General features: G+C 59.5%; 33 protein-coding genes and 19 pseudogenes. 23 read left to right on the top strand and 29 right to left on the bottom strand.

The window, feature by feature from the left end; all coding sequences use genetic code 11:
* Positions 1-661: 661 nt before the first annotated feature.
* Positions 662-1007, bottom strand: a pseudogene (locus BLT09_RS26200) (transposase family protein); the annotation flags it as partial.
* A gap of 88 nt (positions 1008-1095) precedes the next feature.
* Between BLT09_RS26200 and BLT09_RS26205 the strand changes: the two are divergent.
* Positions 1096-2038 (top strand): annotated as a pseudogene (locus BLT09_RS26205) (IS481 family transposase).
* A 13-nt stretch (positions 2039-2051) separates the two neighbouring features.
* Here the strand turns inward: BLT09_RS26205 and BLT09_RS35145 are convergent.
* From BLT09_RS35145 to BLT09_RS26220, 3 genes and pseudogenes are all read right to left on the bottom strand, one after another.
* Positions 2052-2387: pseudogene (locus BLT09_RS35145) on the bottom strand (transposase); the annotation flags it as partial.
* A 158-nt stretch (positions 2388-2545) separates the two neighbouring features.
* Positions 2546-3461: pseudogene (locus BLT09_RS26215) on the bottom strand (ABC transporter ATP-binding protein); the annotation flags it as partial.
* A gap of 5 nt (positions 3462-3466) precedes the next feature.
* Positions 3467-3754 carry an ABC transporter permease family protein gene (locus BLT09_RS26220; protein WP_483127912.1) on the bottom strand — a complete coding sequence of 96 codons (288 nt, stop codon included), beginning with the start codon at positions 3752-3754 and terminating at the stop codon, positions 3467-3469.
* Positions 3755-3939: 185 nt separating this feature from the next.
* Between BLT09_RS26220 and BLT09_RS26225 the strand changes: the two are divergent.
* Positions 3940-5022 (top strand): annotated as a pseudogene (locus BLT09_RS26225) (IS481 family transposase); the annotation flags it as partial.
* A gap of 31 nt (positions 5023-5053) precedes the next feature.
* Positions 5054-5954, top strand: a pseudogene (locus BLT09_RS33910) (transposase); the annotation flags it as partial.
* Between the two features lie 447 nt (positions 5955-6401).
* Here the strand turns inward: BLT09_RS33910 and BLT09_RS35150 are convergent.
* Positions 6402-6675 (bottom strand): annotated as a pseudogene (locus tag BLT09_RS35150) (ABC transporter permease); the annotation flags it as partial.
* 10 nt (positions 6676-6685) lie between these two features.
* Positions 6686-6730, bottom strand: coding sequence for a hypothetical protein (locus tag BLT09_RS35910; RefSeq protein WP_236473040.1), 45 nt, complete (start codon positions 6728-6730; stop codon positions 6686-6688).
* A gap of 150 nt (positions 6731-6880) precedes the next feature.
* On the opposite strand from BLT09_RS35910, the gene BLT09_RS26245 reads away from it, so the two are divergent.
* Complete coding sequence (locus tag BLT09_RS26245) at positions 6881-7123, top strand: hypothetical protein (RefSeq protein ID WP_091598553.1); 243 nt, start codon at positions 6881-6883, stop codon at positions 7121-7123.
* 773 nt (positions 7124-7896) lie between these two features.
* Here the strand turns inward: BLT09_RS26245 and BLT09_RS34680 are convergent.
* From BLT09_RS34680 to BLT09_RS26270, 5 genes and pseudogenes are all read right to left on the bottom strand, one after another.
* A complete protein-coding gene (locus tag BLT09_RS34680; protein WP_206629936.1) occupies positions 7897-8169 on the bottom strand; it encodes a hypothetical protein in 273 nt (90 codons plus the stop codon).
* Between the two features lie 2 nt (positions 8170-8171).
* Positions 8172-8969 carry a cysteate racemase gene (gene cuyB, locus BLT09_RS26255; RefSeq protein WP_091598556.1) on the bottom strand — a complete coding sequence of 266 codons (798 nt, stop codon included), beginning with the start codon at positions 8967-8969 and terminating at the stop codon, positions 8172-8174.
* A gap of 716 nt (positions 8970-9685) precedes the next feature.
* Positions 9686-10426, bottom strand: coding sequence for a class I SAM-dependent methyltransferase (locus BLT09_RS26260; protein WP_091598559.1), 741 nt, complete (start codon positions 10424-10426; stop codon positions 9686-9688).
* A gap of 665 nt (positions 10427-11091) precedes the next feature.
* Positions 11092-11433 (bottom strand): transposase, encoded by a 342-nt coding sequence (locus BLT09_RS35915; RefSeq protein WP_413468387.1) that lies wholly within the window; start codon positions 11431-11433, stop codon positions 11092-11094.
* Between the two features lie 481 nt (positions 11434-11914).
* Positions 11915-12461: pseudogene (locus tag BLT09_RS26270) on the bottom strand (IS5 family transposase); the annotation flags it as partial.
* Positions 12462-12751: 290 nt separating this feature from the next.
* Between BLT09_RS26270 and BLT09_RS26275 the strand changes: the two are divergent.
* The 3 pseudogenes from BLT09_RS26275 to BLT09_RS34465 form a co-directional block, all read left to right on the top strand.
* A pseudogene (locus BLT09_RS26275) lies at positions 12752-13577 on the top strand (site-specific integrase).
* 459 nt (positions 13578-14036) lie between these two features.
* A pseudogene (locus BLT09_RS34685) lies at positions 14037-14705 on the top strand (transposase); the annotation flags it as partial.
* Positions 14703-15074: pseudogene (locus BLT09_RS34465) on the top strand (IS256 family transposase); the annotation flags it as partial. The pseudogenes BLT09_RS34685 and BLT09_RS34465, both read left to right, overlap by 3 nt.
* Here BLT09_RS34465 and BLT09_RS35720 read toward each other — a convergent pair.
* A pseudogene (locus BLT09_RS35720) lies at positions 15037-16236 on the bottom strand (IS110 family RNA-guided transposase). The pseudogenes BLT09_RS34465 and BLT09_RS35720 overlap by 38 nt on opposite strands.
* Positions 16237-16503: 267 nt before the next feature.
* On the opposite strand from BLT09_RS35720, the pseudogene BLT09_RS35920 reads away from it, so the two are divergent.
* Positions 16504-16569, top strand: a pseudogene (locus BLT09_RS35920) (transposase); the annotation flags it as partial.
* Here BLT09_RS35920 and BLT09_RS26290 read toward each other — a convergent pair.
* Positions 16570-17120 (bottom strand): annotated as a pseudogene (locus BLT09_RS26290) (IS630 family transposase); the annotation flags it as partial.
* 856 nt (positions 17121-17976) lie between these two features.
* On the opposite strand from BLT09_RS26290, the gene BLT09_RS26300 reads away from it, so the two are divergent.
* Both BLT09_RS26300 and BLT09_RS26310 read left to right on the top strand, forming a co-directional pair.
* Positions 17977-18915: an acetamidase/formamidase family protein gene (locus BLT09_RS26300; RefSeq protein ID WP_091598562.1), complete on the top strand. Its 939-nt coding sequence runs from the start codon at positions 17977-17979 to the stop codon at positions 18913-18915.
* A gap of 741 nt (positions 18916-19656) precedes the next feature.
* Positions 19657-20049, top strand: a complete 393-nt coding sequence (locus BLT09_RS26310) for a transposase (RefSeq protein WP_091598568.1) — start codon at positions 19657-19659, stop codon at positions 20047-20049.
* 89 nt (positions 20050-20138) lie between these two features.
* On the opposite strand, the pseudogene istB reads toward BLT09_RS26310, so the two are convergent.
* Positions 20139-20873 (bottom strand): annotated as a pseudogene (istB, locus tag BLT09_RS26315) (IS21-like element helper ATPase IstB).
* A 126-nt stretch (positions 20874-20999) separates the two neighbouring features.
* Here istB and BLT09_RS35175 point away from each other — a divergent pair.
* Positions 21000-21339: pseudogene (locus BLT09_RS35175) on the top strand (hypothetical protein); the annotation flags it as partial.
* Positions 21340-21528: 189 nt separating this feature from the next.
* On the opposite strand, the pseudogene BLT09_RS26325 reads toward BLT09_RS35175, so the two are convergent.
* Positions 21529-21782, bottom strand: a pseudogene (locus BLT09_RS26325) (IS21 family transposase); the annotation flags it as partial.
* Between the two features lie 369 nt (positions 21783-22151).
* Here BLT09_RS26325 and BLT09_RS35725 point away from each other — a divergent pair.
* From BLT09_RS35725 to BLT09_RS26340, 3 genes are all read left to right on the top strand, one after another.
* Positions 22152-22307: a hypothetical protein gene (locus BLT09_RS35725; protein ID WP_342028472.1), complete on the top strand. Its 156-nt coding sequence runs from the start codon at positions 22152-22154 to the stop codon at positions 22305-22307.
* Between the two features lie 503 nt (positions 22308-22810).
* Positions 22811-24439 (top strand): NAD(P)/FAD-dependent oxidoreductase, encoded by a 1629-nt coding sequence (locus tag BLT09_RS26335; RefSeq protein ID WP_091598574.1) that lies wholly within the window; start codon positions 22811-22813, stop codon positions 24437-24439.
* Positions 24432-25592, top strand: coding sequence for an NAD(P)/FAD-dependent oxidoreductase (locus BLT09_RS26340; RefSeq protein ID WP_206630134.1), 1161 nt, complete (start codon positions 24432-24434; stop codon positions 25590-25592). The genes BLT09_RS26335 and BLT09_RS26340 overlap by 8 nt, the downstream gene beginning before the upstream one ends.
* Before the next feature lie 1361 nt (positions 25593-26953).
* Here BLT09_RS26340 and BLT09_RS26345 read toward each other — a convergent pair.
* A complete protein-coding gene (locus BLT09_RS26345; protein WP_091598579.1) occupies positions 26954-27415 on the bottom strand; it encodes an Lrp/AsnC family transcriptional regulator in 462 nt (153 codons plus the stop codon).
* A gap of 290 nt (positions 27416-27705) precedes the next feature.
* On the opposite strand from BLT09_RS26345, the gene BLT09_RS26350 reads away from it, so the two are divergent.
* The 3 genes and pseudogenes from BLT09_RS26350 (at position 27706) to purF (ending at position 31818) form a co-directional block, all read left to right on the top strand.
* Positions 27706-28890, top strand: a complete 1185-nt coding sequence (locus tag BLT09_RS26350) for an aminotransferase class V-fold PLP-dependent enzyme (protein ID WP_244529130.1) — start codon at positions 27706-27708, stop codon at positions 28888-28890.
* A 38-nt stretch (positions 28891-28928) separates the two neighbouring features.
* Positions 28929-30074, top strand: coding sequence for a M20 family metallopeptidase (locus BLT09_RS26355; protein WP_091598585.1), 1146 nt, complete (start codon positions 28929-28931; stop codon positions 30072-30074).
* A gap of 276 nt (positions 30075-30350) precedes the next feature.
* Positions 30351-31818 (top strand): annotated as a pseudogene (gene purF, locus BLT09_RS26360) (amidophosphoribosyltransferase).
* Positions 31819-32078: 260 nt separating this feature from the next.
* On the opposite strand, the gene BLT09_RS26365 reads toward purF, so the two are convergent.
* From BLT09_RS26365 to BLT09_RS26395, 6 genes are all read right to left on the bottom strand, one after another.
* Entirely contained in the window at positions 32079-33539 is a 1461-nt protein-coding gene (locus BLT09_RS26365; protein ID WP_091598589.1) for an aspartate ammonia-lyase, read from the bottom strand.
* A gap of 196 nt (positions 33540-33735) precedes the next feature.
* Entirely contained in the window at positions 33736-36210 is a 2475-nt protein-coding gene (locus BLT09_RS26370) for a GcvT family protein (protein WP_091598592.1), read from the bottom strand.
* 1261 nt (positions 36211-37471) lie between these two features.
* A complete protein-coding gene (locus tag BLT09_RS26380; RefSeq protein WP_091598598.1) occupies positions 37472-38653 on the bottom strand; it encodes a M24 family metallopeptidase in 1182 nt (393 codons plus the stop codon).
* 718 nt (positions 38654-39371) lie between these two features.
* Positions 39372-40271: a succinate--CoA ligase subunit alpha gene (sucD, locus tag BLT09_RS26385; RefSeq protein ID WP_091598602.1), complete on the bottom strand. Its 900-nt coding sequence runs from the start codon at positions 40269-40271 to the stop codon at positions 39372-39374.
* Between the two features lie 12 nt (positions 40272-40283).
* Positions 40284-41468, bottom strand: a complete 1185-nt coding sequence (locus BLT09_RS26390; RefSeq protein WP_091598605.1) for a malate--CoA ligase subunit beta — start codon at positions 41466-41468, stop codon at positions 40284-40286.
* Between the two features lie 16 nt (positions 41469-41484).
* Positions 41485-42444 carry an HpcH/HpaI aldolase/citrate lyase family protein gene (locus tag BLT09_RS26395; protein WP_091598608.1) on the bottom strand — a complete coding sequence of 320 codons (960 nt, stop codon included), beginning with the start codon at positions 42442-42444 and terminating at the stop codon, positions 41485-41487.
* 637 nt (positions 42445-43081) lie between these two features.
* Here BLT09_RS26395 and BLT09_RS26400 point away from each other — a divergent pair.
* From BLT09_RS26400 to BLT09_RS35185, 6 genes are all read left to right on the top strand, one after another.
* Positions 43082-44557, top strand: coding sequence for an NAD-dependent succinate-semialdehyde dehydrogenase (locus BLT09_RS26400; protein ID WP_091598611.1), 1476 nt, complete (start codon positions 43082-43084; stop codon positions 44555-44557).
* A gap of 12 nt (positions 44558-44569) precedes the next feature.
* Complete coding sequence (locus BLT09_RS26405; protein ID WP_091598615.1) at positions 44570-45973, top strand: aspartate aminotransferase family protein; 1404 nt, start codon at positions 44570-44572, stop codon at positions 45971-45973.
* A gap of 376 nt (positions 45974-46349) precedes the next feature.
* Positions 46350-47423, top strand: a complete 1074-nt coding sequence (locus tag BLT09_RS26410; protein ID WP_236473034.1) for a GlxA family transcriptional regulator — start codon at positions 46350-46352, stop codon at positions 47421-47423.
* 202 nt (positions 47424-47625) lie between these two features.
* Complete coding sequence (locus BLT09_RS26415; RefSeq protein ID WP_091598618.1) at positions 47626-48804, top strand: M24 family metallopeptidase; 1179 nt, start codon at positions 47626-47628, stop codon at positions 48802-48804.
* Positions 48791-49654 carry a M20 metallopeptidase family protein gene (locus BLT09_RS26420; protein ID WP_236473033.1) on the top strand — a complete coding sequence of 288 codons (864 nt, stop codon included), beginning with the start codon at positions 48791-48793 and terminating at the stop codon, positions 49652-49654. Before BLT09_RS26415 ends, BLT09_RS26420 begins: the two co-directional genes overlap by 14 nt.
* A 64-nt stretch (positions 49655-49718) precedes the next feature.
* A complete protein-coding gene (locus BLT09_RS35185) occupies positions 49719-49985 on the top strand; it encodes a zinc-binding metallopeptidase family protein (protein WP_236473032.1) in 267 nt (88 codons plus the stop codon).
* 840 nt (positions 49986-50825) lie between these two features.
* Here BLT09_RS35185 and BLT09_RS26425 read toward each other — a convergent pair.
* From BLT09_RS26425 to BLT09_RS26460, 7 genes and pseudogenes are all read right to left on the bottom strand, one after another.
* Positions 50826-51201 (bottom strand): annotated as a pseudogene (locus BLT09_RS26425) (helix-turn-helix domain-containing protein); the annotation flags it as partial.
* Between the two features lie 685 nt (positions 51202-51886).
* The gene (ehuA, locus tag BLT09_RS26430) at positions 51887-52651 is read right to left on the bottom strand and encodes an ectoine/hydroxyectoine ABC transporter ATP-binding protein EhuA (protein ID WP_091598621.1); all 765 of its coding nucleotides are present in this window, start codon (positions 52649-52651) and stop codon (positions 51887-51889) included.
* Between the two features lie 50 nt (positions 52652-52701).
* Positions 52702-53370: an ectoine/hydroxyectoine ABC transporter permease subunit EhuD gene (ehuD, locus tag BLT09_RS26435; RefSeq protein WP_091598624.1), complete on the bottom strand. Its 669-nt coding sequence runs from the start codon at positions 53368-53370 to the stop codon at positions 52702-52704.
* On the bottom strand, positions 53367-54032 hold the full coding sequence (ehuC, locus tag BLT09_RS26440) for an ectoine/hydroxyectoine ABC transporter permease subunit EhuC (protein ID WP_091598627.1): 666 nt from the start codon (positions 54030-54032) through the stop codon (positions 53367-53369). Before ehuC ends, ehuD begins: the two co-directional genes overlap by 4 nt.
* A gap of 60 nt (positions 54033-54092) precedes the next feature.
* Positions 54093-54938, bottom strand: a complete 846-nt coding sequence (gene ehuB / locus BLT09_RS26445; protein ID WP_091598630.1) for an ectoine/hydroxyectoine ABC transporter substrate-binding protein EhuB — start codon at positions 54936-54938, stop codon at positions 54093-54095.
* A gap of 231 nt (positions 54939-55169) precedes the next feature.
* On the bottom strand, positions 55170-56351 hold the full coding sequence (locus BLT09_RS26450) for a M24 family metallopeptidase (RefSeq protein WP_091598633.1): 1182 nt from the start codon (positions 56349-56351) through the stop codon (positions 55170-55172).
* Between the two features lie 571 nt (positions 56352-56922).
* Complete coding sequence (locus BLT09_RS26460) at positions 56923-57270, bottom strand: Lrp/AsnC ligand binding domain-containing protein (RefSeq protein ID WP_206629948.1); 348 nt, start codon at positions 57268-57270, stop codon at positions 56923-56925.
* Positions 57271-57671: the final 401 nt, after the last annotated feature.

Consider the following 57671-nt stretch of genomic DNA (forward strand, 5'->3'; position numbering starts at 1 on the left):
TTCTCACAATACGAGGTCGTGATACCACCAACCGATATGCTATGTTCAGTGATCATGAGTTGCATTTCCTCAGCACAACTGGCCGCGTCAGGTCGCCTTTGATACTTTGGGGCTGAACTGATCCGTGCGTCTTGTGAAATATAGCAGCGAGATCGGCCGCGATTGTCAGGATGTAAACGCAGAAAATCGGCGTTTCGCGATCAACGGCATCTGTGGTCGAGCGAAGACATCGGGGTGGCCATTTCACCGGACAGTCGGCGATTAAAGGCAGATGCTTCCAGGCGCCTCTTCGCATATATATTCCTCTTCACTCGGCATCGGCCGGTATAGTCATATGACGTGGGCGGCGCCCGCGCTGCGCTGGCAAAAGGTGAATTGGCGCCGACACCGCAGCAGCCATCGTCGGGTTCCTGCGACATTGGGATGCTCCCTACTACCTTTGTCCTGTCGACGATGCGGCTTTCGTATGTCCATTCAATCACGCTATTGGGCCGCATTGCGTGCGTTGTTCATCTTTCGACGCAGAAAAGCGGCCGATTTCTCAGCTGTTGCGAAGAAAACGACGATGGCCCATAAAATCCGGGTTTCAACCGCGCAATCTGGAAGGAGAAAAATGGAGGAGTTGCAGACCTATTGGACGACTTAGAGTCGGTTTCGGAACTCATGGGGCCCTTGCCATTCGCCTTACGAGGAGCATCACGGAGGCGGCGTAGAGGAATGCGGCGGCGGAATTGATCGTCGACTCGAAATTCTTGGCGAGGCGCCGGTTTCGGTTGATCCAGGCGAAGAAGCGTTCGACCACCCAACGCCTTGGCAGCACGACGAAGCCGACTTGATTCATGACGATTTCGACGGTGATGTTGGTGGCCGCCGTCACGGTCCTGAATGTCGGCGGGATGGGGTTCGACGAGCAGCGCCCGCTCGACGAGCGCATGGCGCTTGCGGCCCCTGATCTTCTTGCCCGCGTCTTAGCCGCGAGGCCGGCCGGCCTCGGTTGTTTTGACGCTTTAGATGTGAGGTTTCAATAGGTTGTTCATTCGGTCCTGAGCGAGGAAGCGGAAGTTGCTGAAGCTTTAGCGATTCTCGGAGGACCGAATGAACATCCATAAGAATGCCCGACTGACGCCGCATGGTCGAGAGCGGATCGTGACTGAAGTGCTGCGCGGGCTGACGCCGCAGGCCGCCTCACGAGCCGCAGGCGTTTGCCCGCATACGGTGCGCAAGTGGGTTTGGCCGGTCTTCAGGATCGCAGTTCGCGACCACGACGTCTGCGCCGTCCCACGCCGCCGCAGCTCGTCGCTCGCATCGACGCCCTGCGCCGGGAGCGTAGGCCCGGCAAGCATATCGCCAGAGGTTGGCGTCTCGCCCGCAACAGTCAGTCGTCTTCTCAAGCGCCTCGGCCTGAACAGCTCGAGGCTTTGGATCCATTGCCGCCGGTATGCCGCTATGAGCGTGCCCATCCCGGCGAGCTAATCCACATTGACATCAAAAAGCTCGGCCGCTTCGAGCGGGTTGGCCATCGCATCACCGGTGACCGCACAGGCCAGAGCACCTGGCGCAGCTCCAGGCGTAGCGGTGCGGGCTGGGAGTTCGTCCATGTCTGCATCGACGATGCATCTCGCATCGCCTTCAGCCAAATCAAGCCCGGCGAGAAGACGCGGAGCGCTATAGCCTTCCTCAAGGCAGCCATCGCCAATTGCAAGCGTCTCGGCATAACCGTGACCCGCGTCATGACCGACAACGGCTCCTGCTACATATCGAGAGCCTTCGCCAAGGCCTGCAATCGGTTGCGCCTCAAGCACATCCGCACAAAGCCGTACACCCCAAGACCAACGGCAAGGCCGAACGCTTCATTCAGACCGCGCTGCGCGAATGGGCATATGCCAGGGCCTACGACACCTCAGACCAAAGGGCCGAAGATCTGCCTTGCTAGCTCCATTGCTATAACTGGCACCGACCCCATGGTCGTCTCAAGGCCAACACGCCTATCAGCAGACTCGCCTTGTCCGAGGACAACCTGTTGAGGCTCCACAGCTAGCTGTCGATGATGGCGACGTTGGGCTGGCGTGGCCGCCGACACTCTCGCGATCGGCCGTGACCCAGGCATGGTTAATCTTCTCCCACCGAACCGTCGCGAAAGGCTGCGAACCAGCGGTAGACTGTCGCCCACGGCGGAAAATCCGATGGCAGGAGCCGCCAGGCGATGCCGCCGCGAAGCGCGTAGAAGATGGCGTTGAACATCTCGCGCATCGACCAAACGCGGGACGCCCCGTCTTGCAGGCAGGCAGCAGGCGCGATTCGATCAGCCGCCACTCGGCATCCGTCAGATCGGTCTGGGATCGCGCCGTGGGGCGGCTATGCTGTTCGCGAGTGGTCGGGGTCCACATAAAATCTCCGAGCAGGTCGGCAAACCACTTGGAATCAGGTAAACTCAACCGCTCATCCCCTTTCGAAACGGCCTCTTAGAGCTTGCCATCCTAAAATTGGCGCTCGGCCGACCGGCCCAGTGATCGTAAAGCCAATACCGTGTTCCGTTGAGCTCAATTCCCGAGCTCTCCATAGGGCGTCCCTTGATGGCGCTCTCCAACCAGCCAACCTCCATCTCGGGAACCGAGAGAGCAGGAAGTCAGTATACGGGTCAAACGGCGGTGTCAGCACCTGCGTCTTCGCAGCCGTAGCTAGACCACCTCTCCGCGATACATCACCGCGATGGAATCGGCCATAGCCTTTACAGTCGCGAGGTCGTGGGTGATGAACAGGTATGTCACTCCCTCGATCTTCTGCAGGCGCAGCAACAGTTTGAGGATGCCGTCGGCCACCAATGGGTCGAGAGCGCTCGTCACCTCGTCGCAGATGATGAGCTTCGGCTTTGCCGCCAGCGCGCGGGCGATGCAGACCCGCTGCTTCTGGCCTCCGGAAGCTCCGCAGGTCAATGAACCCTTGCCCATCTCGATCTCATCGAGAAGCTCGGCAACGGGTTGTCGCGCTCGCGTGCGCTCATCCCGAAATAGAACTCAAGCGGCCGGCCAATGATGGCTCCGACCGTCTGGCGCGGGTTCATCGCCACGTCGGCGATCTGGTAGATCATCTGCAGTTCGCGAAGATCATTCCTGGTGTGGCCGGCAAGCCTGGGGGGCAGAGTCCGACCGCGAAAGTAATACTGCCGGAGATCGGCGGCAGCAGCCCCGTGATGACGGGCTAGGGTGGATTTCCGGAGCCCGACTCTCCGACGACAGCGAGGGTTTGGCCGGGATGGACGTCAACCGAGAGGTTCTGCAAAACCTTCACGGCACCGCCGCCATAAGCGGCAGTGACGTTCCTCACCGACAAAGGCTTTGGCGTCGGTTCCTTCTCCTCGTGCTCGATCGAACGTACCGACACAGCGCCTTAGTGTAGTCCATGCGCGGCGATAGCCCAATCAAAGCCCCGAGCGGGATTGTGCGGACATATCTAAGCACCACTGCGGTCATTTCGGATGCCTCAAACGCGGATTGGTGAGAATGGAGGCGATATCGGCGACGATGTTTAGGCCGATATAGACGGCGGCGAAGATGAGGCCGATCGCCTGAATCACCGGCACGTCACGCTTGGTGACGTCGTCGACGAGATAGGGAGGCCAGCGCGAAACCCGAAATCGCCTTGTCGATCGGCCGTTTCGGTAGCGTACCGCCAGCAGCCCAAGGATGATGGCGAGCGGAACCGAAAACACGGCCGCCCAGAAGGCGAGGAACAGCGTGTTCCACATCCGTGGCATCAGCGTCGCAGCGATCTCCTGTCGCGTAGATGCTATGGGCGGCGAGCGTGTGGCACCCTCGGCGCTGTTGAGCAGCTATCTAAGGAGCCCCCATGTCACCATCCCTGTTTGGACTGGGGACATCGCGAACAGGTGTGCGAGGACATCGCGAACAGTTTTGCGCGTTGTGCGCAAGGGGGTTCGGGATGCCGTTCAAGGACAGAAGCGCGATGAAGCAGAAGTTGGAGTTCGTGAAGCTGGCGCTGGTGGAGGGGTCGAATGTGAGCGCGTTGTGTCGTCGCTTCGGGATCGGACGGACGTGCGGCCACAAGCTGCTTTCGCGCTACCGCAGCGAGGGCGAGGCAGGACTGGCCGAGCAGTCGCGGCGGCCGCGATCGAGCCCGGCGCAGTGCGCGCCGGAGGTGGAAACGGCTGCACTTGCGGTGCGTGCGGCGCATCCGGCTTGGGGTGGACGCAAGATCGCGCGCGTCATCGCCCGCGACGGCATCGGCACGCCCGCGGCCTCGACGGTGACCGGCATCCTGCGCCGCAACGGCATCGAGCTGGGCGTGCTGGGCGGCGGGACTCAGCCCTTCATCCGCTTCGAGCACGAAGCTCCCAACGATCTGTGGCAGATGGACTTCAAGGGCCACATCGCCTTGCATGACGGCCGGCTGCACCCGCTCACCGTGCTCGACGACCATTCGCGCTTCTCGATCGCGCTGTCGGCCTGCGCCGATCAGACCACCGCAACCGTGAAGGCCCGGCTGATCGCCGCCTTCCGCCGATACGGCCTGCCGTGGCGTATCGCCACCGACAACGGCCCGCCCTGGGGCGACGGCGGCCGCAACAACTTCACGCTGCTCACCGTCTGGTTGATCGAGGCCGGCGTCGCCGTCAGCCATTCCAGGCCTTGTCACCCGCAGACGCTCGGCAAGGACGAGCGCTTCCATCGCTCGCTCAAAGCCGAAGCGCTGCAGGGACCGCCCTTTGCCGATCTCCCCAAGGCCCAGGACGCCTTCGATCGCTGGCGTCACGTCTACAACGCCGAGCGTCCGCACGACGCGCTTGGCGGCGCTGTGCCGCTCGACCGCTACCGCGTCTCGCAGCGCCAGCATCGCGAAACCGTCGAGCCGTTCGACTATGCCAAGGACGATCTCGTCCGCCGCGTTCAGCAGCATGGCTTCGTCTCCATCCTCGGCCACACCGTGCGCCTGTGCCGGGCCTTCGCAGGAAAGTCCGTCGCCTTTCGCCCAACCGCTGCCGACGGCGTCTTCGACGCCTGGTTCACTGAAGTCCGGCGCATCGTTGAGCTTTTAGTTGGCGCGCTGGCTCCAGGCGCGCGTTGTCGAAGCTTATGTCATACGTCAATCGAGCGTCGCGGTTTCCGCGAACATCGGCGTGCCAAGACCGATCGCCTCGATACCGAACTGCTGATGCGCGCCTTTCTTGGCTGGCTGCGGGGCGAGAAAGCGCCACTGCAGCATGGCAGCCATCCCAACCATCAATGAGGAGGAGGCCCGCCGTCCGAACCGTGAACGAGACAATCTCGTCCGCGAACGTAAACAGATGGTCAACCGCATCAAGGCAATCCTCGCTCGCTTCGGAATTCGCGCCTTCAAACCCAATCGGCGCAAAGCTGCCGAGAAACTGGAGGCTCTGCATACGGCGGAAGGTATGCCCCCGCCAGAACAAAGCCGACCCGAGTTGCGCCGTAATCTCGGACGGCTTCACCTGTTGCGTGAACAAATCCACGAGATCGAACAGGAACGGCTGCTGCAGCTCTCGTTGGTTCTGGACACGGAGAAGGGGCCGCTCGCAATGGTTCGCCTTCTTGCGCGGATCATCGGTGTCGGTACCGAGACTGCGGACATGCTGGTGAATGAGATTCTCTCACGCGGCCTGCGTGATCGGAGAGCCGTCGCCCGCTATGCCGGACCTACGGGGCGCCGGATGAGGGCGGCCAACGCAGGCGCGAGAAGGTCTTGCGCGGGCCGGCAATGCTCGCGTCCGCTATGGCATGATCCTGTTGGCTTGGCGGTTCCTCCAATACCAAAAGGACAGCGCGCTCGCGCACTGGTTTTGCGCGAGCACGGCCGATGGCCGTGGCGGAACGCGCAAGACAATGATCGTGGCTTTGGCGCGCAAGCTGCTGATTGCATTCTGGCGACTTGTCACGACCGGCGAGATCCCGAAGGGAGTAGCCCTGCGTCAGGCATAAGGCTTGGAGGAACGTTCGACAGGACGAGCATTGAAGTTTGGCAGCTGCAATAGCGTCTGCCGATAACGATCCGAGGTGGTGGTGATCCCGGTCGCTCACAGGGCTTACGACGCCGCGCTGTAGAATGGGCCCACCGCCCGGAGCTTCGCCGCCGATGCGTATGGCTGCATCATGGTTTTCGATCCGCCAGGATCAACCGCATACAAGCTTGCGCCGCGTTTACGGCCTCTGATGGCGAGCTCCCCCCGGTTGCAAGTTGTAGACCTCTACGATCAGGCACCGGCTCAATGTAACGCTGCCGCCGTGCTCGTGACCATCAAGGGCAAGTCACTTCACGATGGCCCAAAGGGCCACCCTTGACCGTCACGGTGTGCGGCGCCCCCGGAGCCAAAGCAGGAACAAATGGGCGCCACGGCTGAACAAGGAGACGGAACGACTGAAAGATTACGTTGACAAAGATCGCCCCATACAAGCGAGCGCCTTGCCGAGATCACCGGTTAATACCCGCCGAGCCACTGGAAGTAACGCACAATGGCGGGATCGATGATGCCGGGTTCCCGGCGCAGGTTGGCGACCGCCTCGGGCGTCGCCGCCTGTCCGACGATCGACTGCCCACGTCGCCTGGAAGGATCTGGGTGCCCGCGAAGATCAGCACGGAGACGGCGAAGAGGAGGAGAATGCCCAGCGCGAAGCGCTGGGCGATCCACGGTGGTGCGTCCATGTGCTGCCTGTCATAGCGGAACAGTCGCGGTCTCGTTGCACGCGTATCCGAACATAAGCCCCTGGTCGCCTGCCCCCTTCCACAGGAGGACATGCTCTTGAACTCGGTATTGCAACGGGCGCGTGTCTGTTGGATACTTGAAAGTCTGGATCTAAGATGGAGAGGCCCAGGATTTGACCTCTGCCTCTTTTTGGTTCGCGTATCGATGAAGGTCGTTGTCGGGAATTTTCTTGTTAAGCAGCAGAGCCCAGCTCCGAATCTTCTTACAACCAAGGATCGCGGCTATACCGCTTTCGTTCAGTTGCAGCTTCTTGAGGTCGGTTCCGATCTTTTTGCGAACGCCGGATACGGGATCCTTGTTGTCAGGCTCCTGCCCGTACGCTTGATACGCCTGTCGGCACGTGGATTGAGCCCATCCGAGATCACCCCCTTGTCGCCGATGGGCTGATAATCCGTTCGTGCCGAGGAGAACGTTGCAAATTCCTTCCCAAGCATTCCCATCATAATCCAGATACCAAAGGCCCACTTTACTGCCTCGCATTCAGCACTGCCGCCGCAACGGTAGATGGCACGTCGTCCCCTAAGCTACTCGTTGTGGAAGATGGAGGACGCGACCGGATGCGAGAGAGGCGCGCACCCACCACCTTCGCCTTGGCGACACATAGAGCCGAAAATGCCAAGGGGGCTCCACCGGGCCCAACTCGTTATGCGAGAACCCACCGCTGGCTCGGGACGAATACTCTACCACGGCCTCCGCCCAAGGGCGACCCGCGCCGTGCCATAGCTGGCGTCGCCATTCGCGAACGGCAGCTCGTGCGCTTGCCCGGCGATGGCGTCGGCGATCTCCGTGCTGCAGCCCCTCGTGCCCGGCGAAGCGGGTGAGATTGTAGGCAAGGTTGGCCACGCCGGTCTTCGTCCTGGCACGGCGATCCCGATGGTGGCACGAACAGGCCCATCCTGGATTTCTACTGCGCGAAGACGTGTTTGATGAATGCGCGGGTTTTCGATCTCCGCCCCCTTTGGCGGCGACGTCGCTTCGCTCATCTGCCGACCCTTCGGTTTCTTCTGGTGGATGTCAAAGACCTAGCCGTTCTTCTCCAGCCACTCCTCGTTCTTCTTCAAGCGATAGGCCGTGTCGGCCCAGACAGTCGAACCGGTGTTGGAGCAGTTGAGGACATTGCGAAGCGGCGCGCCGTCCTAGGCTGATGCGGTCGTGGCGTTTCAGCCGCGGATCAAGCCATGCCGGCGATCGATCGCGGCGTGGTTCTTGTAGCCGAAGGCGCGAATGGCGATGTCGCACTGCTGCGCTTTCCATCCTCGGCTACCTTGGCCTTCGAGAACTTCACCGTCTAGTTTAAGGCGCGTCCCGGTCCTTCTGGCGCAGCTTGGCGGGCTTGTCTTTCCACTTGCCGGTATCTTGCCCGCCTTAATATCGGCCTTCTCAGCATCGGTGTTGCAATGATGATAAAGTTTTAAAGCACGTTGAATATCCATTATTACCCCGCCATCGCGGTTTGGTACTCGCCCATGGACGCTTTAACGCAAGCTCGGGCCAGCGCATCGGTCGCATCGAGCACCGTTGTCCCGACCTCAAGCCCTGAAAAAGCGACAGGAAGTTCCGTACATGCTAAAAGCAAGCACTCCGCCCCCTGCTGGACTACCAGCCTCGCCGCAGCGCCTGCTGCCTCGCGGGCGGGAACCATCGTCCCCCCTTTGACAGATGTGATTGAGTGGTCGATGAGACGTTGCGTCTTCTCGTCTGGAACGACTACACGATCGACCGCCTTGAGCAATTCGGTGGCGTAGACGTCGGCGGAGATTGTCCCGCGTGTGGCCATTATTGCGATCGAGCGCGGCCTGTTTGGCATCGCTAGGAGCTCGTGAAGCACCGCTTGGAAGATATGAAGTATCGTCGCCCGACACCCCCGGTCCAACCGATCGTGCCAATAGTGGGCCGTATTGCATGGAATTGCGATGAATTCGACACCGGCCGCGTCAAGGAAGCGAACTCCTGAAAGCATCGGCAGGAAAGGATCGTCTCGACCATTCTCAATGGCCGATGACCGATCTGGTATCTGCGGAACGTCGTGAACAATAAGTGGAATATGGTCCTGATCTATTGCAGCAGGCGTTGCATGTATGATCTTTGACATGAAATCTACTGTCGCTGCTGGTCCCATTCCACCGAGGATACCTATTAGACTCTTGTGGCGCACTTGTTTGTCTTTCTGGTTACAATCGCATTGACTATTCCCGAAATTGCCCGCTATCGGTGAGACCTGCGTCACCACCATCTCCGCCTTCGGGCGCCATGGAGTAGCTGGCGTGCATGCCTCGGCCCAAAAAATTGCGCCCTGTTCATCGTGCGTCACCCACTAATGGCTGCGATGTCCGTGGCCCTGCGTCTCCTGGCATCTGAACTTTCCTATTCCATTCGCCGCGCATCACATAGGCTCGCTCCGCCCCCGCCGACAAGTCGGTCAAAGCTCCCGCATCTGTGGAAAGTAAGGAAGTGGTCGCTCTCGAAGTGATGCGTTGTTCGCGGGCGACGACGCCACTGCGCATCCAGCCGACTTCATTGGATCGGACGTGCGGCAGGTACCGGTGTCCATGAATCCGAGTAGGCGATATTATCTCCTTTCTCGTGGTGCCAATGTGCGAGCGTAGGTCTGTTTTCTGGCAGAATGGGGTTAGTGGGGACGTTATAGCGACGCATCTAAAGTTTGTTGTCGTCGATCGGTTGAATGGGGCGGCGGGCATGGCGGTGCTCTCTCCTTGGGTAAAGGGGGCAGCTCTGATCGCGTCGCCGACGACTCCGAGCTGGCGCCCCGCTTGAAAGGTTAGGGTCAATGCGGATGGTCCACGCCCCGCGTTAAGCCAAGTTGATCACTCCAACGACATTCTTAATAGCAATTCGTGTGCAAATAGCTTCGAGTGCGCGAGCAATTGGCGAAACTGCTGTCCGGGAATAACGGAACCGTTGTCCGGCTTTTGCGAAATCGAACCCGGATTACGGGCTGCCTCGGCGGTACACCAAGATATGACGTTCGGATCGTTCGGTGAATGCACCTCTCGCCCAATCTCCCCAGCGCTCAGCTAGCTCCAGCCCCACGCATTCGGCCATGCTATCGAGTTCCTGATGATAAACGTAACGAACGCGTTGCGGTAAACGTCTGACCGACGTACCAGAAAACCAGAGGAGGGTTGAAACTAAGTTCTGGTTTAGTGGATCGTGGACAGCCACATTGAGGATCGTATTCTCATGATCCACTAGCCGCGCCGTTGTGGTTTGTTGGCGGCCGACGCGAGGATCCGAGCCTGGTACACCCAGTTCTATCACCAAAACCCCCTCATGTTCTAGCGCCTCCGCGGCAGATCGGAGGCAAGCTATTTGCGCTTCGCGCGTGAAGAGCAGCGTGAACGTGAAATAAACGCAATATACCAAACGGTAGCGTTGCTCTGATCTGAAATGGGAAATATCTCCCTGCCAAGCCTTGATTAGGTCGGTGCGCTTTGCGAGAAGTTCCAACATACTGCGGGAATTATCGATCCCGTCGACCTTGACCCCGCGCTCGCTCAACGGCACCGCCACGCGCCCGTCGCCTATACCCAGTTCGAGAGCACTGCCCCCGCTGCAATATCGCTCAAGAAAGGCGACCGTGTCGTCTACCTCGGCGACTTTACCTTGTAGGGTGGTGTACTTTTCATAGATCGGAGCGTAAATTTCACCATACGTTAACTCATCAGACATGTTCGCTTCTCCTTCGATTGGGTTCGCAATTTGCTCGACTTACCTGCGTCCGTTCCGTCGCGACCAACTGTCGAGGGATAGCTCTCAAGCGAAATCGTCGTTACGGACATCGAACGGCTCCGTTCCTGGTGAAGTCGCAGTTCAAAGCGCAAGAGGTGTGCCAACTCAAAACCGGTTTCAGTTCAATACGTTGGCTTTTGGCGTCCGATTCTGCCTGTTTGTTTCGTCACAATTTTGTCGGGCTTCTAGCAGACTTCTTTGATGGGTCGTTTAGGTCAAACTACTCCTGCACTCTTTTTGTGGGACACTCCCGCAGGTCACTCGATTCTCTTCGCGGTCGGCCCTCTGGCCGCCGCATGATGGGGTCAGGAGAGCAAGGCGTCTCAATCTGTTTCACGAGCTCGCCGAGTTTGACCGGCAGGTTTGGGACTCTCAACGAGATCGCCTCGCCCATCGCCCCACGGAACGATTCAGGCATCGCGCTTTCGGGCAAAAGCTTTGTTCGTGTTGCGCGTTCCTTTGATTTGTCTCCGTTCACGCCGCCAGGGCGGCAAGCGCCTTTCCAAAGCGGAACTCGGTTGCGTCGGCCCACATGCGATGCAGGATGACCGCCAGCTTGCGTGCTACCGCCGCACGGGCGCGCCATGCCGCGGCGCCTGGCGATGTTATGCCCGATGCCCTGAGGCTGGACCCATTTCTTCGAGCGCACTAGCAGCGTGTGTGTGGGCGGCCTCGTAGAGGGCGGTGCGGGCCAGTTCATCGCCGCAGCAGTTGACCTTGCCCTCTGGATGTCGGTCTCGCCGGAACTGGTAGCGCGCCGGCGTCAGCCCCAGATGCGCCCGAACCGCCCGCGAAGAGCCGAAGCGCTCCGGCCGGTCGATCATGGCGCGGAAGGCGAGCGCGGTGATCGGCCCGAACCCCGGCGTGCTCATCAGCTGCCGGCAGACTTCTTCATTGCGTACGATTTCGAGAACCTGCTTCGTCAGGCGGGTAAACTCTCCCAGCATGACGGCGAAGATCGCACTGGGCGCCGGCGCCGGCTAATTCCCGCGCGGCCCGCAAAAGCGCTGCGCGACGGCAAGACCAGTTTGACGCCGGCCCTGCGCAGCATCGCGATCGAACGCATCTCGTTCAGCACCGTGCGGCGGTCAACCAGCAGCGCGCCAAAGCCGGCACTGCCGCCTCTTCACGTGCACCTGCGGATACCAGCCAGTGCGCATGATCTGCGCCAGTGCGCGGGCGTCATTGCGGATCGGTCTTGTTGGGCATTGTCTTCATGGCCGCATTGGTCTGTCGTGTCTCGATGCAGGTCGCCGGCAGGCCTTCGGCGTGCAGTCCATCGTGACGCGGTCATGCCACTCCCCTTCCACGGGAATCGGTGATCGCAACGTCACCAGCGTGCCATGGCCGCCCCTCTCGCCTCAGAGCAAGTTTTTGCAGAACCTTCAGGACACTATCCGGCTACGATTGTCGAGTGGGTACTTGAGCGAGCGCGACCGCGCCCGTGGCAGCGATGGCTTGGTGTGGGGTCAGAGGCGTATCGGCTATGACCACCTCTGCGGGCAAGCCTTCGATCCAGGTCGCAGCTTGCGGCGCATCGCCCTTTTGACCCGCGGTAAGCGTGAAGCGCAGAGGGCAGCCAAGCCCCGAACAGCCATGTGTATCTTGGTGCTCAGGCCGCCGCGGGAGCGACCAAGGGCTTGATCTTCAGACCCCCTTTTTTTGGCCCCAGCCGCATGTTGGTGGGCTCGGACGATGGTGGAATCGATGATCAGATATTCGAAGTCCGGATCATCCATCGACGATGCACCACACACACGCTTGCTGCTCCATCGGCTCATGCGCCGGAAGACGCTATTCCAATCGCCGAATACATCGGGAAGATCGCGCCAGGGGAGCCCGTGCGCACGATCCATAGCACCGCCTCGACGAACACCCGGTTATCGCGGCCCGTCGAGCCTTTCTGATCGGGCTGACCCATGACCAGCGGCGCCATCCGCTCCCACGCCGCATCGCGCAGCACTAACCGATCCATCACGCCAAAGACTGCCTCAAAAAGCCGTCTTGAATCACGCCGCGATCAAAAAGGGAATCTGGAGGCTTCTGTGAGGTCCGTATGTTCGACGGGGCCGCTTGGCACGACGCGGACCTCATTGCAAGCCGGATTGAACGGAGCCGCGGCCAGGACTGACGTATCGAGCAGTTCAGGTTTGGCTGATTGAACGAAGCCGCCGACGCGGCATTGGCGGGTCGGTTTACAGGTGAAGCTTCTGTTTTGAAGGATTGCAGCTGTTGAAGCGCAATGTTGAGAACAGGAGCAATGAGATGGCCGAATTGAGCCCTCTTCCCCCACGCATGATCGAGGACATGACCATCCGCAATCTGTCGCCGGCGACACAACGATTCTACGTGCACGCTGTGGCAAAGTTTTCCCGCCATTTCGGCCGCTCTCCGGAACGGCTCGGACTTGAGGATGTTCGCGCTTCCAGGTGCATCTGGTCTCTACCGGAATCTCGTGGCCGGCGCTGAACCAGACGGTGTGCGCACTGCGGTTCTTTTACGGCGTGACGCTCGGCCATGCCGAGATTCCTGAACGGATCGTCTACGCCCGCGCGCCTCACGCTGCCGGTGGTTCTCGGCACCGACGAAGTTGTCCGCTTTCTAGAGGCGGTCCAGTGCCTGAAGACGCGCATCGCCTTGACGACGGCCTATGCCGCGGGCCTTCGCGCTTCGGAGACCGTCGGGCTGAAGGTCGGGGACATCGATAGGCAGGCAAGGGCGGCAAGGACCGCACAGTGATGCGCAGCTTCTGCGCATCCTGCGGGTCTACTGGCGGCTGGCGAAGCCGCAGGGCTGGCTGTTTCCAGGCCAGGAGGCAAATCGACCCATCGACGTTCAGGTATTGTACTCGGCCTGCCGCTCGGCGCGTGCGGGCGCCGGCATCGACAAGCGCGTGACGGCCCACACGCTCAGGCACAGCTTCGCCACGCATTTGCTGGAGAACGGCACCGACATTCGCATCATCCAGGTGCTGCTGGGTCACAACCATCTGTCTTCGACGGCGCGCTACACTAAGGTCTCGAACGGCCTCATCCGGCGCACGACAAGCCCGCTCGACCGGTTGAACATCGAAGTCGTGCCGCCGGGCTGATCGCCGCAGGCTGCTGGCCGACAAGCCGCAAGCCGCTGCTGCCGGCGCAGAAGGCGATCTCTGCAGAAGCCAAGCCGTCATGCCGATGCCCGCGCTGCGGAGGGCGGATGACCATCCTCGACGTCTGGCATTGCGGGCAAGCGCCAGGCAGCCCTTCTGGAACGATAGCTCATGATTGCGCCGAGAGCGTCGAGAGCACGATGTTTGACATCAGCCGTCCTGCGCGCCGGTGCACCGGTCTTTTGCCCGTCTCGGGCCACCGCAACGAACGGTCGCCGCGAAGAACCACAGGGCGAGGTGGCTGAGCGCGATCTCCGGTACAACTGTGGCGCGGTCGACATCCTCCCACCTCGCCGTTGCAGCCCGGGCGGCGTTCAGCCGCCCATTCCCGCCCGGGGGCGCCCGCCACAATGCCCATAGCGCTAGTCCTGCCCGCGCCTCCGTTCAATCCGGCTTGCAATGAAGTCCGCGTCGTGCCAAGCGGCCCCGTCGAGCATACGGACCTCACAGAAGCTGAGGGGATTCCGGTTTGTGATTCAAGATGCTGGCTGGAGTGGAGGCCAGCATCGGATGACGCGACCTCTTTCGAATGATCTTCGTGAACGTGTTGTTGGCGCGATGGAGGCCGGCGAACGCTGCCGATCGGTCGCGGCTCGTTTCGGCATCGCCGTATCGTCGGCGGTGAAGTGGTCTCAGCGCTACCGTTCGAGCAGGTCTGTCGCGCCCGGCAAGATGGGCGGCCATCGCAAGCGTGTGCTGGAGCCGCACCGTTTCATCGCGGAGCGGATCAACCAGACACCGCATCTGTCGCTGCACGGGTTGAAGGAAGAGCTGGCGGCGCGCGGGGTGAAGGTATCCACGATACAGTATGGCGGTTCCTGCGCCGCGAGGGGCTGCGGTTTAAAAAACACTGTTCGCCCTTGAGCAGGCCCGTGCCGATATTGCCCGCCGGCGGCAACGCTGGCGATCCTGGCAGTCCGCTCTCGATCCGAGACGGCTGGTGTCCATTGACGAAACCTGGATCAAGACCAACATGGCGCCGCTGCGGGGCGGGGACCACGGGGCAAGCGCGTGCGCGGCTTTGCCCCGCACGGCCACTGGCGCACGCTGACCTTTCTCGGCGCTTTGCTGGGCGCGATGGTGGAGGTGGACGTGGAAGCAGCCTGCGGCCCGCTCCACGGCCGGGTTGAAGAGCGCGAGGCGCACCGCTGGGGCTCGACGCGCGGCCGGATCGGGTTTCACGGCGGCAAGGTCGCGTTCGAGCATCCGCGGGTGCGGACCGTCTATGGGTGGGAGATGGCACTCCCGAGCTGGGATCGCGCGATGAAGGAGGACTGGCTCGGCCGCTGGGCGATGAACCTGATGCTGATCAACGCCTCGACGCGGCGGTTCGGACGGGCGGTGCGACTTCCGGAAGGAGATGTGCCGGCGGGTCATGGCAGCCGCGTGTCGAAATCGGCTACGTCGCGAAGCTTCGTGGCCTTGTCGACGGAGAAGTTCGAACCATCAGCTCGTAGGCACGTTCGGCATTCTCGGCCGCGGCTTTCTCGCTGTTTCGCAACTCCTTCACGTTGTAGGCGTAAGCCGAACCGCGGCGACCGACACCGCGCTCGCCCGGCGCGCCTGCCTTGAGAGCGAGCTGCCTCTGCTTTGCCGCCACTAGCGCCGGGCGAGCCCAGAAGTAGTCCTGCTCCTTTGTCAGCAGATGCCAGACCAACACCGCGAGCTTGCGGGCGACCGCCACGGCTGCGACCTGATGGCCACGCTTGTTGCGGATGCACAGGAAGAAGGCTCTGAGCGGTCCGGGCGCTTTCGCCGCCGCCCAGGCGGCCTCGACCAGCATGGCGCGGCATGGGAAACGCCCATGTTTGCTGATCCGGCCATATTGCGCCAAGCCAAGACCGGATTGGCGCACACGCGGATTGAGGCCGAAGTAGCTCACCAGCCTCTGCGGCTCGCGGAACCGCCGGATGTCGACCGACGGCGGCGATGATACCGCTCGCGACGATGGCATTGACGCCGGTGATCGTCTGAAGCCGCCGGACTTGCACATCATCACCGCTTCCCGGGTGATGTCGCGATCGAGGTCAGCCACATCCTCGGCCAGGCGGTCGATCTCGCGGATATGGCGGGCGATGGCGGCCCGCTCGTCGTCGGGAAGCACCTGCCGCTCGAGCCAGGCGCGACCCCGACTGTTGAACAGATCGGCATGCGGGCACTTCGGCACGAGGTGCGCCTGCAGGATACCATGCACCTCGTTCTTCACGCGCGTGCGATGCCGCACGACCTGGTTGCGCCGCGCGACGAGGCGGCGAAGCCGCTCAGTCCGCTCATCGGGAATCCAGGACCTCAGCCAGAAAGCCGCTGGCATGGAGCTGCGCCAGAACGCCGGCATCGATCTTGTCGGTCTTGATCCTGGCATGGGCGATCGCCTTCACCTGCATCGGGTTGGCGACAATCACCCGGCCGACATAGGGCGACAGAACCCGAACCACCGCCATGGCGTTGCCCGTAGCCTCTACGACAACCTCATCCGTCCGTCGCAAACTGCGGCCGAACCCTTCCAGTCCCGAGCCGGGTCATGTCGACCCGTCCGTGATGGCGCAGCCGGCCGTCTTCCCAAACCAACCACCTCCGCAAAAGTGCGGTGGATTTCCATTCCAACACACGTCTCATCGGCTCCCTCTCCTCAAACAGACGGGAGCCGGCGGGCGACGCGACACCTACGGATCCGCGCTCTCGGCGCAACCGGGCAGGTCGCAGGGGCGGCCAGCTACTAACGCGAGCTCGCAGCTCATCGAATTGATGGGGCCTGCCCGAACTTGGCGTGCTCCCGGTGCCCCTGTCCCGGATGATCGCACCATACGCCGAAAATCGCTCATCTCCAGCGGGGATGGGATGGCACCGTCATGATTCCGGCTACCAACCGATCGAGCGCCTCAACGGCGAGATCAAGCGGAGGACCGAGGTCGTCGGCATCTTCCCCAATGACGAGCGCCTGGATCTGGCTCTTCTCGTCCAAGCACAGGACCAGCGCGATTCGGGCGGTGCCATGTAGAGGCCGACGATGTCGCGCACCTTCTCGACAAACAAAGGGTCGCTCGATAACTTGAAGCTTTCTGCGCGGTGCGGCTGAAGGCCGAAGGCTTTCCATATCCGATGGATCGTCGATGGCGCATGGTGGACGGCGCGTGCCATCGAGCGCAGGCTCCAATGCGTGGCTTCGCGTGGTGTCGCCTCCAGTGTCAGGCGGATCGTCTCGGCAATCGCATCATCGCCGATCTGTCGTGGCGGACCCGGCCGCGGCTCATCGTAGAGGCCATCCAGCCGATCTTGGGCAAAGCGGCGTCGCCACTTGCCGGCCGTGTTCTCAACCGCCCCGACGCGCTGCGCGATCACCTCGTTCTCAAGCCCCTCGGCCGCCAACAAAACAATCTCTGCCCGCTGCACCAGACCTTGCGCCGTTCGCCGCCGGCGCGACAGACCTTCAAGCTCCTTGCGTTCATCAGCGCTCAAGTCGATGGTTGCAGCAACTCGTGCCATGCATTGCATCTCCAATCAAATCAATGCAGTAATCGCACGAATTACGCGATCAGGACATTAGAGGATCGGGGCGTTGCTGGTCTGGCGGCGCGACTAGCGAACTAACGCGGATAATTCATGAAGGATTGTGCCCACTGGCGCAGAGGCCGGACAGCCTGATGTTCAGTTCAGCTTATCGATTGAAGATAACCGTTCCTTGGAAGATGCACATCCGCGATCCTAACCTCGGCACGGACGGACGCATTCTAGCCGCAGGATAAGACGATCCCCGGGGAGCATCCGCCTCATTGCTCGGCCCATGAAGGGTGAAGCGGTAGACGAGGTACGCTGCCCTCCATCTGGGCGTATGACCTAAGGAATGAGTCCGCATCTGCAATTTGGGTGTGCCCGGCGAGTACAAGTGCATGCCAAATCGTCTCGTGGGTTGCGGTTACGACCGCTGACCTGTGGCGTCTCAAAGATTCCATGCGGTTCAAGCAAGGTACAAGACACTGGGATCGGATCATGGACAATGATTCGATGAAGCGAACTCTGCCAATTTCCCCGATCCGTCGAACTTCTACGGGTCGATCCTCGGCTGTGCTGGGGCGGTGCCGGGCGGCTGGAACTGGCCATGGTACTGCAAAAAGGATATCGGCGCCAAGGCGGCGGAAGTGGACTCCATGAGGGACCGGCGAAATCTGTAGAGCGCAACAAGATTTGGAGCGCGATCTACGACCAGCCATAGCGGACGCACCGTGGGCGTCGGTGCTCGACGAGCAGCGCTTCACCATGAAATCCGCACGCATGGGCGGCGTCGACAATCTGTATATCGACCCGGTTCATGTCTTCAGCTACAACAATCTGTATGCAAAAGATGTGCAATAACTGCGACTACACCATCCATGGGCGCCATCACCATTTCGGCTGGGACAACTCCTTTGTTCCGGTCGAGCGGGTGGCACCCGGCTCGACAATCGAGTTCGAATGCCTTGATTCGTCGAGTGGGCAACTTCAGGCCGACAGCACGGTCGGCGACATCGCCAAATTCGACTTCGACAACCCGGTGACCGGGCCGATCTTCGTTGAAGGCGCGGAACCAGGTGATGCGCTTAAGGTGACGATCGAGATGTTCAAACCGTCGGGCTTCGGCTGGACGGCAAACATTCCGGGCTTCGGCCTGCTCGCCGACGATTTTCCGGAGCCGGCACTGAACATCTGGACATATGACGCCGCCTCGCTCGAGCCGGCGCTGTTCGGCAGAGGGGGACGCGTGCCGCTGAAACCGTTTGCCGGCACGATCGGCAATGCGCCGGGGATGAAGGGCCACCATTCCGTTGTGCCGCCACGGCGCGTCGGCGGAAATCTCGACATCCGCGATCTCGCGGCCGGCACCACGCTCTATCTGCCGGTCGAAGTTCCGGGCGCGCTGTTTTCGGTCGGCGACACGCATGCCGCGCAGGGTGATGGCGAAGTGTGCGGCACGGCGATCGAAAGCACGATGGATGTCGTGCTCAAGCTCGACCTGGTGAAGGATGCTCGGTTGAAGACGCCACGCTTCACCACGCCTGGCCCGGTCACGCGCCATCTCGACGCCAAGGGCTATGAGGTGACGACCGGCATCGGACCGGACCTGATGACCGGCGCCAGGGAAGCGGTCTCGCAGATGATCGACCTGCTTGCCGGCCGCTACGCAATGGACCCGGTCGAGGCCTACATGCTGGTTTCGGTCTGCGGCGATCTCCGGATCAGCGAGATCGTCGACATGCCGAACTGGGTGGTGTCCTTCTACTTCCCGCGCTGCGTCTTCGAATGAGCAAAGGCGCAGGCAATACGCGGACCGGGGCTGCCGGTCCGGCCGCTTCGATCATGGCCGGAGCGGTGCTGGAGATCTCCGGCCTGACCGTCAGCGTGCGCGGCGAAGATGGCCAGCGGCCGGTGGTATCAGACCTATCGTTCTCACTTCCACGGCGAGACGCCTTGCATTGCCGGCGAATCCGGTTCCGGCAAATCGATGACGGCGCTGGCGATCATGCAATTGCTACCGCAGCAATGCCGGTTGGCTGTCGTCAGGCACCGTCCGGCTAGTGAGACCGATCTCGCGACACAATGACCGTCAGATGCAGCTCATTCGCGCCGACCGCGTCGCCCATGATCTTCCAGGAGCCCATGACGTCGCTCAACGCTCAACCTGGTGCTATCGATTGGCTGGCAACTCATCGACCCATCGAGGTGCCTGTCCCCCGTCAGCACCAATAAGACAAAATTGGGCTGATTGAGAGAGGAGGTTTGCTGGGTCATCCTACCGTTTCAAAGGACGACGATGAGACAGAAACGGAAGTGACGAAGCGTTCTGCGGAGAAGGTCATCAAGGACGTCCGCCGGTTCACCCGGAAGCAATATGGCGCGGAGGAGAATATCTGAATTGTGCTGGATGGCTTCCTCGTCGTGAGCTGCGGGAGAAGGGCGCAGATTTCCTTGACGGCCTTCGTTCCGGCATTGAGCGCAAGACGGGCTGGCTGATGGCTCAGCAGTCCGGAGCGGGCGACCCTATCGGATGCAGTCGCTATTGGGGCGCAGCCACTGGGACGCTGATCGGCTCCGAGACGAGGTTCGCGATTATGTGGTGGAGGCGTTGGGCGATGAGGATGGCGTCCCGATCGTCGACGAGACGGGATTTGTGAAGAAGGGCGCGCTCGTTCCGCCGGTGTCGCGCGAACGGCGGGGCGGATCGAGAACAGCCAGATCGGCGTGTTCTTGGCTTACGCGAGCCGCTACGGCCAAGCGCTGGTCGATCGTCGCTGAGAGCTGGACAAACGATCGGGCGCGATGTGCCAAGGCGTCGATCCCGGAGACGGTCGAGTTTGCGACCAAGCCGAAGATGGCGCGCGCCATGGTCGAGGCGGCGCTCTGCCTATTCCGACGAAGCCGCCCCTTTCTTACGATATGATTGCGCCCCCGGATTCCGAGATGATCTCGCCCCTTGGGCTAGGGCTCTGCTGGCGTTGATTGTTGTCACTTCTTCTTATGCGTCAGGTGTCAAGCTTTTTGCGGCTGCTTTCGCCGCAGGCTTTCGCCTGTCAGATCGATGCGATGATCGTTGTGGACGAGGCGATCCAGGATGGCGTCGGCATAAGTCAGATTTCCGATGCCGTCATGTCTGCTGACACGGGCAGTTGGCTGGTAATGATGGTGGAGCGTCGGCCGTAGCGATCCTCGAGGATTTCGAGGAGACATGCCGTGCCTGATCGTCGAGGGGTTCAAGGCCCCCAATCATCAAGGATCATCAATTGGACGCGGGCGAGCGTGCGTTGCAGGCGTGCGTAGCGACCATCGCATCTGGCGAGCGCCAGATTGGCGAACAGGCGTGGGACACGCTGATAGAGAACGGACCGGGCTCCCGGCAGGCCTTACGCCCGAGCGCGCAGGCCAACCAACTCTTGCCGACGCCTGATGGGCGGCAGATGGCCAAATTGTCGTGGGCATCGATCCAGTCGCCCGCGATGAGCTTGAGGAACAAGGCTCGATCGAGGCCGCGATCGCCACGATAGTCCACATCCTTAGGGGCGACCTGATGGCGCAGCTTGGCAAAGCGCAGGCGGGCGCCGAGCTTGCGATTGTAGCGCCAGCTCCATTCCCAGTCGAGCAACAGCGCCAGCCATTCGCCATGCGATAGCTGTTCGGCCTCGGCATTGGCGGCCATTTCATTGAACGCCTTGGCCATTCCGGTCAGCCGATGGCGTTGAGCCGGTCGAGGGTGGGATGTACAAGCATGTCATTCTCGTTTGTCATCGGGCGATGGATAGTCCCGGATTGTGGGCATCGAAAATTCCCTAGTTGGCGCCATTGCCGCCAGTTCCGGGGCGCGTCCCGGAACTGGCGGCTTTCGCACCAGCGTCGATGATCCGTTTCGATCTGATCGGAATCGGAGCGGCGCTAGAGGTCCAACTTGGAGAACTTCTGATGCTACTGGATCTACACCGCCAGGGGCCGTCCGTGGCGGCGATGGCGCACTGGCCGCGACCCCAAGCGGTCCGCAAATACATCGAGCGCGGGATCGAACTGCCGACCTCCCCGACTGGTTGGGCGCCGAATGAGCTTGTGCCCTATCTCGATTATCTGCGTGACCGGGTCGCAGCCTGTCCCGATCTAAGCCGTGCGGCTGCGCGAGATTCGTCAGCGTGGCTACGGCGGTGCTTACACCGCCATGAAGCGCTTCGTCGCGGCCATCCTCTCGCCCTTGCGGAACAGCTTAGGCGCGCCGAATGCGCCTTCAGCAAAGCCGTAACGCTCAGCCGGCAGCGGCTTGCGTGCGGGCCGGTTGATCTCGTCGAACAGTTATCGCCGCGTGCAGCCGACACGGCGTAGCACGCGGTGATCGTTCAGATCGGCAAGCAACTCGCCGATCGCCGCGTTAACCTCAGCCAGGCTGTCGATCCACGCAAGCCCAGTCCGGCTCCACGCTGCGACGGTGCCCTGTCTTCGTCCCGTTTGCCTTGTAGAGCGCGGCCTCCAGGACCGCGTCGGCGATCTCGTCCCCTAACGGTAGGTCAGTTCAACAGCCTCCGCCCGGCGAAGCGTTTCGCGCACAGTCGAGGCGCAGCCCCGACCCTGTATGAGATCGCCTTGTGGCCAAGGCCACTCTTCAAATCGATATCTCAAAATCTCGCGGACACGCCCCATCGCCAATCTCTCCGCAGGCATTTCATTCCTTCTCCTGGACAACCCAAAAGAAGGAACATTTCACCCGCAGAGCACCAAGCCCATACACCCTTCCAAGGGGCGGCATCATTTCGGAATCAGGGGGCGGTTAATTCTCGGAAGGAGGGGGCGAAATCATCTCGGAATCGGGGGGCGACATACCTCGGAATTTGCGGCCAGACGCCGCCTCGCGCACGATGTGCTCGACCCGGCTCGCCGTGAAGACGGTCGCGCCGGCTATCGAAAGGTGACTGCCGAGAACAAGGCAGAGCAGGAACATTGGCTGCTTGACTTGTATAGGAGGCCCTGGCCGACCTCGTCGTCCTGGCCCGATACATGCAGTATTGTCGGATGGGCTATTCGACCCGGCTGCTCGGCAAGACCATCAATATTCATCATGCTTTTCTGCCCTCCTTAGAGGGGGAAAAATCATATCATCAGGCCTGTGAAAGCGGCGTAAAAGTTGATCGGGGCGACGGCTCGATACGTCGCACCAGATCTCGATGAAGGATCGCACTATCATGCGGGACGTCGAGCGGCTTTACGCATACGGTGACAGTGGATGACCTTGTCGCCAAGGGTTGCGATGGCGAAAGCCGCGTCCTTGCTCGTACTGTTAAGTTACACCACTACAGGCATCATGCTCAATGGCAACAGAGCATCGCTTTCCCACCTGACAAGACATTCGCCGATGCCGCCAAAAAGCTGGTGACGCGCGGTGCAGGTCGCCAACGGGATGTGACAAGGGACGCTACTCCGGAGATGATCATCGCGTTACGATGACTTCGCTTCATCTCGAAACCAGATCAGCCCAATTCACAAACTGAATTTGACACAAGGCCTCTAGCGAATGAACATCAACCAACGGCTTGGACTTGAGCATCCCAACACTGCCTTGCGCTGAGGCGCTTCTGAAGTAATCGAGTGGGTCTCCGATGCAAGCAACGTGAAGCGTGCGGAACGAGCACCCGCATGGTCAAGCTAACGATTGACGGTACTATAGCGGACTCATGCAGATTGATCAAAAATCCGTTGCAGGCAAAGAGCTGATCGTCCAGGAACAGACCCAGCTTTTGGTAGTTGGCGCAGGTCCTGCAGGCCTGTCCGCCTCAATTGAGGCTGCTAGGCGAGGTATCTCGGTCGTGCTCATCGACGAGAACCCAGTCACCTTCAAGACGATGGGCAACGAGGTGCCACTGCACTATGGACAGGGCATGTCCGGCGTAGCGCGCAACCGCAATGCCATGATTGAGGCCTTCGTCACTTTAGAGCCACTGATCCAGGTCGCATTTGACGCTGGCGTGGACGTGCGGCTCGGAACCGCCTGTTGGGGGCTTTATGCAAATGGTCCCGGTGTCCACTGGCTCCCCGGTACGGTTGCCGGCCTAGCCGATCAGGAACGCGGTTGGCTGATCGGCGCCGAACACGTCATCGTCGCGGCCGGCCGGAGGGACATAGGGCTGGGCTTCCCCGGCTGGGAGAAGCCGGGCGTAATGGGCGCCACCGCGGCGGTTACACTCGCAACACGGTTCGGAGCCCTGAACCCTCGGCGTGTGGTGATCCTCGGCACGTCGGCGGAGGCGCTGAGTGCTGCCGCAGCACTTAGGGACGCCGGCATTGAGATCGCGGCGATTGTCGAACAGGCGACCGAGCACGTCGGTCCCGACCACCTTGTAACTGAATTGCTCGCCGGCGGCTGCGAATTACTGACCCATTGTGTCGTGCGCGAGGCGCTGGGAGGGGAATCGGTCGAGGGAGTGCTCATCGCCGCCGTAGACAAGGCCGGTCGAGCCGTAGGCGAAGAGCGCCGAATCGACTGTGAGGGCGTCGTGCTGGCGGTTGGCACGACTCCGGTCGTCGATCTCCTCGCCGCTCTCGGCTGCCATATCGCTTTTCAGCCGGAACGCGGCGGCTATGCGCCGGTGGTGGACGCGGGTCAGCGTACCAGCGTCTACAACATCTTCGCGGTCGGCGACTGTGCCGGCATTTGGCCTGCGAAGTCGCTCGACCGCAGAATCGCCGCGGGCGAAGGGCTACGCGCAGTCGGCGCCATCCTTGGGGACGCCGAAAACTTTGACTCGGCGGAGGGCTTGGATCCCGATCGGCCCGTCTACGATTTGTCAGCTTATCGTATGGGTTGGGTACGCGCCAGCGTCATAGAGGCGCGCGGCGGGTTCCACGTATGTCAATGTGAGGAGGTCACCGCCCGCGAGATACTCGAGGTGCGTCCGCCGCGCTATTTAGGCTGGCAAGCCGACCGTCGCAACGACCGCTCGCTCTCGTCCTTGCTAGACAAGGGCCCCCCAAACCCGGACCAGGTTAAGCGACTCACGCGCGCGGGCATGGGACCGTGCCAAGGACGGCGCTGCCGCGAGCAGATAGCGGCCTTGCTGGCGCTACAGGCCACCGCGCCGCTGGCTGCTATTCCTCTCGCAGGCTACCGCGCGCCGGTGCGCCCGCTGCCACTTGCGATCGCCAGCCAGCTTCCCGAATCGGCAGACCAGGCCCGACATTGGGAGCTCTGGTTCGGAATCCTCTCGCAGTGGCAACGCCCATCGGAGGTTCCCGAATTTTATACAGTTTCGACTAATGAAGCGACCGCCGCGGCGGTAAATGGTGAGCGAGGCGGCAGTGACTAAGGTCACGGGCGCATCAGTCGTCATTGTCGGCGGCGGGGTTACTGGGCTGAGCGCCGCCTGGTGGCTGGCACAATCCGGCGTCGACGTACTAGTTATCGAGAAAGGCATTGTCGGTTGGGAGGCGTCCGGTCGCAACGGCGGCGGCTGTGGGCACGTTACTTCGCCTCTCTACCCCGAGATGCTTCGGCTGTGGCCGATCATGGATCAACTGCTCGGCTATCCGACAGAGTTCTCGGCGAATCGGATCCACCTCGCCGTGACCGAGGAGCAATTAGCGGTCCAAAACCGCAGCGCTGCAGCAGTGAAGCGCCAGGGGTACCGCTGCGAGCTTCTCGACCAGAAGCAAATCAGCGAACTCGTTCCCCTCGCCGGCGACAACGTCGTCGGCGCGCATTTTTATCACTTCGGCGGGCACGCTAATCCACACCGCACAGTCCAGGGCTATGCTTGGGGGATGCAGGACCATGGCGGCCGGCTGATGCAACACTGCGCGGTCACGGGGTTCCGCACCGAAGGTGAGAGGGTGGTAGGCGTCGAGACAGAGCGGGGCCTGCTTGGCTGCGATCAGCTGGTGATTGCAGCAGGGCCGCACACTGGTCGCTTGTCCACGATGCTTGGGCAGGAGGTTCCTTTGGCGAGCGCGCGCGCCGAGATGATCGTGACCGAACCGCTACCCTTGATGGCTTACGGCGGTGTCGAGGGAAATGGCCTCCACGGCCGGCAGACACTGCGCGGCAATCTGGCCTTTGGAGGCGGTCCACACGAATGGCTGGAGCTATCCGACAGAGGCCTATCTGCCAACCCCACGACGCCGCTGATGGCGCATATCGGCCGCCGCCTGGTTGAGATGATGCCAAAGGCCGCGCACGCTAGCATCATCCGATCCTGGGCCGGCGTGATCGAGAACACGCCTGACGGGCGTCCCGTGATCGACCGGCTCTCGACGTTTCCTAATGTGGTTGTTGCGACTATGTCCAGCGTGGGCTTCGGTCTCTCGCCATCTAGCGGGCGAGCGATCCGCGATGTGGTTGTCGACGGCATCTGTAGCTTCGCGGACATTTCCTCATTCAGGCTGGCACGATTTGCGAGACTTGAGCCCGACTGGCGTGAATTGCAGGGATGGGTGTCGCTCGCGATGGAGGAGGCCCCATAGACCCCTATCCCACGGACACGGCCGCTTATTTACTGTGGAACCTTGGCCGCGGGGCTTGAGCGCGAGTGCGACGCGCTGCCGTGCCGGCGCATCGCTATCTGTCAACTGCGATTCCGTCGTCTGGGTCCATGAACTGCAGACCCGTGAGGGCTGACAATTTGAGCACGGCTTCTGCTATCCAGTGCGCGGGCAATTTCCTTTCGCACAAACGCGGCGGAAAAGTTCTGCGACCGCGCATCGGGCCAATTAAAGGCTGCCGGATGGCTTGAAGTCTAATAAAGAGGCAGTCTGCGGGTGGTGCACCGCTGGCCCAAGGGCGGTCGAAGCAGCCGTCCCTTTTTCAGCGACTTAGCGGTCGCGCAATGAGCGCTACTCCTTCGGGGGATCGTATACGATGCATGTGCCAGGCGCGCGGATATCAATGGCCTCGGCCGTCAACGAGTCCATCGGGTATAGGGCGCCTATGATATCTCCCTGCTTCGCCCAGAGGCGCGGGTGCCTTTCCACCATCCGTTGATGTATTCCTCTTCGCTTGGCATCGGACCCGAATAATCATAACTCTGCCGGCATTTCCTCAGCAGAACTGGCCGCGTCAGGGCGGCTTTGATACTTTTGGGGTAGAACCGATCCAAGCCCTCATCGCGAATATAGCAGCCGCAGATTGGCCGCCTTGTTCGATTGTCCGAAGGCAAACGCAGGAAATCGGCGTTTCGCGAACAGCTCGCGACAAACTTCGACCCGATCGCATCGACGGCGAGGTCTGGATCTTACGGGCCCGCTATTTGTCCTCGTTCCGTGACGATGGCAGAAGGGCAAAGGGGCGGAAGCGAGGGGAAGCCTTCAAGATAAGACGCCCCCTCGTCCTCAGCTGCCGCTATATCTGGGTCGCCCAGCGTGTCGGCCGTCAGGCCTTCGGTGATCGCCTGTGTGCGCTCCCAGGCAGATCTCGCGCTAACGGGCCAAGCAAATCGCCATCCTCATCCACGCGGGGACGTCGCCTTAACGTTCTAGGACAAATGCCTTGATCAGCGTTTGCCTTTCCTCAGCAAAACTGCCGCGCCAGGTCCGCTTTGATATTCCCGTGCGGATCGTTCCTTGTGACTCTACCAGCGTCAAACCGACGTTTTTAAGCGGATAGGCACATGATCGCCGATAAATCCAACGATCCGCTCTATTGTATGCCTCACGTCCGCGAATGCGCAGTGGTGCCAAGCTTTTTATTTCATCCAGTACGTCGAAAAAGACGCACTTCACCGCCCCCTACATCGCATTACCACCAGACGAACCGCGAATCGTTCTCAAGTATATGCGATTGAAACGCAAAGTGTCAGCGCAATATTTGACGCGGTTCGCATACTGCATTATTCTTCAATAGGCAGAGCCAATGACGCCTTTATCCGATCCATTACGACCATCGTCTTGACTGCTTTGATATCAGACTCATGAAAAAATCGGCGGGTAAATGCCTCATACTCGGCCATGTCCCGGACAGAGATCAGCAGAAGGAAGTCGGCTTCACCCGTCACATAGTACGCACTCATGATCTCAGGCGTGCGCCGAACCGCCTGCTTGAATCTATCAATGATATCTACCCGCTCACGCTCGAGACTGATCGACGCCAGCATGAGCATGGGACGACCCACGGCTTGTGGCGAGACTATGGCAACGTCAGCCTCGATCACACCTTCATCACGCAGTCGCTTCAGTCGCCGCTGACAAGCGGTCGCAGAAAGGCCCGCAAGTTCGCCCAATTCAGCCGTCGTCAGGCGATTGTCGCGCTGCACTGCGTTGAGAAGCTTGCGATCAACTCGATCCAGGTCCATTTCACGATCACTGCAAAAAAGGAGAGGTTTGCGCAGAAAAACTGCTTGGCTCACACGATATTAGCCTGAGTTCCACAAGGATCAAGCCATAAAATGATCCGATCAGCGAAAGGCATGTGCCTCCCGTGGTGAACCTCTTGTCTTATTAAATTCGGCCGAATGGTATGATCGCCCGCAACGGTAGCTCGACGGCTTCTCAATCAAGGCATTTCGTTGCCACAACTGCAGAAATGGGCGTCCCGAGTAGATTTTGCGCTCTTTACCCACGTAACACGGATCTGATGACGAGCATGACAAGCCATTTTCTTCCTTTGGACGTCCTCCGGCAGGAATTTCCAGCCACCCAAAGCGCCATTTACATGGATGTTGCAAATCAGGGGCTCATATCCAGAACCACCCGTACGTCCATGGATCAGCACCTTGATAATCGACTAAACGGCTTGAATGACGAAGAAGGAATGATGCAGCTTGTCGAGCAAACACGCTCCAGATTTGCTCAATTTATTGGGGCCGAAAAGGACGAAATCGCTGTTACGAAGAATGCATCGGAAGGCATTAACATAATCGGAAACGCGATTCCTTGGAAGCCCGGAGACAATGTTGTCCTGTGCCGCCAATTGGAGCACGCAAACAACATCCTTCCTTGGCTTCAACTCAGGGACAAGCACGGAGTTGAGCTGCGGATTGTAGAATCTGATAACGGCGCAATCCCGTGCGACGCTACTATCGATCAAATCGACTCGCGCACCCGTATCGTTACAGTATCGACTGTCACAATGGTGCCAGGTTTCAAGACAGTGATGGAGCCGATAGCCGAGGCTTGCAAGCGTCTTGGCGCCTTTCTTTTGGCCGACGCCTCCCAATCAGTTGGCATCCTCCATACCGATGTCAAACTGCTTGGCGTCGACGGTTTGGTGGCTTCATCTTACAAGGGGTTGATGGGCCTCTATGGGTTGGGATTTCTATATTGCCGCCGGGAATGGGCGGATCGCCTAAGCCCTGCCTACCTCGCCCGCTTTAGTGTCGATTTGGGCGACGCACCAGAGTCGGCTCCAATATTCGATTCGGTAAAATTGCGCGCCGGCGCGCCCCGTTTTGAGATTGGCCATTTCAATTTTCCCGGCGTCATAGCGGTCCACGCATCCATCGGACAGCTGATGGAAATCGGCACGCCCGCCATTGAACAAAGCGTTACATCGGTTGCAAGGCGACTGGCGTCGGGCCTCCTAGACCTCGGGCTCCCGGTCTGCGGCGGAACGCCAGGGGATCACACCGGAAGTATTGTTGCTCTCGGAGATCCAGCACCTAGTTCGGGAAAAGCCGATAGCCGCATTCAGTCGCTGCACGAGCATTTATTGAAAAACCAGGTGATCGTCTCAGCACGCCGGGGAATGCTGCGCTTCTCGCTACATTTATACAACACAGCAGACGAGGCTGACCGAGTTGTCGGCCTGGCAAAGAACTGGCTGGCATAGCCGCAAGCTTGCGTTCTCAAGGAGGGATAGGAGTATTCATGTCGTCCATCAGCACACAAACGGTAGAGCTTCTCAAACAACTCATAAAAATTGAGAGCATCAACCCTTCAGCGTCGGCAAAGGGGAGCGGTGAACAAAAGGTCGCTGAGTTCCTCGAGGCCTTTTGCCGAGAGCGTAATCTGCCCTTTGAGTATCAGGAAGTCACCGACGGCCGCGCCAACTTCTTCACCTGGGTTCCTGGGCAGGAGCCCGACAAGCGTGTCCTGTTCATATCCCACATGGACACGGTGCCGGTTGATAATTGGGAGGCAGATCCTTTTTCGCCGGACGAACGGGATGATCGGATTTATGGGCGAGGAAGTTGTGACGATAAGGGCCCGCTCGCGGCAATGCTCATGGCTCTTAGCACCCTGGGGGACCGTAAGCCACGATACACGATTGTCCTAGGTGCAAGCGTCGACGAAGAATACCGAAAGAAGGGGGCGCGAAAAATCGCTCAATCAGGTGTATCCTACGAGGCCGCAGTGGTCGGTGAGCCCACTGACTTGGAGCTTGTCGTTGCACATAAAGGATCGGTCCGCTGGCAGGTTGAAGTGGAGGGTGTGCCCGCTCACAGCTCCAAGCCCCATCTCGGAGTGAACGCGATCACAGGAATGGCCAAGGTTATCTTGGCGCTCGACAAGATTAATGAGACTCTGTCCCAACGCGTGCACCCCCTGGTCAGCCCCCCGACCCTCACGATCACGCTCATCGAAGGGGGTGCGGAATTGGCGACGGTACCGCCATCCTGCCGGGTGTGGATCGACCGGCGGCTCATACCGGGAGAGCGACCGGCGGACGCGCTCCAGGAGGTAGAAAACATCCTGGAGGGCCTGCGCCAGGGTCCCGATAAGATCAAGGTGCGCTCGCTGCTACCCGCTCTGGAAGATCCAGCTCCCCCGAGTGCGGAAGCCACAAAAATCGCCGCGGTGGCGGCAAAGGCCTGTGCTGAAGTTGCCGGAACGGGCCAGCACCGCGGAGTTCCATATGGGACGGATGCGAGTCAGCTGTCGTTGGGAGGTATTCCCTGCGTTATTCTTGGACCTGGGAGTATTGATCAGGCCCATACTGCCAATGAGTACGTGGAGATTGATCAATTGGCCAAAGCGGTCGACATCTACCAAAAGATCATGCTTACCTACTAGCGACCACTGGCACAATCACGCAAGAATAGGACCCCGCGATGACTTCGGCTTCGCGGGACCACGTGCCTTACGGTAGATTTCAAGCCCTACCAAGCCACTTAGATTTGATCCCGCCGTTGCCGGATGATCATCTCTGACCTCGATGCAGCAAGAGGCTGGCGCATTGGGACGGATATCGGCTGGGGGCTTCGCAGCTGACATCCGCGGCCTCATGGTCCGATCCAGGCGAAGACGACAGCTTACCTGATCTTGGGCTTCCGATAATGACCATGACAAATGTTTGAGGCAGATAAACTCTTCTCTGCGGAGGCCGATGATCATTTTCATGATGAATGCGGCATATTCGGTGTCTTTGGCCCCTTGGATGCGGCCACTATCGTAACCCTCGGCTTGCATGCCCTGCAGCACCGGGGCCAGGAGGCGGCGGGCATTGTCTCCTATGACGGCACGCAGTTCCACGTCGAACGTCATGTCGGCCTGATCGGCGACACCTTTACCAAGCAGCCGGTCCTCGACCGGCTGAAGGGCACGCGCGCCATCGGCCACACCCGCTACGCCACCGCGGGCGGACCCGGGCTGAGCAACGTACAGCCTTTCTTCGCCGAGTTGGCCGACGGCGGCTTTGCCATCGCCCACAACGGCAACATCACCAATGCGATGACGCTGCAGCGTACGCTGCAGAAGCAGGGTTCGATCTTCTCGTCGACCTCCGACGCCGAAACGATCCTGCATCTCATCGCAACCAGCAGCGGGAAGGACGTCATTTCGCGCTTCATAGATGCGGTTCGCCAACTGGAGGGCGCATTCTCATTGGTAGCGCTCTCCCCCACAAAAATGATCGGCTGCCGCGACGCGCTCGGGATCCGGCCGCTGGTACTAGGCGAACTTGACGGCGCCTGGATCCTGGCCTCAGAGACCTGCGCGCTCGACATCATCGGTGCGCGCTTTGTTCGAGACCTCAAGCCTGGCGAGATGGTCATCGTCACCGCTGAGGGAGTGGAGAGCCTGTTCCCGCTCGAAACGCAGAAACCGCGGTCCTGCATTTTCGAGTATGTCTATTTCTCTCGTCCGGATTCGTCGGTCTAGGGCCGCAACGTCTATGAAGTGCGGAAGAAGATTGGCGCCGAGCTCGCCATCGAGAACCCGGTCGATGCCGATATCGTAGTGCCTGTGCCCGACGGCGGCACGCCGGCCGCGATCGGCTTCGCCCAAGCCGCCGGCCTGCCCTTCGAGCTCGGCATCATCCGCAACCACTATGTAGGCCGCACCTTCATCCAGCCGACGGATTCCATCCGCCACATGGGCGTCAAGCTGAAGCACAATGCCAATCGCCGGATGATCGAGGATAAGCGGATCGTGCTGGTCGACGATTCCGTAGTGCGAGGCACAACCAGCCAGAAGATCGTACAGTTGCTGCGCGATGCCGGCGCGAAGGAAGTTCATATGCGCGTTGCTTCGCCGCCGACACGCTCCTCATGCTTCTACGGCGTCGACACGCCCGAGACGGCGAAACTTTTAGCGTCGCGCATGTCGATCGAGGAAATGGCCAAATTTATCCGTGTCGATTCGCTTGGCTTCCTGTCGATCGACGGGCTTTATCGAGCTCTCGGCGAAACGGCCCGTGAGAACAAACAGCCTCAATTCTGCGACGCCTGCTTCACTGCCGAGTATCCGACCCGCCTACCCGACCAAAGGCGCTGACAACGTCCGGGCTCTGTCGGCTTTCGCCGCAGGCGGACAGTGAATCTGGCTAGCCAGGTGGAGCGGCTTCGTGGTCGGTATGAACCCCGAAGCACTGCTGCTCGGAAGGTGAAGGGTGGTCAGCCAAAGGGCAACCTGGCCTGGTAACGTTGAACTCGGCCGGAACCATTCTGCGGGCTTACTGCGGAAGAGTCCTTCGACCGCACCACCTCTGAGCGATCCCTGGTCCGTATGTTCGAACACGGCGCGCCGACAGATGCAGCGTCGGTGTCCGGGCACAGCGCCGCTGCGCAGATCAGTCGATCAATCTTCGGCCCGCTGTTGTGAAGCCGGTCGCGATGGCATGGGGCGGGTCAAAAGGTGCGGATCGGCGGCCTGTGCGATGAGCTCCTCCGAAAGGTCCGGCTGCTCGGCCAGGACTTCGCGGATCGTTTTACCGGAGGACAAGACTAACTTTGCAAGCTCCGCCGCCCGATCATACCCGATCGCGGGCGTCAGAGCTGTTGCCACGGCGGTGCTGGCTTCGAGATGCCTGCGGCAAGTCTCTGCATTGGCGGTAATGCCCACGACGCACTTCGTGCGCAGAACATCGACGGCATTGGTGAGAAGCTCAAGCGAGTGCAGTAAATTGTAGGCGATCACCGGCTCCATGACGTTCAGCTGCAGCTGTCCCGCTTCGGAGGCGAGTGTGATCGTGAGATCGTAACCGATGATCTGAAAGGCGACCTGATTGACCACCTCCGGCACTACAGGATTGACCTTTCCGGGCATGATCGAGGAGCCGGGCTGAAGCGCTGGCAAATTGATTTCGTTCAGCCCCCCACGCGGGCCGCTGGAAAGCAGCCGCAGATCGTTGCATATCTTCGAGAGTTTCGTGGCCGTCCGCTTCAGCATTCCCGAGAAGAGCACGAAGGCACCGGTATCCCAGCAGGCTTCGATCAGATTTCCGGCCGGGATAACGGGCAGGCCGGAAATCGCGCGCAACTCGGCGACAGCTGCCGCCTGATAGCCGGGGTTCGTATTGATGCCGGTGCCAATCGCCGTGCCACCGAGATTGATTTCATGGAAGAAAGCGCCAATCTCACCGAGACGGGCCACATCTTCCCGCAGCGTCGTCGCGAAAGCCTGAAACTCCTGGCCAAGCGTCATCGGAACTGCGTCTTGCAACTGCGTGCGGCCCAGTTTGATCACGTCCGAAAAGGCTTCCGACTTGCCCTCCAACTCAGTCGCGAGTTGCTCCAAAGCTCGTTGCAATGCCCCGCGTGAAAGAAGGATCGCAAGACGGATCGCTGTCGGATAAACATCGTTTGTCGATTGGGCGAAGTTGACGTCGTTATTGGGGTGCAGTTGGTCGTATTGTCCGCGTGGCAGTCCCATGATCTCCAAGCCGCGATTGGCGATCACTTCATTGATGTTCATGTTGGTCGAGGTGCCTGCGCCGCCTTGAAACACATCGAGCGGGAAATGGCTGAGATGCCTGCCGGCCGCGATTTCTTCGCAGACCTGGCAGATGACATCGGCCTTTTGCTTGTCCAGATCGCCGAGCACCGCGTTGGCGCGTGCCGCTGCCATTTTCACGTAGGCAAGCGACTTGATGAAGTTCGGAAAATGGCTGATCCGGATACCAGAAATCGGGAAGTTAGCAATGCCCCGAGCCGTTTGCGGGCCATAATAGGCATCGACCGGGATGCTTACAGGGCCAAGCGGATCTTTCTCGATGCGCTCTATTTCTGGAGCCTTCGTCACCACGATTACCTCAGTCATTGCGCTGGCGCAGTTGGCTCGGAGGCGCATGTCAGTTGGAAGCCTCCAACTCGGAGCTCATCGAAGCCTCGTCATAGCTCCGCGGGCCGAGCGGTCCCCACAAGGAAAAGTGGGCCTCCGGGCTTCGAAGTAGTTGCGGAGCGGATCCCTCCGGGGACAGAAGAGAACCAGCTCGCTGCGCCTCCATGGTGGCGCCCTATTGTTTAGCCCGATCGCCGTTTGGATCGAAAAACGCCCGGAGCGACGCGTCGCATTCATAGAGTTTGCCGGCGATCTCGATTTCCCATCGACTGTTTTCAATCAGGTCCTTCGTGACACCAGCGGGGTGGTTTACATATCCCATTCCGATTGACGTTCCGATCGTAAAGCTCTTCACGCCGGACGAAATATATCCGACAATCCTCCCGTCACAGCGGATAAGCTCTTCATGAAAGAGGACAGGCTTCGGATCGCGAAGCTTGAATGATACCAGTCGTTTTTTAAGCGGTCCGGAATTTTTCTGGGACGTCAACGCGTCTTTTCCTATAAAGCCGCCTTCTTTATTCCAGTCCACTGTAAATCCTAACCCCGCTTCAAGCAACGTATCAACTGGTGTTAGATCGAGCTGGTATTCTCGGTAGGCGCGCTCGGACCGCAGATGTTCAAGCGCGTGGTACCCTGCAGCCTTGAGGCCATACGCTTGGCCGGCCTCCCAAACAACATCAAACACGTGCTGTGCCATCTCGGTTGGAATATGAAGCTCCCAGCCAAGTTCTCCGACATAAGTCAGCCTGTTGGCTATCACACGAGCATATCCGATATCGATTTCCTGACTGGTAGCGAATGGGAACGCCGAATTCGCCAGATCTGTGTCGGTTACCTGCGATAGGATCTCGCGCGATCGCGGGCCTTGCAATGACAGGACCGCGTACCCAGACGTGAGATCGGTGACCGTGACATTCCATTCGTCAGTAATGTGTTTTGTTATCCAGGCCTTATCCCGAGGATGGACGGTCGCTGACGAGATGATTAGGAACTCTGTCTGCGACAATCGGTTTACAGTGATGTCCGTCTCTATCCCGCCCTTTTCATTGAGCATGTGGGTGTATACCAGCTTTCCCACAGGTACATCCACGTTGCCGGCGCAAAGCCACTGAAGGAAACGGCACGCATCGCGACCGTGAACCAAGTGTTTGCCGAAAGAGCTTTGGTCCAACAAGATGGCATTGTTGCGGGCAGCCTTGCACTCCTGACTGGTATATTTGAACCAGTTCGGCTCGTCGTAGGAGTAGACGTTTTTAGTCGATTCCCCCTCCCCCGCGAACCACATGGGACGCTCCCATCCCATTCCTTCGCCAAAGCTAGCTCCAAGCCTCGCCCACCGGTCGTGAAGAGCGCTTTTGCGGACACCTCGGGATGTCTCAGACTGGTAAGCCGGCCAGTGCATCTTATAGTGAAGACCCAACACTTCGGCTGTGCGATCGTGCAAATATCGTTTATTGATCTGGAAGGGATGGAAACGGGCGACATCCACGAAGCTGATATCCATCTGAGGCTCACCGGCAATGATCCACTCTGCCAGAGCTCGTCCGGCTCCCGCGCCGTATTCAATGCCCTCTGAATTATAACCTGTCGAAACGAAAAGATTTTTCGATCCAGGAACTTCACCAATCATGAACAGAAGGTCAGGGGTGAAACTTTCAGGACCATTGAAAAACTTTGCAATGCCGCAGTTCGCAAGATCAGGAACAATCTCTATCGCTTTGGTCATCGGTAGCTCAAAGTGATCCCAGTCCTCAGGAAGCTCGATGTACGCCGTTTCCTTCGGAAGCTTCCCCATCGGCAAAGGTTTTCCCCAAGGCTCGAAGGCACCAACCAAGAGCTTTCCTGTATCTTCCTTCAGATACACATGCCCGTCGGTGTCGCGTAGCACTGGCAAGGTGGGCGTCACAAAATCCATGGCTTCGGTCACTACATAAAAGTGCTCTGCCGCGTATATCGGAATTCGTGCACCTAACTTTGACGCAAGTTCTCTGGTCCAAAGCCCACACGCAAGCACGAGAATTTCAGCTTCAACAACTCCGTCGTTAGTCCGAACTTGGTAGCGTCCGTCTGCGGTACGCCAGAGGTCTGTGACTTCTGCGTTTTCGGAAATTTTTACGCCGTTCTTTTTGGCGCCAAGAGCTAACGCCATGCATGTGTCGACAGGATTGGTTTGGCCGTCACCAGGGATAAAGACTGCGCCTTCGATGATTGACGCGTTGAGCGCTGGATAGAGTTTTTTCGCCTCGCTAGGCGAGATCATGTTGGCCTCAAGGCCAAAACTTTTGGCGATCGAGGCGTTGCGTGCAGTTTCGTATAGGCGTTCCTTGGTTCTGGCGACCCCAAGCGTGCCATTTCGCTTGAATCCGGTAGCTTGGCCAGTCTCGGCCTCCAGCGCGGAGTAAAGTTCAGCATTGTATTTTGCGATCTCCGTCAGTGCGTGTGTCCCACGCGTCTGCATGATCAAACCCGCAGCGTGCCAAGTTGTACCGGACGTAAGACTGTTGCGCTCCAAGAGTGCGACGTCCTTCTTACCGTTCCTTGCAAGGTGAAAGGCAACACTTGCTCCCGCGATCCCTCCACCAACTATGACGATCTCGTGGTGGCGAGTCGCTGTTTCACGAGGACGGAAAGGCGGATTCGTAATCATATGTATCCTTGTTCGGTTTCACTCGGAACTGGCAGCGGCAAGGTGTTTCGACGAGTTCGGCCATCTTGAGCTTATGCGGGCCGCTTCCGCGCCATTTCCGGCCTTATGATCATGAGTCAGTCACTTTCCAGCAGACTAAGGGGCGAAGCTCGCGTAGATCGCGCTAATTGTGCCGCAAAAGCGGTGTCGTTCTGCGTATTCTTCGGTTGGGCGCTGAATTATTGCGCGGGAGAACGGGCGGCGCTGATGAATCAGGGTTGGTCCGATTGCGAACACTTCCAAAGCGTGTCCGAGCACCCAGATGGTAAACTGCGCCGTCTCTCAGATAGCGGCCCTTGACCCACGGCTGGGTCGCGCGCCTACACGAGCTCAGGCGATGGCCGCGTCCTTCGCGGCTGGTCCCTCGATAGCGCTGTGGCTAGCGAGTGGATTGCGGCTGCATCATGTAGGTTGCCGACACAAACTGCTCGAGGAAACCATCGACAGCCAACAAAATGATGACCTAGGCATGCCCCGAGAGAAGACCCCAACCCCCATGTCCTGCGCGACGTGGTCGCCTTTGCCGCCGAGCGGCCGAGGAAGCTGAAGGCGAACGCCGCCCACCGACCGCCCTCCGGCGAAAAGAACCCGCGCTTGCCCAGTGCCACGGCTGTCCCGAGCGCGACTGTGAGACGCGCGTCGGCACCCTCGAGCTTGCGCATCCCAAGCTGCGGAGGGCTCCTACTTCCCTCTTAAAGACGCTGACCGCAGTCGTGCGGGAGGTTGGCGGAACGACTAATAGCGGCCGCTGCTGACCAGATCCGGTGAAGTCCTCAGCGCCATCACGGCTGCCGCGCGAAGCTGCATAGTGCCAACGATCGGCTCACCGGCTAGATCAAGCGGAAGACAATGGTCGGCGGCTTCTTCTCCAAGGAGATGCCATAGTCCGCCTCGCAGGTGCGCTGCTCCTGCTCATAGCGATGAAGGAGCTTGTTAGGCCAGATGAGCCATGATCCGCTTATGGGCCTGCCGGCTGTGGGCTGATACGCCGGCTGCATGCCAGAGCGCGCGGCGACCAAGTCCTCAGCTACACCCTTCCGTGGGCACGATCTCGCGTCGATTGCGAAAGATCTGTGGCATTGAATGGGTTATGAGTGGCCGGAATACTGATAGTTGCCCGACAGGTAAACTCAGCGCTCTTCCGGGTAAGATGAAAAGTTAACGGATTGGGAAGCGAAGCACTTCGGCCACCTTCCCAATCCGGCTGCCTAAAAGCTTTCAGCTAGTCTACGACTATCAACTCTCGTGCGACGTCGGCTAGCCGCTCGCCACCCTTTTCGGTAACAACAAACGACTCCGAGATTGCGGCTCCGAAGGCAGGAGGCCTCACTCCTGATTGGAAATGGAAGCACATGCCAGCCTGGAGCACGGTCTTTTCGCCGGCGCGAATGCTCACAGTGCGCTCGCCCCAGTCTGGCGGAAAATTCATGCCGATTGAGTAGCCGGAACGGCCTTTTTTGACGTACCCGTGGCGGTTCAGAACGCTCAGCCAGACGGTGTTCAGTTCGTCGACGATTACACCCGGCTTTGCCATTTCTAGAACAGCGTCGCCACCTTCGATGATTGCATTAGCGAGGTGTTGAGCCTCCTTAGGTGGCTTTCCCATGTAGACCGTACGCGTCAGAGGCGCGTGATAATGGCGCCTGGCCGCTCCAATCTCCAGGAGGACCAGCCCCGACTTGGGCAGGGGCTTGTCCGACCATGTGAGGTGTGGAGCGTTCGTCTTCTCGTCAACCTGTATCAATGGACAGAGGCTTGTATAATCACCGTATTTCCCATCAACGCCTCTGGTCTGATCAGCATAAATCTGAGCGACGATTTCGTATTCAGGAACTCCTGGCTTCAGATTATTGATCGCCTGGCGCATGGTGTGGCTGACAATCCGACCCGCTTCCCTCATGTAGACGAGTTCAGCGTCGGATTTGACCAGTCGGGCCCAATTAACGAGGCCGCGGCTGTCAGAGAACTTTGCATTTGGAAGGCCGTTGACAAGGTGCTGATGCGCCCGCGCTGTATAAAAATGCGCATCGAGCTCGACCCCTATGCGATCAGATCCCCAACCGCGGGATTTTATGATTTCGCTGACTTCGTCGTAGGGATGCAGCTCCACATGATGAAGTCGGTCGTCGGAAAAATTGATAATGTTGTCAGCAGGCAAGTCCGTCGTGGCACGAGCGCCGTTCACGTCGACCAGTCGCCCTATCCAAATCGGCGTGTCCGATTTTAGGTGCAATAGAACCACTTGTGGCGTGTAGAAGGACCAAGCGTCATAGCCGGTCAGCCAGCACATATTTGCGGGGTCTTGGCAGATTAGCAGGTCGAATCCTGCTTCCTCCATCCGTCTCTTCACGTCTTGGATACGGCGTCGATACTCCGCCGGCTGAAAGGGTTTCTCAAAGTCCATTTGTAATCGTCCTCTAAACCTAGGTTGGCTGACCGGACAAAGCATTCCCGCCCAATCCGTGCTGGTTCCAAACCTAGCATGCTTCAGAGGCCTGCTTCGCGCGGACCTCTTCGGCCAATCGCAGAAAACCTGCGTTATTTGGGCTCCGTGCGCAGCTTCACCTCCCCTTGGGAAAGGGGCTCGCCGCGTGTCCGCAGCGCTGCGGCCTTTTGATAGCCGGACCACGGTGGAAATGTGACCCGCCGCTTGATCCACGGAAGAGCGACGCCGAGGGCGGGGCTCTTCTGGAGAACGCTGCACTACAGGCAAGCTGGCGTCATCCAGATCAGATGGACCACCTGGGACGGACCACGGCCGTGCAAATATCCTGCCCGAAGGCCGTCGTGAAACCGCCTAGGCAAAGCGGCGTTGCGCATGGCCCCCTGTAGGGTATTGGCGGCGGAGACAATCCCCGATTTAGCATCCCAATACCGAGCTACTACGCCTCCCCCATGCCAGAGCCCGCTTGGCATACTGGTAGCGGTGACGTGCTGACCCACAACTACGTGGTTTCATTTATGCACTGTTCAATCTGCTAAAGACGCCCCGCAACTTGGCGCTCGCTAGACGCGGGCCGCGACATCATTTGTCCGAAGCGCCTTTGCAAGCTTCGTCGTCTTGGACACAAAGCGACGAAGCGGCTTTTTACCCGGTCCTCAAAATTGACCGGAATGTTGCGCTATGCTGCCTTCGTCCGATCGGCCATTACGCCGGCCACGACCTCGCCGAACGAAGCCGGCGTCGGCACGATGATGACGCCAGCTTCCTTGAGGATCTCGACCTTCTCTTGAGCAGACTCGCCGAAGGCGGAGATGATTGCACCGGCATGGCCCATGCGGCGGCCCTTCGGCGCGGAAAGGCCGGCGATGTAGGCGATCAGCGGCTTCTTCGTGTTGTCGCGCGCCCAGAGTGCGGCTTCCGCTTCCTGCGAACCGCCGATTTCGCCGATCATCACCACGGCATCCGTACCGTCATCGTTTTCGAACAGTTCGAGGATGTCACGGAAGGACGAGCCGTTGATAGGATCGCCGCCGATGCCGACGCTGGTCGAGACCCCGACGCCCATCGCCTTCATCTGCGACGCTGCCTCGTAGCCCAGGGTTCCGGAGCGCCCAACAATGCCGACACGCCCGGGTAGGTAGATCGACCCCGGCATGATGCCCATCAGAGCCTGGCCGGGCGTGATGATGCCGGCGCAATTGGGTCCGATCAGCCGCAGCCGGACTTCGTAGCGGTAGCGGCGCATGTAGCGCTTCACCCGCATCATGTCCTGCGACGGGATGCCGTCGGTGATGCAGACGCAGAATCTGATGCCGGCGTCTGCCGCTTCCATGATCGAATCCGCAGCGAAAGGCGGCGGCACGAAGACGATGCTCGCATCGGCCCCGGTCTCGCGCGCCGCGTCCTTGACGGTGTTGAACACCGGCAGGCCGAGATGTGTCTGGCCGCCCTTACCGGGTGTGACGCCGCCGACCACATTAGTGCCGTAACGCTTCATGTCCTCGGCGTGAAAACTGCCGATCTTGCCCGTAAATCCCTGTACGATTACGCGGGTGTCCCGGTTAAGCAGAATTGCCATTCTTTCCTCCCCTCAGCCTGCTTTTTTCAGTGACACCGCGCGCCAGGCGGCGACGGCTTTTTCGGCGGCTTCGGCCAGTGTGTCGGCCACGATCACCGCCTCGCCGGAATCGGCCAGGATGCGGCGCCCTTCCTCGACCTTGGTGCCGGCCAACCGCACCACCAACGGCACGTTGACGCCGACTTCGCGGATTGCCTTGACAACGCCCTCGGCGACCCAGTCACAGCGATTGATGCCGGCGAAGATGTTGACGAGGATGGTCTCGACATTCTTGTCACCAAGTACGGCGCGGAACGATTTCGCAACCCGCTCGGGCGAGGCGCCGCCGCCGATGTCGAGGAAGTTTGCCGGCTCGCCGCCGGCGATCTTGATCATGTCCATCGTCGCCATGGCGAGGCCGGCGCCATTGATGATGCAGCCGATATTGCCGTCCAGCCCGACATAGGAAAGGCCGCGGTCGCTGGCGAAAGTCTCCCGCGGGTCTTCCTGGCTCTTGTCGCGCAATTCGGAGATTTCGGGCCGACGAAACAGTGCGTTCTCATCGAACGACATCTTGGCGTCCAGCGCCATCAGATTACCGTCACGGGTGACGACTAGTGGATTGATCTCGAGCATCGAGGCGTCGTAGTCGCGAAACACGCGATAGCAACCAAGTAGCGTTTCGGTCGCCTTGCCAATCAGGTTGTTCTCGAGACCAAGCCCGAAGGCGATCTCGCGCGCCTGATACTGCTGCATCCCCGCGCCGGGGTCCACGGTCGCGCGAATGATTGAATCTGGCTGCTTTTCGGCGATCTCTTCGATCTCCATGCCGCCGGACGCAGACGCGACGATCATCACCCGCTCGGCTTTACGGTCGAGAACAAAGGCGAGATAGATTTCCTGGCGAATGTCGACGGTCTCTTCGACATAGAGCCGCGACACCAGCTTGCCGCGCGGCCCCGTCTGATGCGTCACCAGCTTCCTGCCGAGCATCGCCTCGGCGGCATCGCCCACTTCCTGGTCGGACTTGCAAATGCGGATGCCGCCAGCCTTGCCGCGCGCGCCGGAATGTATCTGCGCCTTGACCACCCATTTGCCGCCACCGATCTCGCTGGCACGGTACGTCGCCTGCTCCGGACTGTAGGCCAGACCGCCGCGCGGCACGTGGACGCCGTGACGGGCGAGCAGTTCCTTGGCCTGGTATTCGTGAATGTCCATATTTCCTCCCGAAAACTCAGTGCGTCGTCTGCGCCCGGCCGGCGCGCTCGATCGCCTCGTTGACCGTCAGCACGTTGCGCGCCATGCGTTCCGAAGCCGCGTCGATCATCTTGCCATCGAGCGCCGCGGCTCCCTTTCCGAGCGCCTCCGCTTCCTTGAGCACCTCCAGGATGCGGCGGGCTCGCGTGACCTCCTTCTCAGGCGGCGAGAACACGTCGTTAGCCAAAGTGATCTGCGAAGGGTGGATCGCCCATTTGCCTTCGATGCCGAGAGCCGCGGCGCGCTTGGCGGCGGCCATGTAGCCTTCAGGATCGGAGAAATCGCCGAACGGTCCGTCGATGGCGCGCAGGCCATAGGCGCGGCAGGCGACGGTCATGCGCGACAAGGCAAAATGCCACTGGTCGCCGGGATAGTCGGGATTGAGGCCGCCGATGTTGACAGTGCGTGCCTTGTTGCTCGCCGCATAGTCGGCGACGCCGAAATGCATGGCTTCCAGCCGGCCCGGCGTGGCGGCGATCGCCTCGACATTAGCCATGCCGAGCGCCGTCTCGATCAGCGCTTCAAGACCGACACGGGTCTTGAAGCCCTTGGCCATCTCGATCTGGTTGATCATGGCCTCGACCATATAGAGGTCGGCCGGCACGCCCACCTTCGGCACCAGGATGGTGTCCAACCGATTGCCGGCCTGTTCCATCACGTCGACGACATCGCGATACATGTAATGGGTGTCGAGGCCGTTGATGCGCACCGAGACGGTCTTGCCCTTCGCGCGCCAGTCGATGTCGTTCAGCGCCTGGATGATGTTCTTGCGGGCGCGCTCCTTGTCGGGTGGGGCGACCGCGTCCTCGATGTCGAGGAAGACGAAGTCGACGGCGCTGTTCGCCGCCTTGTCGATCATTTCTGGGCTAGAACCCGGAACTGCCAGTTCGCTGCGCTGGAGCCTCAGCTTTTTGAGGTGATTGATGGTGTGGCTCACGTTGCGTCTCCCCTGAACCCGGCCTGTTTGACTATGCCAGACATTTGTCCATATCCGCTTGTGTTCCTTCACACGGTAGCACGCCTTAGACGCCGGGCTTGTGCTGCCAGCGAGGAGATGCCGCATAACATCTGCGTTTTTTGCGCGGTCGCGCAGCTAATCCTCTTTCCGTAGTTCTTTCGGCCCCTATCGGGCGGGCGGCCCGCTCTGAACGCCCGCCATGGATGTATCTTCGGCAGAGGACTTCAGACCGGTGGAGGGTGGGGTTTGGACGATCTCCAGGGCGAAAATAAAAGCTCACCCAATGCTCCTTCAGTCGAAACGCTCGTCGATCAAAGCGACACGACAACTATGCGTCCTGTGCAACCAAGTGCCGGCACATCTCCGCAAGAGGCACCGCTATAGGCCTGCTGACCCCTGCCAGCTAGGTCCGCGACGTCGTATGCCACGCGTAGACTGGCAGAAATGTCCTCTTTCCTTAATGCGGCTCCCCAAAAGCAGACCGAGATCAGACGCAAAAACTCAGCAGAACGTCATTATTCGCAGGAGAACGCCTTCATGGCCGTACATCGCGCTGCCAATCGCCTCAGTTGCGGGGTTAGTTTGGCGAAAATGAACACTCGATTTGGGGTTACGAATGAAAGGTTCAGCAACCACATTAAAGGGGCTTAAACGGCCGGACCTTCTGCAAAAGTGCGCTTATGTTAATGGCGCCTGGCTTTCCAAGGTTGAAACGATCTCCGTAGTGGACCCCGCGACTGGCGAGGAACTGGCTCAGGTGGCAGCCTGTGAGATTTCCGACGTGGACACTGCAGTCAACGTCGCGAGAAGCGCATTTCAAAGATGGCGCGATGTTCTTCCTTCGGTACGGGGCGAATACCTGCGGAAATGGGCCGCAGGTATGCGCGAGAATGCGGAAGATCTTGCCGCTATCATGACCGCCGAGCAAGGCAAACCGTTAGCCGAGGCGCGCGGTGAGATTTCATATGCCGCTAGCTTTCTTGACTGGTTTGCAGCGGAGGGCGAGCGGGCCTATGGCGAGACCATCCCAGGCCATCTTACCGGCAGCCGACTCTCTGTGCAGGTCCAGCCGGTCGGAGTAACGGTCGCCATAACCCCTTGGAACTTTCCCTCGGCGATGATCACCAGGAAAGCAGGAGCCGCGCTGGCTGCCGGCTGCACCATGATTGTCAAGCCCGCCCCCGAAACGCCCCTGTCAGCTCTGGCGCTTGCCCGTCTTGCCGAGGACGCAGGAGTTCCCGCCGGCGTGTTTCAGGTGATCACGGGAGACGCTGCCCCGCTGGCAAAACGGCTGTTGGATCATAGCGATGTGCGGGCATTCTCCTTCACGGGCTCGACCGAGGTCGGCCGGATCCTGCTCGAGCAGTCCGCAAAAACACTTAAGAAGGCTTCACTTGAGCTCGGCGGCAATGCTCCTTTTATCATTTTCGATGACGCACCCTTGGAGACTGCCGTGGCCGGATGCATGGCAGCCAAATTCGCCACATCCGGTCAGGACTGCCTGGCAGCAAATAGGATCTATGTCCAGCGGGGAAGCTATCAAAGGTTTGTGGAGGAATTCGCGAAGGCCACCAGTAAACTGAAAGTCGGGCACGGATTCGAGCCCGGTGTCGACATTGGCCCGATGACCAAACCCTCTGTCGCGGAAAAGTGCAGGCGACAGGTTTCCGAAGCTCTTTGTGCCGGAGCCCGCATCGTTGTTGGCGGACAGGACAGTCCGCTCGGCGGCAATTTTGTGACCCCGACTGTTCTCGCCGACGTCACTGACGACATGCTGATCGCCAAGGAAGAGACCTTTGGGCCGGTCGCTGCAGTCCTTCCGTTCGATAACGAGGCGGAAGTGCTTGCGCGGGCCAACAACTCGGAAATGGGCCTTGCGGCTTACGTTTACACAAGAGATCTGAACCGCGTCATGCGGCTGACCGACCAGTTGGAGTACGGCATGGTCGCCGTCAACACCCCGAAATTTACCGGCGCGCCCATACCTTTCGGAGGATGGAAGCAATCCGGCCTCGGCCGGGAGGGCTCAAGACATGGCCTCGCCGAATATCTCGAACCCAAATACGTGTGCATCGGCAACATCTTAGACTGAAAGGAAAGCCCTATGACTATCAACATCAAGGATATCAGCGAAAAGGATAGAAACGCTGTCCTGCATCCATTCACGCAGCTCAAGGATTTCGCCACCGGTAAGCTCGGAGAGCCGACGATCGTCGAGACAGGGAAGGGAATCCGCATTCAGGACGCGCATGGCAACCAATTTATCGACGGTTTTGCCGGCCTCTACTGCGTCAATGTCGGCTATGGCCGAACCGAGGTGGCTGAAGCAATCTCGCGTCAGGCCTATCGCCTCGCGTATTACCACTCCTATGCGGCGCACACGAGCGATGAGCTCGCCATCCTCTCTGATCGCCTCGTGAAGATGGCGCCTGGGAAGATGAGCAAGGTGTTCTACGGCATGTCCGGCTCGGATGCGAACGAGACCCAGGCCAAGCTTGTCTGGTACTACAACAATCTGCGTGGAAAGCCGAACAAGAAGAAGATCATTTCGCGTGAACGCGGCTATCACGGGTGCAGCGTCGTGTCCGGCTCGATGACGGGGATGAGCTTCTATCATGACAATATGGATCTGCCGCTCCCGCAGATCGTTCACACCGGTGTGCCGCATCACTATTGGGGCGCGACCCCGGGCGAGACCGAACGCGAATTCTCCGCTCGCCGCGCCGTCGAGCTTGACCAACTGATCGAGCGCCTAGGCCCGGACAACGTTGGCGCCTTCATTGGCGAGCCGGTGCTCGGCACCGGCGGCATCACGCCCCCGCCGGAAGGCTACTGGGAAGCTATACAGAAGGTCCTCAAAAAGCATGATGTGCTTCTGATTGCCGACGAAGTAATCACCGGGTTCGGCCGCACCGGTTCCATGTTCGGCTCGCAGCACTATGGCATCGAGCCAGACCTCATCACGATCGCAAAGGGTCTGACTTCGGCCTATTTCCCACTTTCCGCGGCAATTGTCGGTGAAAAGGTTTACGAGGTCCTGGAGGACGGGGCGGACAAGGTCGGTGCGTTCTCGCACGGTTACACCTATTCAGGTCATCCAATCGGGGCTGCCGCGGCCAACGCGGTGCTGGACATCGTCGAGAAAGAAGACCTTCCGGGGAACGCTCGCGAGGTCGGTGCATTCTTCCAAGCGCAGCTGAAGGAGAAATTCGCGCAGTTGCCGATCGTCGGCGAAGTGCGCGGCGTCGGCCTTATGGCCGCAATCGAGTTTGTGGCCGATCGAGACAACAGGAAGCGTTTCGATCCAACACTCAAGATTGGCGCACGAATGTCCAAGGCGGCGCGTGAACGCGGTCTGATCGCTCGCGCCATGCCGCATGGTGACATTCTCGGCTTCGCTCCTCCCTTGGTGACAACCAAGGCTGAAGTCGAAGAAATCGTTGGCATCGCTGAAAGTGCAGTTCGCTTCGTTATGGATGAGCTCACGCGAGACGGGCTTAACATCTGAGGCGCACGGCAGCCGAACCTGCAGTAGTCTGCCGACGTTCGACAGGCGCAGCCCTGGCCCGCTCTATCGAGCGGTTCACCGGGACGCGAGCGGGCAGATTAAATGACGCTCAGCGGGAGATCATCGGGCCCCCGACTGCGGTGGGCGCGGCACCAACAGCGCCGAAGAGCGGAGCCTAGCTGTCTGGAACTCGGGGCGATCGAGTCTTCCGAAGCAGCAAGCAACGCTTTCGCTAGAATGCTGTCGAATACGGTTCGATAGGCGCAGAGCACTTCGTGTTGCGTAGCTGCTCTGGTCTCCAAGGAAGTCGGTCGCGCAGTTTTGGCATGGCCGCCGGGCCTACGAGAGATCAGGGTAGGAGAAAGGACCCCCGGGGATGCTAGACTCGCAGTCCACATGCCGAAATTTCTGCTTTTACCTTCTGCCTGCCTTTTCGCTTCATGCCTTCTCGTCGGCAGTAGAAGCGCTTAGGCTCGCCAACGAGGTGGTGGGGCGGGAGGTGTATAGCTGGCAGGTCATTTCGGACGACGGGCAACCTGCGGCCTCGAGTTGCGGGTTGTTGGTTTGTGCCGATTCTTCGTTGTCGTTCGAGCGTGAAAGAACTCGTGGCTCGATCTCAGCACCGGCTGTCGTGGTCGTCGGCGGCCGCAATGCTCCTACTCCGCACAAACAGCTTGATGCCTGGCTCAGAGAGTGTCGCAATCGCCGCGGCAGCCTCATAGGGATAAGTAGCGGTACTATTGCGCTTGCTCGGGCGGGGCTTGCAGAAGGGCGGCGTTGCGCGGTTCACTGGGAGCAATTTCCGATATTCTGTGAGCGGTTCCTAGGCGTGGTAGCGACTCAAACTGCCTTCGAGCGGGACGGGGACCTATACACTTGCGCCGGGGGGGACGCCCCCTTCGACATGTTTCTGGATTTGGTTGATCGCCACCATGGGACGATAGTCGTCAACCGTATTTGCGAAAAAGCTATCGCGTGTAAGACCCGTTCAGCGGGTGACCGCCAACGTCTACCCCTTCATTCTCGAGTGAAACTAAACCACCAGGCGGTCATCAAGATAATAGAGGAGATGGAGGCAAACCTCGCGGAGCCATTGCTATTGGACGAACTTGTGGGGTCAGCCGGCCTATCCCGCCGTCAAATCGAGCGGCTGTTTAGGCGGGAATTGGGATGTTCTCCGAGCCGCTATTATTTGGATCTTCGTCTGGAACGAGCGCACCTGTTACTGATCAGCTCGCGCCTGCCGGTCGTTGAAATCGCGATGGCTTGCGGGTTTGTCTCTGCATCGCATTTCTCAAAAGCGTACCGCGAGGCCTACGGATGCGCGCCGCATCAATCACGATTGCCGATTTATCAACGGAAAGAAATGCGGTCGAACCTGCCGGAGGAAAATAGAACCAGGCAAATCGATCGGAGGCTAAGTAACGAAAGAATACCGAACTGCCACTAGCAGAGCGCCGTGCTGTTCTCTGAAGATCGGGTATGGCGCTCCTTTGCTGAATGGCCTCAGCATACCAGCCGGAGAAAGGGTGTTCGAAGAGCTCCAGCTTCGATCAGCTCTTCTCGATTGCCCCATTGCAAACCGGGTCGGCCTCGCCCGCTCTGGCGCTAGGTGAAGACACTCGGACGCGATAGAATAGGAGGATTTCGATATGATACCATTGCCCTTCCTGCTGGACGAATACCGGAACAGGCTTTCCGCCATCCGAACGGAGATGGCACGACGCGGTCTCGATCTTCTCGTTGTCAACGACGTTGCTAACCAGCACTACATCACCGGCTATGACGGCTGGTCGTTCTACACGCCGCAACTGGTGCTAGTGCCGCTTGCGGACGAGGAGCCCGTCTGGGTCGGGCGCGCCATGGACGCCGCTGGCGGACTGTTGACGGCATGGATGAAGCCCGAGAATGTCGTCGGCTTCCCGGAAGATCATGTCCAGCGGCCTGACCGCCATCCAATGGACTGGATTGCCGGCTGGATCGAGAAGAAGGGGTGGGGGCGCGGCAATATAGGCATCGAGCTCGAGGTCTATTACTATTCCCCGAAGGCCCATGCGCGGCTGACCGCGGGCCTGCCCAATGCAATCTTCCACGATGCCGACCTTCTGGTGAACTGGATCCGCAGCGTCAAGTCGGACGCCGAGATCGGCTACCTCCGCAACGCCTCGCGCCTTGCCGAGGCGGCGGTCACCGCGGCCTATGACGTGATTGCGCCAGGCGTGCGCGAGTGCGACGCCATCGCCAAGATCCAGGCCGCTCAGATAGCCGGCTCGCCGAATTTCGCTGGCGACATCACCGCCCTGCCGCCGACCATATTGGGCGGCGAAAACGCTTCGGCACCGCACATCATGTGGAGCGACCGCCGCTTTGGCGACAACGAAACCGTCGCACTCGAACTCGCCGGGGTCGTGCGCCGCTACGCTGCCGGTCTGGCACGGACGCTTCAGCTAGGCGCCATGCCCGCCAAGGTCGGTGACACCGGTAAGGCCGTGCTCGAAGGCATGGAGGCCGTCCTTGCTGCGATCAAGCCTGGTGTTGTGGCGGAAGACGTCGAGGCGAGCTGGCGCAAGGTCATCCAGCGCTACGGCCTGAAGAAGGAGTCCCGCATCGGCTATTCGATCGGGGCCGCCTATCCGCCAGACTGGGGCGAACACACGATCAGCCTGCGCCAGGGCGACAAGACGATTTTGAAGCCGGGCAACGTCCTTCATTCCATCCTCGGTATGTGGATGGATGGCTGGGGGATCGAAGTGAGCGAAACGATCCTCGTCACCGCCGACGGCTGCGAGACGCTGACCAGCTTCCCGCGAGAGATCCATGTCAAACGCTGAAGCCGGCAAGGAATTGATGGATGCCGCGCTGGATCGCAGGATGGTCGAGATCCGCCGCCACCTCCACCGCAATCCGGAGCTCTCGAACGAAGAGAGCGAGACGCAGGCCTATCTAAGAGAGGTGCTAGAAGAAGCCGGGCTGAGCGGCATCAGGCCCGTGGCCGGCTTCGGTCTCGCCGTCGATGTCGTCGGTGCGGCCGGTCCCTCGAACCGCAAAATCGTGATCCGCGTCGACATCGACGCGCTACCGATCACGGAAGCCTCGGGCGTGCCGTTCAGCTCCGAGCGCCCGGGGGTCATGCATGCCTGCGGCCACGACGCTCATACCGCCATGGGCTATGCCGCCAGCGTTCTTCTGGAGCGCCAGAAGCAGTCATTCAGCGGCACCGTCAGAATCATCTTCCAGCCCGCCGAAGAGGCGGAACCGCTCGGCGGCCGCCGGGTCGTCGAGGAAGGGCTGCTGGACGACGTCGACGCGGCGATCGGCATCCATGTCGATCCCTATACCGCGACCGGAAAGATTGCGGTCGGCGGGGGGCCGTATACGCTTGCCTGCGATATTTTCGACATCACCGTCACAGGCAATTCCGCGCATGCGGCAAAACCGTCCGAAGGCGTCGACGCCATCGCCGTCGCCTGCTCCATAGTGACAGAGCTGCAGAAGATCGTGTCGCGCGAGATCGATCCGTATGACCCGCTGGTCGTCTCGATCACCGGCATCGAAGGCGGCGGCGCCCACAATGTGATCGCCGCCGAGGCGAGGCTGAAAGGCACGATCCGCCGCGGGCATGAAGCGACCCGCCAGCATGCCTGGAAGAGGCTGCGCCAGATCGTGGAGGGCGTCGCTTAGCCACAATGCCAGTGCCGAGGTGGACCTGAGGCGTGGCGAACCACCGGTAATTAACGACCCTGACATGGTCGAGATCGTCCGCCGAACCGGTGCCGGCCTGCTGGGGCAGGACAACATGCTGATCGCGCCGGGCTGGACCGCAGCCGATGATTTCGCCTTCTACAGCGAGAAGTGCCCGTCGGTCTATTTCCGGCTTGGCATTCGAAATGAGGAGCTTGGCGCGGTCTATCCGCTCCATCATCCTCCCTTCCAAGTCGACGAGCAAGCAATCGCCATAGGCGCTGTCGTCCTCTGCGACGCTGCGAGAAAATTCTTGCTGCCTCCGAGCTAGTCCGGCGGAGGAAGCATTGCGACCCCTGATACCACCTCGCCAGCTCCCTGGTGCCGCTTGGCAGTTGCCGTCCGCAACTTTAAAGAGGCCTTAGCACCCCGTGTATGCACCAAGGAGGAACCGCGATTGTGGCGTGGGCCCTGAACGCGAGCATAAGGATAGCTGACCGCTCGGGCGGCGGAGGCTGCTAGGTTTCTGTCTACCGCTCCCCAGGACAGTTCATGGATCCGATCACGTTCGTAGCTGCAAATGAGCAAATGGGTCGGACCGTACCGCACGGTAGATCGCGATGGAGCTGGCGAAGATCGACCGACGAATGCTTCATCGAGAAGAGCTTTATCCGAAAACCGGTTCCTATTCGGTGCTGTTTGCCGCCCCTCGCACCTGCAGTGGAAGGAAATGGTCGAGGATCGAGCCGGCGTTCCGGTCGCTCAGCAGTGTGACCCCGGCGATAGCCATAGGTTGGAGTCTATCGACGACTGGTCTGATCTTGGCCAGCAGCTCGGCGTCCTCCGGCGCGCGACGGGGGCCACGCGGGACTGGCGTAGCGGCGCGTTCGATCAGGTTGGACCTGACGACGCCCAGGGTTGTGGCAGCGGCGCTCTCGGGAGAGCATTCTCGGATCGGTCCAGGGCACCAATGGCAAGGTCTGTTTTTGGGCGAGCCACCTCAACGGGTTCCTTGACGATTTCGTTCTCCATTGCTTTGCGGCCGAGCATCAGCTCGAGATCGCGGAAGCGCTCTCAAGCTCGTGGACCCTGGAAGCGGCAACGACATCTTCGTCGGCTCCCACAGCGGCTGACCGCCTTCCAGCGGCATGTGCTAGAGCCCTGCGTTCCCGTCACCTCGCGACGTTGGCACGGGTCCTGGGTATTTTCTGAAGCTTAGCCTCTCACGGCGCAGGAATTGCCATACCGGTCTCATGTGAGACCTTCACACCATGCGCCGCAAGCTCGGCTTTCAACTGGTGCAGTGTCAAACGCGGCGCCTTGTCAATTCGCTCCTGAATGAAATCCCGGTGAGGCTCCAGAACACGCTTGCGGTGGCCACCCATCTTGCGAGGCTCGACAGAACCGCTCATTCGGTAGCGCTGCGACCACTTAACGGCTGAAGAAACCGCAATCCCAAAATGAGCCGCGACCGACCGGCAGCTCTCGCCAGCTTCAATCGCAAGTACGATACGCTCGCGCAGATTCTTGGAAAGGGGTGTTGTCATTCGAGCTGGTCTCCTCTCCAGCCACCATCTTGATTAACCTTACTAATCCGAATCCAGGCAAGAGCTGAACAGCGGTAGGTTCACTGCCGGAGGTTCTATGTCAAATTCAGTTTGCCGGTCGGATTCATCTTGTGACAAGATGGTCTCGCAACGGATGCACGGAGACGTCAGAGCATCCTCCGGGCGCCTCCGCCGTAACAAGACCCGAAAGGAAGGTCTTGCTGGCCGTGATCGAAATAAGACCCTGTTGCCCATCGGCATGAAAATGGGGCGGAGTTGGCCAGCGGAGCGTTCGTGACGGATGTCGAGTAAAGGGCTAGTAGATGCCACGCGAATGGATCACCGGCCAGCAAGACGCCCGGCAAGGCGAGAAAACAGCGTCTCGCACGAGCCAGCCGGAGCTTAATCGCCGGTCATGTGCCAACGACATCGGGCAGCAAAAGGCTGCAGGCGATCAGAGGAGGCCTCGCCAGCGCGGCACGCCAGAAAGCTGTCAATGTCGACCCCACTTTTGAGAGGCGGACAGATTAAGGGGCCGATAATCACGCCACCGACCCACCAAAGCCGCTAGGACCGAGTTCTTGGCTTGACCGGTCGGAATGTCACTCAGGAAACGTGCTCAAAAAGAACGTGGGAACGCACCGGGCCGCGGACCGTGATCGGACCAAGGCAATCGATCGGATCTTCAGATCGCTTCCTTGACCGCGGACAAAAACTGCTTCGTCCGCTCACGTTGCGGATTTCCAAAAAGTTCACTGGGAGTGCCTTGCTCTTCTATCTTTCCGCCGAAAAAGAAGCAGACACGGTCAGAAATATCGCGCGCAAACCCCATCTGGTGGGTTACCATCAGCATAGTGAGATTGTGTTCGGTAACGAGCTTGCGGATCACGTTTGTCACTTCCCCAATCACCTCCGGATCCAATGCGGAGGTAACCTCATCGAAGAGCATCACCTTTGGTCGCATAGCCAACGCTCGCGCAATTGCGACGCGCTGCTGTTGTCCCCCGGAAAGACGCGAAGGATGTTGATCCCTTTTGTCGATCATGCCGACCATGTGCAGCAACTCTTCCGAACGCTCCCGTGCTTCTTTTTTTGAAAGACCTAGAACCTGCACGGGGCCCTCCATGCAGTTCTGGAGCGCGGTCATATGAGGGAACAAATTAAAGCTCTGAAAGCACATGCCAATAGAGGTTCGCATCCGTCTAAGGTAACGCTCATCAGCTGGAACTAGCGCCCCTCCCTTGGCCATGTGAGTGAGCGGCTTGCCTTCAACGTAGATAACGCCGTCGTTTATAGTCTCGAGGGTCATGAGGGTGCGTAAGACAGTGGTCTTGCCTGAACCGGACGGACCGATGATTGAAACCATCTCTCCTTCAGCAACGTCGAAATTCAGTTGTTCGATGACGTTGAGTTTCCCGTAACTCTTATTGACATTCATAAACCTGACCATGGGCTGGTCTGTGTGAGGTAACGCAAGAGGGTAATCAGATTTATCCACGGTCACAGACCCAGCCCCAATCGAAGTCGGCGTTCTAATAGCTTTATAAGTCCGGCGGTGGGCAGCGAAATTAGGAAGAAAATCAGGCCCACCAGCGTAAAAGGCTCAAGATACCTGTAATGTTCGGAACCGATCGAGTTTGCAGCATGCATGAGCTCCATCACACCAATGACAGAAAGCATCGGTGTATCTTTGAGAATGCCTACTAGGTAATTTCCCATGCCTGGCACAGCGGGGACCAGCGCTTGTGGAATAATGATCCGGAAATAAGTATCGCGCGCCGACATGTTAATCGCGCGGCACGCTTCCCATTGGCCACGGGGCACTGCTTCAAGACCCCCGCGATAGACCTCTGACAAATATGCAGAGTAATGGAGGCCTATCGCCAATAGCCCAGATGTCCAAGGCGACAATTGCATGCCAAATTGTGGAGCGACATAAAACACAAAGAAAATCTGTAGAACAAGCGGTGTCGAGCGAATGAACTCAACAAACTCTCGTACAGCCCAACGTACCGGTCCAAGCGCCGCTCGCTGTGCCAACGCAAAGATTAGACCTCCAACCAGTGCAATCGCGTAACCTGCACCGGCCGCAAGAAGCGTATTCGCGGTCGCCCACAGCAGCCGTGGCATTATCTCCCAGGTAAGGGTCCAGCTCCATTCAAAATTCACGACCGACCCAACCTCCGCGCGACCGCATGCTCCGCCCAACGCATCGAAGGCGTAATGAGCCCTCTTGCGAAAAGGTAGTAAATTATGAGGGCGGTCCCGAAGGCTTGTGCTGAAAGGTAAGTTGAGGCGTTGATTTGCTTGGCCTGGAACATTAAATCCGTCACCGATATGAGCGAGACGAGGGCCGTGCCTTTGAGCAACTCAATCAAAAGATTTCCCCACGGAGGCAGCATAATAGCAATCGCCTGGGGCAATATGATGCGGCGCATTCTTGCAAACGGCGACATAGATAGCGCAGTCGCCGCCTCCCATTGTCCGCGGGGGACTGCTTGGATCGCGCCTCGCACAAGCTCTGCACCATATGCGCCATAATTTAATCCCACGGATATGAAGCCAGCAGTGAAATTTGGAAGCGTAATGCCAAAGAGAGGCAAGACAAAGAAGATCCAATAGAGTTGGACCAGAAGGGATGTTCCGCGGAAGAGTTCAATGTAGACTACGCATGCCCCGCGGATCAGCGGGTTTGCCGAAAGCTTTCCGATTCCTATCACCAGAGCAATGGATACCGCAACGAGAGCCGCGAGCAGAAATTGCAGGCAAGTTACCCACGTTCCGTGCATCACCACAGAACTATACCTCTGTAAAAATTCCCAGATGGGCATTTGCCATCCTCTGTTCGCGCGCTGGGGAGGCCAAGCCTCCCCAGGAGGCGTACATTACGGTCAGCGGTTGGCGCAAACCCACTCCGCAGTCTTGTCACCCGGCAGCAGCTTTGCGTCGTAGCCGTAAGCCTCGACGGCCTTCATCATCTCGGGAGTTCCGATGTATTTCTTCTGAGCATCGTTAAATTTCTCTACGAAGTCCTTGTCTGAGCCTCGGAAGGCTATGCTCACCCAATTTTGAGTGGATCCAGGCATCGCGTCGGGGTCCGTCGCCTCAAGTTTTCCGCCGGATTTGCCAGCGACGGACCGCGACAAGAGATATCCAGTTGCGCCCGCATCTGCGCGTCCCGACTCCACCGCTGCCAGTATCTCCGTCTGGCCTGGCACTTGCATAATCTGCGAATCCGGCACGCCGGCCTTCTTAGCTTGCTCTATGTTGCTGTATCCAATGCCAGTCACCATCATCGCGCCCTTTGTCGCAATATCCTCGTAATTGGTGAGCCCTTTCGGATTGCCAGCTTTAACGATAAGCGAGTCAGTTACCTTCGCCAAAGGCTCGGAGAATGTGACGCTCTCGCACCTTGATTTAAGGATGTAGAGACCGCCCGTAGCCATATCAAAGCGTCCAGACTGTAGTCCGGGGATAAGCCCGCCCCAATCCGTAACGACGGTCTCTATGTTATCGTAACCCATCTGTTTAAGGACGCCGAGAGCAATCGCGTTTACGAATCCGACCGGCTGATTGTTACTGTCCGGAAAGGCGTATGGGTCTTCATTCGCGAACCCGATCCGGATGGATTTGCCGCTGGTGATACGGTCTGCCAATTCTCCTGCGTGGGCCTGTGCGGTGGCGCCCGCGATGGCGAAGCCCAAGGCGGCCACGATGTTCGCAAGTTTCCTGTTCATTTCATGTTCCCTTCTTGTTATGATTGGGTTCTCTGCATTTCCTTGAAGCGTTCTTTTCCGGAGACTGGTCTCCGGTCTGGTCGAGTGTACAATTCCGTCTGGGTGCGATTGACGGCGCGATGTCTTGCCTTGGAGGCGTTTTCCTGCGAACTATGACGGCCCAGTGCGTTTTTTTCTCCGCCCCGTCCGGGAATGAAACGGGCGGGCTGCTCGGCTGTCGGATGTAAACCGTCAGTCAATGACGATCAGGCGGCGCTCTACATCGCAGAATCGCTGCCCGCCTTTGGCGGTTACAACGAAGGGTTCCGAGATCGCTGCGCCAAAATCATCGAGCCAAACCCCGGACTGAAAGTGAAAGCACATGCCCTCCTGCAGGGGGGTTCTTTCGCCGGCGCGGATGCTCACCGTGCGTTCGCCCCAGTCTGGGGGATAAGCGATACCGATGGAATAACCCACGCGGCTATCCTTGCTGTAGCCGTTTCGCTTCAGAATACTCTGGAATACGGCTGCAACGTCCTCGACAGTCACGCCAGGCTTAGCCGCTTCGAGGGCCACATCGCCGCCTTTCACGATTACTGCAGCCAACCGCGAGACCTCCTCTGGCGGCTTTCCGATGTGCACAGTTCTGGTAAGAGGGGTAGTGTAATGGCGCCGTGCCGCCCCTAGCTCCATAACCACCAAACCGGATTTCGGCAGAGGCTGGTCGCTCCATGTCAGGTGGGGGGTGCTCGTCCCCTCTCCGACCTGAATCAAGGGACAAAGGCCTGTGTAATCACCGAACTTACCATCCACACCCAAGACCTGGTTGCGGTAGACGTCCGCTATGACCTCGTATTCGCGTACACCCGGCTTGAGCTTGGCAATCGCCTCACGCATGGTTTTGCTGATGATGCGTCCGGCTTCCCGCATGTATACCAGCTCGGCCTCGGACTTGACGAGCCTGGCCCAGTTGACCAGTTCCCGATTGTTGCTGATCTTGGCGTTGGGAAGGCCCCGTACCAAATGCTGATGCGCTCTTGCCGTGTAGTAATGGGTGTCGAGCTCAACACCGATTCGATCGGACCCCCAGCTCTTTGACGTGATGAGGTCACACAATTCATCGAAGGGATGGTCATCGGGGTGGTGAACGAGGGTTTCGGAGAAGGAGACGATGTTTCCGGCGGGCAGATTTGTCGTAATGTGGGCTGACTTGGCGTCGATCGGACGTCCGAACCAAAACGGCATGTCCTCCTTAAGGTGAACCATCACAGCTTGCGGTGTGTAGAAGGACCAGCTGTCGAAGCCCGTCAGCCAGCCCATATTAGCGGGATCCTGGCAGATGAGCAGATCGAATCCGGCTTTCTCCATGCGCTTTTTCACATTTAGAACGCGCCGATCGAACTCATTGGGCAGAAAGGGTTTTTGGTAGTTCATGCGTACGATCCTTCTCGGAATTGAGCACGGACTCTCCCGCCATTACCGGGACGGGTGGTGGCCAAACGCCTGCAAATTGATGTCCACGCTCCCCGTGGTGCCCCGCACTTCCCTTGTCTTTTTTGTCTCGCGGAAGGCTAGGCGAGCATTTGTCGGAAGGGGTGCGCAGTCAAATGCAGTGTTTATATCGCCATCATCTCGCTTCGAGATGGCAGCGTCGGCCATTGCCGCCCGATCTGGTCAGGGAGGAATTCACGCTGGGTCGTCCCAGCCCCCATCTGAAAACACGATGGTGCTCGTATAAAATCTATATTGGGCTTTGGGCGGCCCGCTCAGGGCTTATCAGCTTGACGTTGGGACTTCGTGATCTCGACGGAACGAGACTGCGCCCGCCTAGGCATTCCGCGAAGGCGGTTGGCGCTCACTCCTGTTTGTGCCTGCATCCGATTCCGAGATAGCTTCCAGTGTGACAACCCTCCCGGATGCATTACGGGTAGGCCGGACTTACGCGGAATTTCAGGCAACTCAGATATTTGTATTGTGGTGAACGTCGCCCAAAGCGCCCTTAGCCTTAGCCTTCATATCCGTCAACTCGAAGAAGGTGGACACCAAGCGTAGCCTGGAGCCGGTTGGCTGCCACCATGGTCTTTAGGCTCTTTATACGAGCGTTCTGAGAAAAGAACTTGCGCATGAACTGATCGTAATCCTCCAGGCTACGTGCGGTGACATAGAGCACAAAGTCGGCCTCGCCGGTTATGTCGAACGCGTCGCAATCTCGGGTAAGGATTTGAGATCCCGCTTGAACTTGTCGATGATGTCCGCGCGTTCCCGCTCCAGGGTCATCATCACGATCGACTGGATGGGTCGAGCCGCCGGTCTCAGCTTCCAGGCTTTTGGTCATCGAAGAAAGAATGGCCAACTTTCTGCGCCGTCATCGCGACCGGCGAAGAGAGAGTGTTGCTGGTCAGTGCTATCACCCGTTTATTCTGCTCATGTCGGGCAGGATGTGGAAGTCGATTGTCGATGGGAACCATATTTTGGCTGCAAAGTCCGCATTTGCCGCGTCGGGAACGGGCGACAGGCTGGTTTCTGAAGGTATAGGGCGCGGCGCGACCTGTCCGACGAGTTTGACATCATCGACACAGGCTGGGGCGGACACGCTGCAACCTTCATCTTACCAATTGATCCGGTGGTCGTCGGAGCACAGATCATCACAGCACTCCAGGTTTTTTGGTCCCGAGACCTCGATCGCTCCGGAGGTAGTATCTGTGCCAAATTCAACGGAAGTGACTCCTATACACTATTCCCGACATCGTGACG

The sequence above is a fragment of the Mesorhizobium muleiense genome, assembly GCF_900099905.1.
GTDB lineage: Bacteria > Pseudomonadota > Alphaproteobacteria > Rhizobiales > Rhizobiaceae > Mesorhizobium > Mesorhizobium muleiense.

Bases quoted from the DNA above. Each gene is read 5' to 3' on its own strand.
- BLT09_RS26400 (WP_091598611.1), top strand. From the start codon at position 43,082: ATGAAAGGTTCAGCAACCACATTAAAGGGGCTTAAACGGCCGGACCTT.
- BLT09_RS26410 (WP_236473034.1), top strand. From the start codon at position 46,350: ATGCTAGACTCGCAGTCCACATGCCGAAATTTCTGCTTTTACCTTCTG.
- BLT09_RS26300 (WP_091598562.1), top strand. From the start codon at position 17,977: ATGTGCAATAACTGCGACTACACCATCCATGGGCGCCATCACCATTTC.
- ehuB (WP_091598630.1), bottom strand. From the start codon at position 54,938: ATGAACAGGAAACTTGCGAACATCGTGGCCGCCTTGGGCTTCGCCATC.
- BLT09_RS26380 (WP_091598598.1), bottom strand. From the start codon at position 38,653: ATGGACTTTGAGAAACCCTTTCAGCCGGCGGAGTATCGACGCCGTATC.
- BLT09_RS26260 (WP_091598559.1), bottom strand. From the start codon at position 10,426: ATGTCTGATGAGTTAACGTATGGTGAAATTTACGCTCCGATCTATGAA.
- BLT09_RS26415 (WP_091598618.1), top strand. From the start codon at position 47,626: ATGATACCATTGCCCTTCCTGCTGGACGAATACCGGAACAGGCTTTCC.
- BLT09_RS26370 (WP_091598592.1), bottom strand. From the start codon at position 36,210: ATGATTACGAATCCGCCTTTCCGTCCTCGTGAAACAGCGACTCGCCAC.
- BLT09_RS26335 (WP_091598574.1), top strand. From the start codon at position 22,811: ATGCAGATTGATCAAAAATCCGTTGCAGGCAAAGAGCTGATCGTCCAG.
- sucD (WP_091598602.1), bottom strand. From the start codon at position 40,271: ATGGCAATTCTGCTTAACCGGGACACCCGCGTAATCGTACAGGGATTT.
- BLT09_RS26365 (WP_091598589.1), bottom strand. From the start codon at position 33,539: ATGACTGAGGTAATCGTGGTGACGAAGGCTCCAGAAATAGAGCGCATC.
- BLT09_RS26420 (WP_236473033.1), top strand. From the start codon at position 48,791: ATGTCAAACGCTGAAGCCGGCAAGGAATTGATGGATGCCGCGCTGGAT.
- BLT09_RS26220 (WP_483127912.1), bottom strand. From the start codon at position 3,754: ATGCCACGGATGTGGAACACGCTGTTCCTCGCCTTCTGGGCGGCCGTG.
- ehuC (WP_091598627.1), bottom strand. From the start codon at position 54,032: ATGCCCATCTGGGAATTTTTACAGAGGTATAGTTCTGTGGTGATGCAC.
- BLT09_RS26350 (WP_244529130.1), top strand. From the start codon at position 27,706: ATGACAAGCCATTTTCTTCCTTTGGACGTCCTCCGGCAGGAATTTCCA.
- BLT09_RS35915 (WP_413468387.1), bottom strand. From the start codon at position 11,433: ATGCTGGGAGAGTTTACCCGCCTGACGAAGCAGGTTCTCGAAATCGTA.
- BLT09_RS26310 (WP_091598568.1), top strand. From the start codon at position 19,657: ATGCAGTCGCTATTGGGGCGCAGCCACTGGGACGCTGATCGGCTCCGA.
- ehuA (WP_091598621.1), bottom strand. From the start codon at position 52,651: ATGGTCAGGTTTATGAATGTCAATAAGAGTTACGGGAAACTCAACGTC.
- BLT09_RS26390 (WP_091598605.1), bottom strand. From the start codon at position 41,468: ATGGACATTCACGAATACCAGGCCAAGGAACTGCTCGCCCGTCACGGC.
- BLT09_RS26450 (WP_091598633.1), bottom strand. From the start codon at position 56,351: ATGAACTACCAAAAACCCTTTCTGCCCAATGAGTTCGATCGGCGCGTT.
- cuyB (WP_091598556.1), bottom strand. From the start codon at position 8,969: ATGGTGGTGACGCAGGTCTCACCGATAGCGGGCAATTTCGGGAATAGT.
- BLT09_RS34680 (WP_206629936.1), bottom strand. From the start codon at position 8,169: ATGGATATTCAACGTGCTTTAAAACTTTATCATCATTGCAACACCGAT.
- BLT09_RS26355 (WP_091598585.1), top strand. From the start codon at position 28,929: ATGTCGTCCATCAGCACACAAACGGTAGAGCTTCTCAAACAACTCATA.
- BLT09_RS26405 (WP_091598615.1), top strand. From the start codon at position 44,570: ATGACTATCAACATCAAGGATATCAGCGAAAAGGATAGAAACGCTGTC.
- BLT09_RS35185 (WP_236473032.1), top strand. From the start codon at position 49,719: ATGGTCGAGATCGTCCGCCGAACCGGTGCCGGCCTGCTGGGGCAGGAC.
- BLT09_RS26245 (WP_091598553.1), top strand. From the start codon at position 6,881: ATGAAGGTCGTTGTCGGGAATTTTCTTGTTAAGCAGCAGAGCCCAGCT.
- BLT09_RS26345 (WP_091598579.1), bottom strand. From the start codon at position 27,415: ATGGACCTGGATCGAGTTGATCGCAAGCTTCTCAACGCAGTGCAGCGC.
- BLT09_RS35725 (WP_342028472.1), top strand. From the start codon at position 22,152: ATGGGCTATTCGACCCGGCTGCTCGGCAAGACCATCAATATTCATCAT.